General features: G+C 70.2%; 51 protein-coding genes and 1 pseudogene (2 of these 52 cut by a window edge). 24 read left to right on the top strand and 28 right to left on the bottom strand.

The window, feature by feature from the left end:
- On the bottom strand, positions 1-3,767 hold the 5' end (the start) of the coding sequence (locus tag ACIHAD_RS26200) for an RHS repeat-associated core domain-containing protein (protein ID WP_397357268.1). 8,095 nt of this gene lie to the left of the window's left edge; only the first 3,767 of its 11,862 coding nucleotides appear in the window; its start codon is at positions 3,765-3,767; the stop codon falls past the left edge of the window.
- A 1,881-nt stretch (positions 3,768-5,648) separates the two neighbouring features.
- On the opposite strand from ACIHAD_RS26200, the gene ACIHAD_RS26195 reads away from it, so the two are divergent.
- From ACIHAD_RS26195 to ACIHAD_RS26160, 8 genes are all read left to right on the top strand, one after another.
- Positions 5,649-5,840, top strand: a complete 192-nt coding sequence (locus tag ACIHAD_RS26195) for a hypothetical protein (protein WP_397357267.1) — start codon at positions 5,649-5,651, stop codon at positions 5,838-5,840.
- A gap of 427 nt (positions 5,841-6,267) precedes the next feature.
- Positions 6,268-6,702 carry a S26 family signal peptidase gene (locus ACIHAD_RS26190; protein ID WP_397357266.1) on the top strand — a complete coding sequence of 145 codons (435 nt, stop codon included), beginning with the start codon at positions 6,268-6,270 and terminating at the stop codon, positions 6,700-6,702.
- 51 nt (positions 6,703-6,753) lie between these two features.
- Positions 6,754-7,626: an ArsR/SmtB family transcription factor gene (locus ACIHAD_RS26185; protein ID WP_397357265.1), complete on the top strand. Its 873-nt coding sequence runs from the start codon at positions 6,754-6,756 to the stop codon at positions 7,624-7,626.
- A 95-nt stretch (positions 7,627-7,721) separates the two neighbouring features.
- Positions 7,722-7,901: a hypothetical protein gene (locus ACIHAD_RS26180; protein WP_397357264.1), complete on the top strand. Its 180-nt coding sequence runs from the start codon at positions 7,722-7,724 to the stop codon at positions 7,899-7,901.
- A 67-nt stretch (positions 7,902-7,968) separates the two neighbouring features.
- Positions 7,969-8,118 (top strand): hypothetical protein, encoded by a 150-nt coding sequence (locus ACIHAD_RS26175; protein WP_397357263.1) that lies wholly within the window; start codon positions 7,969-7,971, stop codon positions 8,116-8,118.
- A complete protein-coding gene (locus ACIHAD_RS26170) occupies positions 8,118-8,603 on the top strand; it encodes a hypothetical protein (protein WP_397357262.1) in 486 nt (161 codons plus the stop codon). Before ACIHAD_RS26175 ends, ACIHAD_RS26170 begins: the two co-directional genes overlap by 1 nt.
- On the top strand, positions 8,600-10,399 hold the full coding sequence (locus tag ACIHAD_RS26165; protein WP_397357261.1) for an ABC transporter ATP-binding protein: 1,800 nt from the start codon (positions 8,600-8,602) through the stop codon (positions 10,397-10,399). Before ACIHAD_RS26170 ends, ACIHAD_RS26165 begins: the two co-directional genes overlap by 4 nt.
- Positions 10,400-10,626: 227 nt before the next feature.
- Positions 10,627-11,472 (top strand): SAM-dependent methyltransferase, encoded by an 846-nt coding sequence (locus tag ACIHAD_RS26160; RefSeq protein WP_397357260.1) that lies wholly within the window; start codon positions 10,627-10,629, stop codon positions 11,470-11,472.
- Between the two features lie 178 nt (positions 11,473-11,650).
- Here ACIHAD_RS26160 and ACIHAD_RS26155 read toward each other — a convergent pair whose 3' ends face one another.
- A complete protein-coding gene (locus tag ACIHAD_RS26155; RefSeq protein ID WP_397357259.1) occupies positions 11,651-13,264 on the bottom strand; it encodes a thiamine pyrophosphate-dependent enzyme in 1,614 nt (537 codons plus the stop codon).
- A 308-nt stretch (positions 13,265-13,572) separates the two neighbouring features.
- On the opposite strand from ACIHAD_RS26155, the gene ACIHAD_RS26150 reads away from it, so the two are divergent.
- Positions 13,573-14,697, top strand: coding sequence for an FAD-dependent oxidoreductase (locus ACIHAD_RS26150; protein WP_397357258.1), 1,125 nt, complete (start codon positions 13,573-13,575; stop codon positions 14,695-14,697).
- A 113-nt stretch (positions 14,698-14,810) separates the two neighbouring features.
- The gene (locus ACIHAD_RS26145; RefSeq protein WP_397357257.1) at positions 14,811-15,032 is read left to right on the top strand and encodes a transposase; all 222 of its coding nucleotides are present in this window, start codon (positions 14,811-14,813) and stop codon (positions 15,030-15,032) included.
- A gap of 8 nt (positions 15,033-15,040) precedes the next feature.
- Here the strand turns inward: ACIHAD_RS26145 and ACIHAD_RS26140 are convergent, their stop codons facing one another.
- Positions 15,041-15,880, bottom strand: a complete 840-nt coding sequence (locus ACIHAD_RS26140; protein WP_397357256.1) for a DeoR/GlpR family DNA-binding transcription regulator — start codon at positions 15,878-15,880, stop codon at positions 15,041-15,043.
- A 78-nt stretch (positions 15,881-15,958) separates the two neighbouring features.
- On the opposite strand from ACIHAD_RS26140, the gene ACIHAD_RS26135 reads away from it, so the two are divergent.
- The 10 genes from ACIHAD_RS26135 (at position 15,959) to ACIHAD_RS26090 (ending at position 25,236) form a co-directional block, all read left to right on the top strand.
- A complete protein-coding gene (locus tag ACIHAD_RS26135) occupies positions 15,959-16,939 on the top strand; it encodes a carbohydrate ABC transporter permease (RefSeq protein ID WP_397357255.1) in 981 nt (326 codons plus the stop codon).
- A complete protein-coding gene (locus ACIHAD_RS26130) occupies positions 16,939-17,814 on the top strand; it encodes a carbohydrate ABC transporter permease (protein ID WP_397357254.1) in 876 nt (291 codons plus the stop codon). The genes ACIHAD_RS26135 and ACIHAD_RS26130 overlap by 1 nt, the downstream gene beginning before the upstream one ends.
- A gap of 49 nt (positions 17,815-17,863) precedes the next feature.
- Positions 17,864-19,198 carry an ABC transporter substrate-binding protein gene (locus ACIHAD_RS26125; protein ID WP_397357253.1) on the top strand — a complete coding sequence of 445 codons (1,335 nt, stop codon included), beginning with the start codon at positions 17,864-17,866 and terminating at the stop codon, positions 19,196-19,198.
- 78 nt (positions 19,199-19,276) lie between these two features.
- Entirely contained in the window at positions 19,277-20,002 is a 726-nt protein-coding gene (locus tag ACIHAD_RS26120; RefSeq protein WP_397357252.1) for a glycerophosphodiester phosphodiesterase, read from the top strand.
- Positions 19,999-20,688: an HAD family hydrolase gene (locus tag ACIHAD_RS26115; RefSeq protein WP_397357251.1), complete on the top strand. Its 690-nt coding sequence runs from the start codon at positions 19,999-20,001 to the stop codon at positions 20,686-20,688. The genes ACIHAD_RS26120 and ACIHAD_RS26115 overlap by 4 nt, the downstream gene beginning before the upstream one ends.
- Before the next feature lie 174 nt (positions 20,689-20,862).
- Entirely contained in the window at positions 20,863-21,831 is a 969-nt protein-coding gene (locus tag ACIHAD_RS26110; protein WP_397357250.1) for an anion permease, read from the top strand.
- Entirely contained in the window at positions 21,831-22,466 is a 636-nt protein-coding gene (locus ACIHAD_RS26105) for a DUF47 domain-containing protein (protein ID WP_397357249.1), read from the top strand. The genes ACIHAD_RS26110 and ACIHAD_RS26105 overlap by 1 nt, the downstream gene beginning before the upstream one ends.
- A 135-nt stretch (positions 22,467-22,601) precedes the next feature.
- Positions 22,602-22,790: a hypothetical protein gene (locus tag ACIHAD_RS26100; protein ID WP_397357248.1), complete on the top strand. Its 189-nt coding sequence runs from the start codon at positions 22,602-22,604 to the stop codon at positions 22,788-22,790.
- Complete coding sequence (locus ACIHAD_RS26095; RefSeq protein WP_397357247.1) at positions 22,787-23,749, top strand: carbohydrate kinase; 963 nt, start codon at positions 22,787-22,789, stop codon at positions 23,747-23,749. The genes ACIHAD_RS26100 and ACIHAD_RS26095 overlap by 4 nt, the downstream gene beginning before the upstream one ends.
- A complete protein-coding gene (locus tag ACIHAD_RS26090; protein WP_397357246.1) occupies positions 23,746-25,236 on the top strand; it encodes a mannitol dehydrogenase family protein in 1,491 nt (496 codons plus the stop codon). Before ACIHAD_RS26095 ends, ACIHAD_RS26090 begins: the two co-directional genes overlap by 4 nt.
- A 471-nt stretch (positions 25,237-25,707) precedes the next feature.
- Here the strand turns inward: ACIHAD_RS26090 and ACIHAD_RS26085 are convergent, their stop codons facing one another.
- The 3 genes from ACIHAD_RS26085 to ACIHAD_RS26075 all read right to left on the bottom strand — a co-directional run bounded on the left by ACIHAD_RS26085 (position 25,708) and on the right by ACIHAD_RS26075 (position 27,593).
- Positions 25,708-26,976: a hypothetical protein gene (locus tag ACIHAD_RS26085; protein WP_397357245.1), complete on the bottom strand. Its 1,269-nt coding sequence runs from the start codon at positions 26,974-26,976 to the stop codon at positions 25,708-25,710.
- A 1-nt stretch (position 26,977) separates the two neighbouring features.
- A complete protein-coding gene (locus ACIHAD_RS26080) occupies positions 26,978-27,295 on the bottom strand; it encodes a hypothetical protein (RefSeq protein WP_397357244.1) in 318 nt (105 codons plus the stop codon).
- 121 nt (positions 27,296-27,416) lie between these two features.
- Positions 27,417-27,593, bottom strand: a complete 177-nt coding sequence (locus ACIHAD_RS26075) for a hypothetical protein (protein WP_397357243.1) — start codon at positions 27,591-27,593, stop codon at positions 27,417-27,419.
- A gap of 280 nt (positions 27,594-27,873) precedes the next feature.
- On the opposite strand from ACIHAD_RS26075, the gene ACIHAD_RS26070 reads away from it, so the two are divergent.
- Positions 27,874-28,809, top strand: coding sequence for a CPBP family intramembrane glutamic endopeptidase (locus ACIHAD_RS26070; protein WP_397357242.1), 936 nt, complete (start codon positions 27,874-27,876; stop codon positions 28,807-28,809).
- Between the two features lie 777 nt (positions 28,810-29,586).
- Here the strand turns inward: ACIHAD_RS26070 and ACIHAD_RS26065 are convergent.
- A complete protein-coding gene (locus ACIHAD_RS26065) occupies positions 29,587-30,099 on the bottom strand; it encodes a GNAT family N-acetyltransferase (protein WP_397357241.1) in 513 nt (170 codons plus the stop codon).
- A gap of 73 nt (positions 30,100-30,172) precedes the next feature.
- Here ACIHAD_RS26065 and ACIHAD_RS26060 point away from each other — a divergent pair, with 73 nt between their 5' ends.
- Positions 30,173-30,643, top strand: a complete 471-nt coding sequence (locus ACIHAD_RS26060) for an SAM-dependent methyltransferase (protein ID WP_397357240.1) — start codon at positions 30,173-30,175, stop codon at positions 30,641-30,643.
- Here the strand turns inward: ACIHAD_RS26060 and ACIHAD_RS26055 are convergent.
- The 3 genes from ACIHAD_RS26055 to ACIHAD_RS26045 all read right to left on the bottom strand — a co-directional run bounded on the left by ACIHAD_RS26055 (position 30,621) and on the right by ACIHAD_RS26045 (position 33,346).
- Positions 30,621-31,118, bottom strand: a complete 498-nt coding sequence (locus tag ACIHAD_RS26055) for a hypothetical protein (protein ID WP_397357239.1) — start codon at positions 31,116-31,118, stop codon at positions 30,621-30,623. The genes ACIHAD_RS26060 and ACIHAD_RS26055 overlap by 23 nt on opposite strands.
- Positions 31,119-31,635: 517 nt before the next feature.
- Positions 31,636-32,802, bottom strand: a complete 1,167-nt coding sequence (locus ACIHAD_RS26050; protein ID WP_397357238.1) for a CU044_5270 family protein — start codon at positions 32,800-32,802, stop codon at positions 31,636-31,638.
- Positions 32,795-33,346 carry an RNA polymerase sigma factor gene (locus tag ACIHAD_RS26045; protein ID WP_397357237.1) on the bottom strand — a complete coding sequence of 184 codons (552 nt, stop codon included), beginning with the start codon at positions 33,344-33,346 and terminating at the stop codon, positions 32,795-32,797. The genes ACIHAD_RS26050 and ACIHAD_RS26045 overlap by 8 nt, the downstream gene beginning before the upstream one ends.
- Positions 33,347-33,555: 209 nt before the next feature.
- Between ACIHAD_RS26045 and ACIHAD_RS26040 the strand changes: the two genes are divergently transcribed.
- Entirely contained in the window at positions 33,556-33,687 is a 132-nt protein-coding gene (locus ACIHAD_RS26040; RefSeq protein ID WP_397357236.1) for a hypothetical protein, read from the top strand.
- Positions 33,688-33,692: 5 nt separating this feature from the next.
- Here ACIHAD_RS26040 and ACIHAD_RS26035 read toward each other — a convergent pair whose 3' ends face one another.
- The 5 genes from ACIHAD_RS26035 to ACIHAD_RS26015 all read right to left on the bottom strand — a co-directional run bounded on the left by ACIHAD_RS26035 (position 33,693) and on the right by ACIHAD_RS26015 (position 40,445).
- Positions 33,693-34,748 carry an FAD-dependent monooxygenase gene (locus ACIHAD_RS26035; RefSeq protein ID WP_397357235.1) on the bottom strand — a complete coding sequence of 352 codons (1,056 nt, stop codon included), beginning with the start codon at positions 34,746-34,748 and terminating at the stop codon, positions 33,693-33,695.
- A 506-nt stretch (positions 34,749-35,254) separates the two neighbouring features.
- A complete protein-coding gene (locus tag ACIHAD_RS26030) occupies positions 35,255-36,004 on the bottom strand; it encodes an ABC transporter ATP-binding protein (RefSeq protein WP_397357234.1) in 750 nt (249 codons plus the stop codon).
- 1 nt (position 36,005) lies between these two features.
- Positions 36,006-37,889: a dipeptide/oligopeptide/nickel ABC transporter permease/ATP-binding protein gene (locus ACIHAD_RS26025; protein WP_397357233.1), complete on the bottom strand. Its 1,884-nt coding sequence runs from the start codon at positions 37,887-37,889 to the stop codon at positions 36,006-36,008.
- Position 37,890: 1 nt separating this feature from the next.
- Positions 37,891-38,871, bottom strand: coding sequence for an ABC transporter permease (locus ACIHAD_RS26020; protein WP_397357232.1), 981 nt, complete (start codon positions 38,869-38,871; stop codon positions 37,891-37,893).
- Positions 38,872-38,885: 14 nt separating this feature from the next.
- Positions 38,886-40,445, bottom strand: coding sequence for an ABC transporter substrate-binding protein (locus ACIHAD_RS26015; RefSeq protein WP_397357231.1), 1,560 nt, complete (start codon positions 40,443-40,445; stop codon positions 38,886-38,888).
- Positions 40,446-40,684: 239 nt separating this feature from the next.
- On the opposite strand from ACIHAD_RS26015, the gene ACIHAD_RS26010 reads away from it, so the two are divergent.
- Complete coding sequence (locus tag ACIHAD_RS26010) at positions 40,685-42,352, top strand: DUF885 domain-containing protein (protein WP_397357230.1); 1,668 nt, start codon at positions 40,685-40,687, stop codon at positions 42,350-42,352.
- Here the strand turns inward: ACIHAD_RS26010 and ACIHAD_RS26005 are convergent.
- From ACIHAD_RS26005 to ACIHAD_RS25945, 13 genes and pseudogenes are all read right to left on the bottom strand, one after another.
- Positions 42,332-43,582: an amidase gene (locus tag ACIHAD_RS26005; RefSeq protein ID WP_397357229.1), complete on the bottom strand. Its 1,251-nt coding sequence runs from the start codon at positions 43,580-43,582 to the stop codon at positions 42,332-42,334. The two genes, ACIHAD_RS26010 and ACIHAD_RS26005, sit on opposite strands and share 21 nt — an antisense overlap.
- Positions 43,579-44,781, bottom strand: coding sequence for a CaiB/BaiF CoA-transferase family protein (locus ACIHAD_RS26000; RefSeq protein WP_031169941.1), 1,203 nt, complete (start codon positions 44,779-44,781; stop codon positions 43,579-43,581). The genes ACIHAD_RS26005 and ACIHAD_RS26000 overlap by 4 nt, the downstream gene beginning before the upstream one ends.
- Positions 44,765-45,994, bottom strand: a complete 1,230-nt coding sequence (locus ACIHAD_RS25995; protein WP_397357228.1) for a methylaspartate ammonia-lyase — start codon at positions 45,992-45,994, stop codon at positions 44,765-44,767. The genes ACIHAD_RS26000 and ACIHAD_RS25995 overlap by 17 nt, the downstream gene beginning before the upstream one ends.
- Complete coding sequence (locus ACIHAD_RS25990; RefSeq protein WP_397357227.1) at positions 45,994-47,934, bottom strand: alpha/beta fold hydrolase; 1,941 nt, start codon at positions 47,932-47,934, stop codon at positions 45,994-45,996. Before ACIHAD_RS25990 ends, ACIHAD_RS25995 begins: the two co-directional genes overlap by 1 nt.
- 126 nt (positions 47,935-48,060) lie before the next feature.
- Complete coding sequence (locus ACIHAD_RS25985; protein ID WP_397357226.1) at positions 48,061-49,674, bottom strand: PucR family transcriptional regulator; 1,614 nt, start codon at positions 49,672-49,674, stop codon at positions 48,061-48,063.
- Between the two features lie 194 nt (positions 49,675-49,868).
- Complete coding sequence (locus tag ACIHAD_RS25980; protein ID WP_397357455.1) at positions 49,869-50,171, bottom strand: transposase; 303 nt, start codon at positions 50,169-50,171, stop codon at positions 49,869-49,871.
- A gap of 105 nt (positions 50,172-50,276) precedes the next feature.
- Positions 50,277-50,543, bottom strand: a pseudogene (locus ACIHAD_RS25975) (IS5/IS1182 family transposase); the annotation flags it as partial.
- A 39-nt stretch (positions 50,544-50,582) separates the two neighbouring features.
- Positions 50,583-51,698 carry an o-succinylbenzoate synthase gene (menC, locus tag ACIHAD_RS25970; RefSeq protein WP_031169933.1) on the bottom strand — a complete coding sequence of 372 codons (1,116 nt, stop codon included), beginning with the start codon at positions 51,696-51,698 and terminating at the stop codon, positions 50,583-50,585.
- Between the two features lie 10 nt (positions 51,699-51,708).
- Positions 51,709-53,223, bottom strand: a complete 1,515-nt coding sequence (locus ACIHAD_RS25965) for a serine hydrolase domain-containing protein (protein ID WP_397357225.1) — start codon at positions 53,221-53,223, stop codon at positions 51,709-51,711.
- Entirely contained in the window at positions 53,207-54,412 is a 1,206-nt protein-coding gene (locus ACIHAD_RS25960; RefSeq protein ID WP_397357224.1) for a pyridoxal-phosphate dependent enzyme, read from the bottom strand. Before ACIHAD_RS25960 ends, ACIHAD_RS25965 begins: the two co-directional genes overlap by 17 nt.
- Position 54,413: 1 nt before the next feature.
- Complete coding sequence (locus ACIHAD_RS25955) at positions 54,414-55,232, bottom strand: HpcH/HpaI aldolase/citrate lyase family protein (protein ID WP_397357223.1); 819 nt, start codon at positions 55,230-55,232, stop codon at positions 54,414-54,416.
- Positions 55,229-56,209 (bottom strand): MaoC family dehydratase, encoded by a 981-nt coding sequence (locus tag ACIHAD_RS25950; protein ID WP_031169926.1) that lies wholly within the window; start codon positions 56,207-56,209, stop codon positions 55,229-55,231. The genes ACIHAD_RS25955 and ACIHAD_RS25950 overlap by 4 nt, the downstream gene beginning before the upstream one ends.
- On the bottom strand, positions 56,206-57,491 hold the 3' portion of the coding sequence (locus tag ACIHAD_RS25945; protein ID WP_397357222.1) for a leucyl aminopeptidase family protein. Its footprint extends 157 nt past the window's final position; 1,286 of the gene's 1,443 nt are visible here — the last part of the coding sequence; its start codon lies beyond the right edge, outside the window; it ends in the stop codon at positions 56,206-56,208. The genes ACIHAD_RS25950 and ACIHAD_RS25945 overlap by 4 nt, the downstream gene beginning before the upstream one ends.

The raw sequence follows: 57,491 nt of genomic DNA, 5'->3' as shown, positions 1-57,491 counted from the left end.
GAATCGAAGTCCCCACCATAAGCGGAGAAGGAGGGCTGAGCCGAGGACAGGGTCCAGAGTGCGGACGCCGCCTGCCCCGGAGAAGCCGACAACTCCGAGACCACCGGCTTGGAGGCGTCCACACGCGCCGCCTGCCACTCCGACCACGGCCCCGCCACCGACGAAGAGGTGGAAACCCTGACGCGCCAGCGAACCAGCCAGCCGTCCTTCAGCTTGCCGGACGCGACCGCAGGCGTCTGCAACCAGCACTTTGTGGTGGTGTAACAACCACTCGACGAAACCTCACCCGTACCGGACCAGATCAGCCCAGTACCCTGATCGGTCTTACCCGGATCATGCTCGACCTGCGCCTCCAGACGCAGCGGCCGGGAATCGGAGTCCCCACCATAGGCCGAGAACGACGGCTGAGCCGAGGACAACGTCCACAGACCGGACACCGCCTGCCCCGGAGAAGCCGACAACTCCGAGACCACGGGCTTGGTGGTGTCCACGCGTCCGGCCTGCCACTCGGACCAGGGGCCCGCCACGCCGGAGGAGGTGGACACACGCACCCGCCAGCGGATCAGCCAGCCGTCCTTCAGCTTGCCGGAGGTGACCGCAGGCGTCTGCAACCAGCACTTGGTCGTCGTGTAACAGCCGCCGCTGGACAGGCCACCGGAGGCCCACCAGATCAGCCCGGAACCCTGACTGACGGCCGACGGGTCGTGCTCAACCTGAGCCTCCAACCGCAACGGGCGCGAATCCGCATCCCCGCCATAGGCGGAGAAGGAAGGCTGAGTCGACGGCAGCGTCCACAAGCCCGACACGGACTGACCCGGGGAGGCCGACAGTTCGGACACCACCGGCTTGGTGGTGTCCACCCGCCCTGCCTGCCACTCCGACCAGGGACCCGCCACGCCGGAGGAGGTGGACACACGCACCCGCCAGCGGACCAGCCAGCCGTCCTTCAACTTGCCCGACGACACGGCAGGGGTCTGCAGCCAGCACTTGCTCGACGTGTAACACCCACTGATCGATGTCTCACCAGAACCCGACCAGATCAGGCCGGAACCCTGACCGGCAGCCGACGGGTCGTGCTCAACCTGAGCCTCCAACCGCAACGGGCGCGAATCCGCATCCCCGCCATAGGCGGAGAAGGAAGGCTGAGTCGACGGCAGCGTCCACAAGCCCGACACGGACTGACCCGGGGAGGCCGACAGTTCGGACACCACCGGCTTGGTGGTGTCCACCCGCCCTGCCTGCCACTCCGACCAGGGGCCGGCCACGATCGCGCCGGGAGTGTCGGTGGACTGCACCACCGCGCGGACCCGCCAGCGGACCAGCCAGCCTTCTTTCAACCCCGCCGCCGCAGGAGACACGTGCGAGGCGGAACAGGACTGTCCCGTGAAACAGGTCTCTCCGAAGGTCTTCCCCTGCCCCGACCAGATCAGCCCGGTACCCTGACCGGTGGCCGCCGGGTCGTGCTCGACCTCGGCCTCCAGCACGCCGGGCCGCCGATCGGCATCAGAGATCGCGGCGGTGAAGGACGGGCTGAGGCTCGGCAGAATCCACACCCCCGAGACCAGCTGACCGACGGGGGCCGATGCCTTGCTCACCACGGGCCCTGGCGGAATCGTCTGAAAGATCTTCGTGTCCACTCGGGCCGACACCCACTCCGACCATGGACCCGACATCCCGGACGTGGTGGTGGCCCGCGCCCGCCAGCGGATCTGCCAGCCATCAGTCAGCTTGCCCGCCGGGACCGCCACCCAGGCGTTGCCTCCGGAGGCGTACGACTTGTCCGAAGACCCCGACCAGATCAGCCCGGTGCCCTGAGCGGTGGCGGCCGGGTCGTGCTCCACCTCGACGTCGAGCTTGCCGGCACGGTTCTCCGGATCCGTCACCTTCGCATACAGCCACGGCGTCAACGTCCCAGCCGTCCAGGAGGCGGAACCTGGGAGAGCCGGATCCATCCCCAGCGACTCGACCAGCGGCTTGCCGAGATCGATGCGGGCCTGGGTCCAGTCGGACCACGGGCCGGTCACGTTGCTGGTGGTTTCGCCGCGTACCCGCCAGCGGACCTTCATGCCGTCGGTCAGCTTCCCGGCCGGCACCTGCACCCAGGCGTTCGCCCCGGACGCGGCGGCGGTGGCGCCCTTGCCCTCCCAGATCACGCCCGTGCCCTGGCCCGTCGCGGCCGGGTCGTGCTCGACCTGCACCCACAGCCGTGAAGCACGCGAGCCGGGATCGGTGACCTTGGCGTACACCCACGGCGTCACCGATGATGTCGTCCACCACGCCTGCCCCTTGCTTGCCGGAGTCAGTCCGGCGTCGGAAGCGGCGGGCTTGGTCGTATCGACAGTGGCGGTCTGCCAGGGTGACCATTCGCCTTCCACACCCGCGGTGGTGACACCGCGTACCCGCCAGCGGACCTTCATGCCGTCGGTGAGCTTGTCGGCCGGTACTTGCACCCAGGCGTTTCCGCCGGAGTTGTAGGAGGTGGTGCCCTTGCCGGCCCAGATCACCCCCGTGCCCTGCTCCGGGACGGCCGGGTCGTGCTCGATCTCCGCGCCCAGCGTCAGCTTCGACCCGCCGGCGTCGGTCACCTTCGCGTACAACCACGGCGTGGCCGAGGCCAGCGTCCAGGTGTCGGTACCGCGAGTGGCCGGGACCGCACCCAGACCACTGCCCGTGGTCCCGCTCACCGCGACCGTGGCCGGCTGCCACTCCGACCACGGCCCCGCCACGCCCGAACTTGTTGACACGCGCACCCGCCAGCGGATCAGCCAGCCGTCCTTCAGCTTGCCGGACGCGACCGCAGGCGTCTGCAACCAGCACTTTGTGGTGGTGTAACAACCACTCGACGAAACCTCACCCGTACCGGACCAGATCAGCCCAGCACCCTGATCGGTCTTACCCGGATCATGCTCGACCTGCGCCTCCAGACGCAGCGGCCGGGAATCGGAGTCCCCACCATAGGCCGAGAACGACGGCTGAGCCGAGGACAACGTCCACAGACCGGACACCGCCTGCCCCGGAGAAGCCGACAACTCCGAGACCACCGGCTTGGAGGCGTCCACACGCGCCGCCTGCCACTCCGACCACGGCCCCGCCACCGACGAAGAGGTGGAAACCCTGACGCGCCAGCGAACCAGCCAGCCGTCCTTCAGCTTGCCGGACGCGACCGCAGGCGTCTGCAACCAGCACTTTGTGGTGGTGTAACAACCACTCGACGAAACCTCACCCGTACCGGACCAGATCAGCCCAGTACCCTGATCGGTCTTACCCGGATCATGCTCGACCTGCGCCTCCAGACGCAGCGGCCGGGAATCGGAGTCCCCACCGTAAGCGGAGAAAGAAGGCTGGGTGGATGCCAGCGTCCATAGCCCCGACGCCAGCTGCCCTGGGGAGGCCGACGCCTCCGACACCACTGGCTTGGAGGTGTCCACCCTCGTGGCCTGCCATGCCGACCACGCGCCCGCCACCCCTGAAGAGGTCAGCACGCGCAGCCGCCAGCGGATCAGCCAGCCGTCCTTCAGCTTGCCGGACGCGACCGCAGGCGTCTGCAACCAGCACTTTGTGGTGGTGTAACAACCACTCGACGAAACCTCACCCGTACCGGACCAGATCAGCCCAGCACCCTGATCGGTCTTACCCGGATCATGCTCGACCTGCGCCTCCAGACGCAGCGGCCGGGAATCGGAGTCCCCACCATAGGCCGAGAACGACGGCTGGGTCGACGGCAGCGTCCACAACCCGGACGTCGCCTGCCCCGGAGACACCGACACCCCCGACACCACAGGAAGTGCGGCAGCCGTAGCGGCCGACACGGCCGACGCCCGAGTGAGAGATGCCGCTGTCGCCTTCGTACCACCAGATGCCGCGTTTCCTCGGCCGTTCGTCACCGGTGTTGATGTAGTGGCATCGGGGGACGATCCCCATTTCAACGGTGGTGGGCTGTTCAGCCCGTTCGTGGCCGGCTCGTCCGCCACCTCGCGCGGCTTCTCCAATGGAAGCGACCCCTCGGGCCGCTTACCGACGCCGCCGGTCTTACCCTCACCTCTCGGCTGGGTCGCGTCTGGCCCAACGAGGTGCGGCAGGTTCGCCGCCGACCCCGAACTCTGGACAGGGACACTGTTGGCGGAGCCTACGGATGGTGAATCGGGGATCGTCAGCCGGCTTGGAGAGGAGGATACGGCGAACGCTTGCGCCCCCAGATCGAGGACACCTGGCATAAGAGCCACGGTCACAGCCAAGGCGACACGACTCGCCCACCTCGATGGTGCACTCCGTCCGAGCCCTAACCGGCTCCGACCCAGCACCCTTGCACCTGCTTGAGCACGCCTCATGGCCACGCCCGCACTTCCCCGTAGACCGAAACACCAAGGGCCTTGGGCGCAACCCCGTAAGCGCCACATAAGAACGTCACAGATATACACAGACGAGACGAACCAGAAATAGATCTTGACAACCTGGATAGAGCTGGTGCAGGAGGCTGGTCGGATCGAATCGGTTCAGCTGTCCTAGCAGCTCACGCGCCTGCAACACCCGCAGATCACCCAAGGCCGCGTGACGCAGATCACAGAGGAATTCTTGATTACCCAATTCACCCCACAGTCAAATACTTCATGAGCCGATTCTTCGGGGCACGAGAAGAGGGGGGCAGGTGCGCTGTATCGGCAATTTCATTTACGTTCCCAGTACGACCGAGGCCGCAGCGGACGCGCCAGAATAAAGAGTTTGCGATACAAATATATTCACAGCCTTGAGCGCGATGGGCGCCACGATGCCTTGGCGGCCGAGAGAGAAACCAGGCAAGCTCGTTGGCGAGCCGCAGGGGCTCGAAAGCACTCCATCTCGGCCTGTTGAGTGCGAATATTCGATCGTCGTAGAGGTTGACCTGCAGCGACACAACCAGACCGCTGCACCTGCTGGTGACATGACGGCCTACCCTCCACGCGATACCCGGACATGCGATCCAGCCGCAATACCCAGGCGATACTCGCTGCACTATCACCAAGACTTTCGAAGGAATCGCGGCCGATCTCTTTTGGAGCCGTCGGCATCGTCCATCTTGCGATGCACCACCGGGCCGAACTCAAGCGTCATGGCCACCCATCGACACGAGCAGCAAATCAGGAAACTGTCTGGCTCGGAGAATCCCTTACGCGCACCCTGCCTCGATGACAGGTTTCGTACAGTACTGTCAGCTCGGATCTTCCTGTGCAATCAGGGCGGCGTCTGCAACCGTCGCGAATTGTTGTCGCCTGGCTACCCGTTGGTGAGGTGTTTGTTCGACCTGCACCAGTGCCATCTGGCCCAAGGACGTTCCGGTCACCCCGGCGCGCACCGCCACCTGTAGGGCACGAGTGGACCTTCTCCGATCGGCGGCGTCCGGGACAGCGCGGTACCCGCCGACCGACCTGTGACCGTCGGCCGATCCCGGGATGGTTGACTCGTCGGAGGTCTCCGATCGTGACCTTCGGGGCGTTGGAGATCCTGCACACGGCCGGCCTCGATTCCCCGGCTCGCCGGGCCGCCCCCATCTTCCGTATGTCAGCCCCACCGGCGGGCCCGTCACCTCCCGCGTCGAACAATCTACGGGCATGGATTCCGCAAGACGCGCTGTCACCACGGAAGTCCTGACCATGCCGACCTACGCTGCCCGCATGGCTTTTGTTATCCCAGAGATCAAGGTCGGCCTGGCCGAACTCGGTGGCGGGCCTGACGCCTGGTGCTCAAGATGCGGCAAGCGTGCGAGCCTGTACTACGTTGATCCGGCGTCCGGAAGGCCCACGTACGTCTGCACGGCCGATGCCGGTGCCGAGGTGGAGGCGATGCTCCTGCGCTCCCCCGACTGAGCGAATCACCACCGCGATGAGCGTCACTCTGGATCACACCGCCGACGTCAAGCCGTCGCGCGACACTCTCGACGCGCGGGCTCTGCGACGGGTTCGAAGCGGTACAGGCCGCCTGTGGGTGCCAGGCCAGCAGAGTCGCCGGGGTCAGCGGGGAAACCTTTCCCGGCGACGACGGGGCATCAGGTGCGGGAGTGCCGCGAACCACAGCCGGTCCGCTGTTTCGGAGCGCCCCCGGTGCACCTGGCGTAGGACCGCCTTCTGACGCCGAAGCACCAGCAGTCCAGGCAAGGACATCGGACGCCGAGGTGACGACGTCCATCGTAGGCGAGATCACGAAACGCGGTCCGGCACCGGCCGCTCGGTGCCTTCAGCCCCTCCGGTGATCCGAATCCTTGAGCCCCACAGGTCGGACGCTTACGCTCACGCCATGCCCGTGATCGCCGTGTTCGCCGCCCTGCTGGTCGTCGTCGTGTTCCTCGCCAGGCGCCGGCTGGTGGTGGTGACCGTACGGGGGGAGAGCATGGTGCCGGCGTTGCGGCCCGGCGACCGGTTGCTGGTACTGCGTGGGAAGGCGGTCAGGCGCGGGCAGATCGTGGTGCTTGAGCCGATCGGGCCGGGGATGCGGTGGCGGGAGGGACCACTGCCCGAGGTCGCGGCCGCCGAGTGGGTGGTCAAGCGGGTCGCGGCGCTGCCGGGTGAACCGGTGCCGCCGGAGTGCCCCGGACTGCCCTCCCCGGTGCCGCCCGGAAAGCTCGTGGTGCTGGGCGACGGGGAGATCAGCGCGGACTCGAGATTGTGGGGGCTCGTACCGGCTGACCGCGTTCTGGGGGTGGTCTTACGCACTCTTGTTAGTACGTCTTAACAGCCGCATACTCCATTATGTCCGGACATTTCCTGACAACGGGGCTGGGATATGCGTCTGGTCTTCTCCGCCGCAGGACTGGCCGCGACCACCTTCATCATCTCCCCCCTGCACCACACCCTGTTCGCCGCCCTGTGCCTGCATCATCCCGGCTTCGCCGTACCCGGATCGCCGTGGCGGGACCTGGCGCGCAGGACGCCCGCCAGGGCCATGCCGTTCGTACGACGTGTCCACCGCGCGCCGCACAGCGTGTCCGGCTTCCTCTGGGCCGACCTGCCGCTGCCGCCCGGGGTGGGCACGCTCAACGACGAGCTCGACGTCCAGCCCGGTCTCGGCGACGTCGCCGACGCGCTACGCGCCTTCTACGTCAGCTGCGTGGCCCCGGAGTGGGACGCGATACGCCACCGCCTGAGCGCGCACGTGAACCGCTACTCCGAGCTGATCTGCGTGCGGGGTTTCGGCCGCACGCTGCCCAGGCTCACCCCCAGGCTGAGCTGGTACGGCTGCACCCTGCAGATCGACACCTCGGGCCTGCGCCCGTCGCCGGTGGAGCTCGGTGACGGGGGCGTGGCGTTCTCGCCGCTGATGTGCGCCAGCCGCTGCTTTCTCGCGCTCGCGCCGCCCCACGGCGACCGCAGGGCCGTCATCGCCTATCCGGTCAGCGACGAGGGCACCCGGCGCCCCGCGTCGGTGGACGCCCTGGCCCAGGTCGTCGGGCAGGCTCGCGCCAGGGTCCTGCGCTCGATCGGCGGCGGATCGGCGACCGGCGAGCTGGCCAGGTCGCTGGCGGTGAGCGCCTCCACGGTGTCCGAGCACGTGACGGCGTTGCGGCTGGCGGGGCTCGTGAACACCTACCGCGAGGGCCGGGCGGTGCGGCACGTGCTCACCTCGCTGGGGCACGAACTTCTCACATACAGTGCCTGATTTGTCGCAATTCGGTGGCGGCCCGAAAAGATTGCCCTCCCCTGACCCGGTGGTGATGATCAGGCCAATACAGCCCCTCTCACCCAGGAGGTCGGATGACTCGCACACTGAGGGCATTGGGCGACCGGATGCTCGGCGCCATGCTGCCCGCCACCACCGCGGACGCCAGGGGGTGCCCCTACGAGTGCTGGTGCTACCGCTGGCTCGACCACAGCGCGTGGACCTGCGTGCGGCCGGACTGCACGACCTACGTGTCCTGCTACGAGTGCTGCTGATCCTCCACACCCCGCCCACGGCCCCTTCATGGGGGTCGTGGGCGGACCCCACCTGTGACGGAGTGCCATGCCGTACCTGGAGCTGGGCTGCGGGGCCCTGCTCTGCCTCGTCCTCCTTGCCGCGCCGGTCGCGGTGGCCGTACTGACCGGCGAGAGCGCCGCCGTGCTCGTGCTCTTCGACGACCTCGCCGACCTTCTCCTGGAGAGGAACCTCTGATGCCGTACGTCATCGCAGCCCTGGTCATCGTGGGCGTCGTAAGCGCGCTCAACCTGGTGCTGACGCTCGCGGTGATCCGCAGGATGCGCCACGCCGAGCAGCACGCCGCGCCCTCGGGGCCGCCGCTGCTGCCGTTGGGCTCGACCGTCCCCGACGTGCGCGGGATCGGGCGGCCCGCGGTGATCGGCTTCTTCGACACCGAGTGCCAGGCCTGCCCCGGGCAACTGCCGCCGTTCCTCCAGCTCGTCGCCAACGCCGGCTACTCCCCCTCTCAGGTGCTGGCCGTCGTGTCCGGCCCCGGCGGGGAGAGCTACGCGGACACGCTGCGCGGCAGCGCCACCGTGATCACCGAACCCGCCGACGGGCCGGTCTGCCTGGCCTTCCCCAACTCCGCCTTCCCCGCCTTCTACCTGCTCGACGACTCCGGACGGGTCAGGGCGCGCGCGGTCACCGTGGCCGGGCTCGGCGCTCCCGTCACCGCATGACCCACGATGTCTCGCCCGGCGTGCTGCGGCTGGCCGGGCGGGCCGTGACGGTGTGGGGGCTGGCCTGGCGGGCCGCTCCGCTCGCCGCCGTCTGCTCGGTGCTCGCCGTGATCATCGGTGGCACGATGCCCGTGGCCGCCGCCTGGTGCACCAAGCTGATCCTGGACGGTATGGCGGGCAGCCGTGCCGTACTGGTGCCCGCGATCATGCTCGGTGTGGTCGGGCTGGCCGCCGCGTTGCTGCCGCATCTGACCGAATACACCGACGGGCGGCTGCGCCGCGGCATGGACCTGCTGACCCGCGAGCGCCTGTTCACCTCGGTCAACGCCTTCGTCGGCCTCGGCCCGTTCGAGAACCCCCGCTTCCGCGACCGGCTCAGGCTGGCCGAGCAGGCGGGGACCGGCGCGGCCAACCTGATCCTGTCCCCCAGCCTGGCGCTGGTGCGCGGGCTGGTCACGCTGGCCGGGTTCGTCGCCGCGCTCATGGCGCTGAGCCCGGCCATGACCGCGGTCGTCCTGCTGTCCGCGCTGCCGTCGCTGGGGGTGCAGCTGTCGCTGAGCAGGCGCAAGGTGCGTCTTGACTGGCAGGTCAGCCCGGCGATGCGCCGCCAGATCTTCTACGCCGACCTGCTCACCGAGGTCGAGCCGGCCAAGGAGGTGCGCCTGTTCGGGCTCGGCGCGTACCTGCGCGACCGTCTCCTCGGCGAGATCCGCGCGGTCAACCACCAGGAGCAGGCCCTGGAACGGCGAGCGCTGGCGGGACACGGGCTGCTGGCCCTGCTCGGCGCGGCGATCGGCGGCGCGGGACTGCTCTGGGCGATCGCCGGCGGCCGTCTCGGCGTGGGCGACGTGGCCGTCTTCGCCGCCGCCGTCGCCGGGGTGCAGGGCACGTTGTCCGGCGGGGTCACCCAGGTCGCCCGGCTGCACCAGGCGCTGCTGGTCTTCGGCCACTACCGCGCCGTCGTCACCGCCGCGCCGGACCTTCCCGTACGGCTCCCGCCCCGCCCGCTGCCCGCGCTCCGCTCCGGGATCGAAGTGCGAGACGTCTGGTTCCGCTACGGCGAGGAGCAGCCGTGGGTGTTGCGTGGAGTGGATCTCACCATCCCGCACGGCGCCTGCGTCGCGCTCGTGGGGCTCAACGGCGCAGGCAAGTCGACGCTGGTCAAACTGCTGTGCCGGTTCTACGACCCGTCGCGCGGGGCGGTGGTCTGGGACGGGACGGACCTGCGCGACGCCGACCCCGCCGAACTGCGCTCCCGGCTGACCGCGGTCTTCCAGGACTACGTGGCCTACGACTTCACGGCGGCGGAGAACATCTCGCTCGGCTCGCTGGGCGCCTCGCCCGAGCAGGTCAGGGCGGCGGCGCGGCTGGCGGGGGTGGACACGGCGCTGGACCGCCTGCCGTACGGGTATGACACGTTGCTGAGCAACCGCTTCCTCGACGCGGCCGAGGCCGCCGGTGTCGTACTGTCCGGTGGCCAGTGGCAGCGGCTCGCCGTGGCCAGAGCGTTGATCAGGGGCGAACGCGACCTGCTCGTCCTGGACGAGCCGAGCGCCGGGCTCGACGCGGAGGCCGAGCACGCCATCCACCGGAGGTTGCGTGAGCATCGGGCCGGCCGTACCAGCCTGCTGATCTCTCACCGGCTGAGCGCGGTCAAGGACGCCGATCTCATCGTGGTGCTGGCGGAGGGCAGAATCGCCGAGCAGGGCACCCACGCCACGCTCATGGCCTCAGGCGGGGAGTACGCCCGCCTGTTCACCCTCCAGGCCAGCGGTTACGCCGTCGAGGTCCGCTGAAGGCGACAGGCCGGGACCGGCCTTCGACTCGGGTTCGGTCACGTGCGGCGGAGTGAGGGCTGCGGGGCCCGTGGCCGACTCGCAGCCGCTCCACACGACCGCCGTCGGGCCTCAACGCCCCATCCCCTTGCCCACATGGGAACAGGTCGTCGCGATATATCAGGATGTTGCTGTTTCCGGTGGGATTCGCCGGATCCGGACCCCTGAATCCCGCTAACGTGGGGCACATGGCAGTTGATCAACATGGAGGTGCGGGGGTGGCCGGCGACCGGCAAGTGAGGGTCGATCTCAAGACGAACGTGCCGCACTCGGCGCGCGTCTACGACTACCTCCTGGGGGGCAAGGACAACTTCGAGGCCGACCGCACGGCCGCCGAGGACGTCATCAAGATCGCCCCGTACATGCCGACGTCCGTACGCGCCAACCGCGACTTCATGGTCAGGGTGACCCGCCATCTGGCGGCCGAGCGCGGCGTCGACCAGTTCATCGACATCGGCACCGGGCTGCCCACCTCGCCCAACCTGCACGAGGTGGCCCAGCAGGCCGACCCCGCCGCCCGGATCATCTACGTGGACAACGACCCGCTCGTCCTCGTCCACGCACGTGCCCTGCTCACCAGCACCCCGGAGGGCAGAACCCGCTACATCCAGGCCGACCTGAACGACCCGGACGCCATCATCGACTCGGCCGAGGTCCGCGACACCTTCGACTTCACCCGTCCCGTCGCGCTCTGCCTGATCGCCGTGGTGCACTTCATCCGCGACGACGACGCCGTCCGCTCGATCATCGAGCACCTGATGAAGCCGCTGCCGCCGGGCAGCTTCCTGGCCCTGTCCACCATCACGCTCGACAGCGCGCCGGGCAAGCTGGTGAGCGAGGCCGTCGGCCAGTACAACCGCCGCGGCATCATGTCCAAGGCCCGTACCAGAGCGCAGATCGAGGAGTTCTTCACCGGATTCGACCTCATCGAGCCGGGTGTGGTGCCGGTGCACCGGTGGCGGCCCGACGACCAGGCGCTGCTCGTGGAGGACTCCATGGTCTCGATGTACGGCGGCCTCGCAGTCAAGGCCTGACCCTTGAGCGCGATCGTGGGCCACCGACGGATACACGGGGATCTGGTACGGCTCGGCATCCACATCAGCGCGACGACCGTCCGGCACCTTCTGCGCACCCGCCACTTCACTCCCGCGCCCGGCGGGTTCGCGCTGGTCGGATGCGAACAAGACGGTTCACGCACGCCTGGACGGCGGTTCAGGGCAACACCGCAGGCAGGCCGCGCGAGTCGACCTTCGCGACGATCAGCGCCGGGGTGCTGGACGACGTCTTCACGGTGGCGAGCGCCTGGTCGAGCTCTGCCGCCGTGTCCACGGAGTACGTGGACCGGACGCCGAGGGCGTCGGCGAAATTGACGAAGTCCCATTGGTTGAGCAGGACGTAGGGCTTCGGCGTCACGCTGGGGTTGTCGAAGTAGTCCGAGTCGATGAGGTACTGCTCCAGGCCGTAGATGCCGTTGTCGATGACCACGACGACGGGGTTTCGGCCGTAACGTACGAACGTGGACAGCGCCTGGGCGGTCATGTGGAAGCCGCCGTCGCCGCAGATGACCAGGGGGCGCCTGCTCGACCCGAAGGACGCGCCGACGGCGGCGGCCACGGAATGGCCGATGGAGGCCCACACGGCGCTGCTCAGGAACCCGTCGCGGCCTTTGACCGGCAGGTTCGCCGCCGAGGCACCGCCGAGGAAGGTGTCGGGCATCGCCAGCCATGAATCGTCCAGCGCGGCACCGACGCGGTCGAACACCTGGGCGTAGGTCAGCGGACCGGTGGCGGCGGGCGGGGCCGGGTCGACGGCCGCGGGTATGGGCACCGGTGCCTCCCTCGCCGCCTCGGCCACGAGTGCGGTCACCAGGGCGGTGATGTCCGCGTTCTGCTTGCTCCCGTTCTTGATCTTCACCTTGCCGTCGTAGGCGGTGACGATGTGGCCGGTGTTGTCGCGGATGAACGTGGCGTAGCTGCTGGGGAAGACGCAGCCGAGCATCACGATCAGGTCCGCGTCCCGGACCTCGGGGGGCCGGCAGTTCGGCGGGGCGAAGACTCCGACCCAGCCGTCGTCCTGTTCGGACAGCACCGATTTGGCCAGCACCTGGGTCGACCAGCGGACACCGAGGTTGGCGATGAGGGCGGCGACCTTGTCGGCCAGCCCGTAACGCTGGACCTCGGTGCCCAGCAGGAGCACCGGTTTCGTGGCGGCGCGAACGAGCTCCACGATCGTGGCGGCGAGCTGCTGCTCGGTGCCCGCCGCCGGATCGGTGACGGGCAGCGCCCCGGACGGGGGCGTACAGGTCGCCGTCCAGATGGTCCGATCGATCTCGATGTAGACCGGCCGCTTCTTCCTGATCGCCGTCGAGATGGCGCTGTCGACCAGTGCGGGCACGTCGGCGGCCTGCCCGGCGCGGGCGGCGCTCGCGGTGACCAGCCGGTAGGCGTTGAGGTCTCCGTCGGGCTGGCCGGTCGAATGCGAGAACAGGACGTCGAAGTCCTTCAGGCCGGCCAGGTTCGCGGCGCTCGGGCCGCCGTTCACGACGACGACCGGGCTGCGCTCGACGAACGCGCCGGCGATGGCGTTGATCATGCTCAGCACGCCGACGCCGTTGGCCACCGCGGCGGCGCCGAGGCCCTTCGTACGCGCGTAACCGTCGGCCGCGTATCCCGCTTCGAGGTCGGTGGCAGTCACGACCGGCGTGATGTGGTGCGCGCCCACCGCGTCGAACAGCGGGGCACCGTACGCGGCGGGCACACCGAACAGGGTGTCGACCTGTTGCTGGCTCAGCCGCTTGAGGATGTAGTCGGCAACGGTGAAGGGCACGATGACGCTCCTGGGCATGCCCGCCGTACGGCAGATCAGTCGGAAGGGACGGGCACGGATCGTCCGGCCGTGCTTGGGACGCCTACCCGCGCAGCCGGCCGGGCTAACGCGAGAGAGCCGAGGCTTGGCCTTACTCAGGACGGGTGTTTTCGCAGGTCAAGACGTTCGTATACGGCATGGCCGGACGTCGTCGCCGCCTTGGAAACAGTCGCCTAGAGGCCGGTCAAGCGTTGGAGTCCGCGGGAAGAGCCGGTCTCCTGCGCGGGTAGGCGTACCGATGGCCAAGCGTCTGATCACCGGAGCCGGACATGCTGCTGGACGAGCGTGGAGTGAGCACACTTCCTGACCTGCCCACCCCGGATTTCGCCTTCGATCCCCATCAACCGGGCGCGTGTGTCGCGGGTCTGAGGCCCTACCGCAAGAATTCCTATCGGCTCGACAAAGAGGTGCTGGGCGACAAGTTCGTCATCCACAACTATGGCCACGGCGGTGGAGGCATCACGCTGAGCTGGGGCTGCGCCGCCAAGGTGCGGGACATGATTCTCAAACGCCAGGCCGAGACCGGGATCATCGAAAGGGAGATCGCGGTGATCGGCGCAGGCGTCATGGGAATGACCGCCGCGACGTTGCTGCTCGACCTCGGGCTGAACGTCACGATCTATTCCGACCGCAAGCCGGTCGAGACCACGTCGTACAAGGCGGGCGGCCAATGGGCCGCGTCGATCCTGGAGTATTCCAAGGACTTCGCCAAGGTGCAGGAGTTCCAGTACATCCTCAGGACCGCCTACACGATGTTCAAGGCAAGCATCGGCAAGGGCTTCGGCGTCTCCGAGGTCGACAACTACAGCGTCAACACCACCTCGGGCATCGACGTGGTGCACGACCTCGTTCCGGGACTGCTGCCGCCGCGCGAATACCTCCAGCGCCTGCCGTTCGAAGGGCACAACACCTCCGGATACAGGTACCGGACGTTGCTCGTCGAACCGCCGATCTTCATCCCCAGACTGGAACGCGACCTGAGGGCGCGCGGCGTCACGTTCGTGAGCCGGAGATTCATCAACAGCACGGACGTGCTCACGTCCCTGACGCAGAAGGTCGTCATCAACTGCACCGGGCTCGGCGCGAAGGACTTGTGGAACGACAACCAGATGATCTCGTACAGAGGACAGCTCGCGATGTTGCGGCCGCAGGTGAACCTGGAATACCTGTACGGCCAGAACGGGTACCTGTTCCCACGCCACGACCACGTCGTCATCGGCGGCACCGTCGAGGAGAGCGACGACGAGGTCTTCGATCCCGAGACATGCAGAGGACTGGTGGAATACATGGCCGGAGTGTTCGGCCAGACGCCCGCAGTGCCGATGCCGGAATACCACGTCCACCATCCGCGCAACGAGCGCCTGGTCGATCCGAGGTTGTCGATCGCCCCTTGACGCCGGGCCTGAACGCGGTGACCAGGCCGGCGACCTTCCTGCCGACGGTGGTCATCTGCGGTTGGCCGCGGCTTCGGCAGTTCTCGCCGGAGTTCAAGGAATAAGCCATCCGCATGGTGCTGGAGGGCGATCGGACGGTCGCGTCCGTGGCGCTGGAGTTCGACATCAACGCCGGCACGCCGGGCAGCTGGGTGAACCGGCATCGGATCGCGGACGCGCAGGAGGAGCGGCAGGCGCTCTCCGGGCCGGAGCGGGCGCGGATCCGGGAGTTGGAGCGGGAGAACTGGGCCGACCTCGTCCAAGAGCCGCGTGATCAACCCGGTGAACGTTCGTAGTCACCTCACTAGACGCGCAGCACCCTGGGGCCGGCTGCGCCGTAGCGCTGCGCGGATGATCGAGACAGTTGTTTTCCGGTGACGACCCAGGCCAGCTGCCCGACGTCGGCGAACTTGGCGAAACTGGTCACTCCGAATCGGGTGTGCTCGCACAACAGCACGGATTGGCGGGCCGCCTGCATGGCCGCCGCCTTGGCCTGCGCCACCGCCGGGTCCGGAGTCGTCAGCCCGCGGTCGATCGACACCCCGTTGGCGCCCATGAACGCCAGGTCGACATTCAGCTCTCCGAGCATGGCCGTCGCCCACCGGTCAACGGTGCCCATTGTCGCCGGTCGTAGCCGGCCGCCGACAATGATCACATCGTGATCAGTGTGGCTGCCGAGTTCGGCAGCAACGGTCAGGGATCTGGTCACCACGGTCATGCGCTGCAGCCTGCGCATCGGCCCGACGAGATCCTCCGGCAGCGCACCCTCGTCGAGGAGCACCGTGCCGACGTCGGCCATCAGGGCGACCGCGGCTTCGGCGATCGCGAGCCGCTCCTCGGACCGGGCCTTGTGCCGGTACTCCACCGGCGTCTCGTAGCGGCCGATGTCGGTGGGGTAGAAGGCGCCGTAGGAACGGACGATCAGCCGCTGCGCTTCGAGCGTGCGCAGATCCCTGCGCAGGGTCGCGGGCGAGATGGCGAACAGGTCGGCGATCTCGGAGACGACCGCTCGGCCCTCGTTCCGGACGTAGCCGAGGATGCGCTGCTGACGATCGAAGGCACGGCCCTGAAACGAGCTTGACATCCTGTTTTGCACCCTTGCATAGCTGTTCGAAACGTTCGCGCAATAATCACAGATTCGCATCCGTCTGACCAGAGCCGATCGCTTGGCCTTCAGTAAAGTCGCCAGCGTTTCGTCGTCGATGCGGATGGGTGGTAGCCCGTGAGCAGTGGAGCAAGCGATCTCGGTTCGAGATCAGCTCTGTCGGTCGGCGCCCGCCGGCCGGCCGATCCCGGGGGAACGGCCTCTGAGCGACGACTCGGGGCGGTACGCCGACGCCGGCGCGGGTACCTGCTGTTCGCCGCGTTCGCGCTGCCCAACCTGGCGTTGATCGCGGTGTTCTCCTACTGGCCGATCATCGAGAACATCTATCTGAGCTTCACCACCTGGGACTTCATCTCGCCGCAGGCCGACCTGGTGGGCCTGCTCAACTACCAGGCGCTGTTCAGCAACTGGACCTTCCCCGAGGTCCTGTTGCGCACGCTGGTGTGGGTCGTCGTCGTCGTTGTCGTGACCCTGGTGCTCGGCCTGGCGCTGGCGCTGTTGTTCGCGCAGCGCATCCGGGGCACCGCAGTGGTGCAGACGCTGGCCTTCTCCCCGCACGTGTTGTCCGGAGCGGCGATCGCGACCATCTGGTTGCTGATCTTCGATCCCCATCATGGCCTCAGCCGCCTGGTGTTCGACGCGTTCGGCGCGAACTCGCCGGCCTGGACGACCGACGGCTCATGGGCGCTGTGGGCGCTGATCATCGTCTCCATCTGGAAGGGACTCGGCTTCGTCGCGATCGTCTACCTGGTGGGCATCCAGCAGATTCCGGCCGAGGTGCTGGAAGCGGCCCGCATCGACGGTGCCGGCCGTTGGACGCAGTTCCGGCGGGTGATCTTCCCGCTGCTCTCCCCCACCACCTTCTTCCTGGTGATCACCCAGACGATCTCGGCCTTTCAGGCCTTCGACGTGATCGCCATGATGACCGGCGGCGGTCCTGCCGGGTCCACCACCACCTTGAGCTGGTTCATCTACGACGCGGCGTTCGGCCGGACCGACGTCGGCACCTCAAGCGCGGCTTCGATGATCATGTTCGTGGTGCTGATGGCGATCACCGTGCTGCAGTTCCGGTTCGTCGAGCGGAGGGTGCACTACTGATGACCATCATGCCAACCCCGGTCACCACCGAGGTCACTCCGCACAAACCGGCAGGCGCTCGGCGTACGCGCTGGTGGAGCGCGATCGCCCTGGTGGTCGCGGCCCTGATCTTCCTGATCCCGCTCTACCTCTTCGTCAGCACGGCGTTCAAGACCAACGCCGACATCAACAGCTGGCCGCTGCGGCTGATTCCGCGCTCGCTGACCCTGGAGAACTTCGTCAACGCCTGGACGTTGGCCCCGTTCGGCCAGTTCCTGATCAACTCGGTCGTGGTGGCCGCGATCGGGACGGTGCTCAAGGTGGTGCTGGCGATCTCCACCGCGTACGCCTTCGCCTTCCTCCCCTTCCCGGGCAAGCGCTGGCTGTTCATCTTCATGCTCGGCGCGCTGATGGTGCCGGGGCACGTGACGCTGCTGGTGAACTACATCACCGTCGGCCGGCTGAACCTGGTGAACACCTATGCCGGCCTGATCCTGCCGGGCGTGGCGTCGGCCTTCGGCACCTTCCTGCTCTACCAGTTCTTCCGGTCGATTCCGCGGGAGGTGCTGGAGGCAGCACAGCTGGACGGCGCCGGGCATCTGCGCACGATCATCTCGTTCATCGTGCCGATGTCCCGGCCGGCGATCATCACGGTCGGGCTGATCGCCGTGATCGACGAGTGGAACGGCTTCGTCTGGCCGCTGATCGTGACCAACTCGGTCAACATGCGAACGCTGCCGATCGGGTTGCTCTACCTCAAGGAAAACGACGGCATCAACGACTGGGGCGCCCTGATGGCCGGAACCCTGTTCGTCATCCTGCCGATGGCGATCGTCTTCCTGCTGGCACAGCGCTACATCGTCGCCGGCCTCGCCGGCGGCGTGGTCCGCCGATGATCGGCACGATCACGAACCTGCGATCCGGTTCGATCAGAAGGGAATCAGTGTGACCGAGACCAGTCTCAGCCGCCGCCGGCTCCTGACCGGCGCCACCGCGGCCGCGGCCGGCCTGGCGTTGACCGGCTGTGTCGGCCGCCAGACCGGCGATTACGCCCAGGTGAGCGGGCAGGTGCCGGCGCACTTCGCCCGCCGCCGGCGGGTGGTGCTGTGGAGCGCGTTCACCGCCCACAACGCCGAGGTCCTGCAGTCGGTCATCGACGGGTTCAACGGTTCGCAGCAGGACATCTTCTGCGAGATCCAGCTGTTTCCCGGATACCCCGCGCTCGATTCGAAGCTGGCCGCCAGCTTCGCCCTGGCGCAGGTGCCCGACCTGGTCACGCTCAGCGACGTGTACTGGAACCGCTACTTCCTCGCCGAGGCGCTGGAGCCGCTGAGCGGCTACTTCGACGCCGACTTCGGCCCCGACGCGTTCCATCCGAGGTTCCTGGCCGAGGGCACCGTCCGAGGCCAGGTCTACTGGCTACCCTGGGCTCGCTCGACGCCGCTCTTCTACTACAACAAGGAGATCTTCGCCGGCGCCGGACTGCCCGACCGCGGGCCGAGGACGTTCACCGAGCTGCGCGAGTGGGGCCGTCAGCTCAAGGGCTTCAAGTACCGCGGCTCGCCGGTCAAGATGCGCGGCTACAGCGGCAAGGACGACTGGTACTTCCAGGGCTCGGCCTGGGCCTTCAACGGCGGCTACTCCGACGGCATGACGCCGAGGCTCGACTCCGAACAGACCGTCGCCGCCCTGGAGTTCGACCGGGCGTTCATCCATGACGACCGGATGGCCTACCTGGCCGGCGACATCAACGCCGACTTCGCGGCCGGCGTGACGGCGACCATCTGCAACTCCACCGGTGCGCTCAGCTCGCTGCTCAAGGCGGCCACGTTCGAGATCGGTGCCGCCTTCCTGCCCGAGCAGGACGCGCCCGGCGTCCCGACCGGAGGCAGCGGGCTGGCGGTCATGCGCAACGCGACCAGGGCCCGCAAACAGGCGACCTGGGAAGTGATCAAATACCTCATCGAGAAGGGCGCGCCCGTGTGGAGCCTCAACACCGGCTACCTGCCGGTGACCTCCACTTCCCTCAACTCGGCGGAGATCAAAAAGCGCAACGCCGCGACGCCCGCGTACCAGACCGCCCAGGATCAGCTGAGCCGCGCCCGCCAGCCGGACGTGATGCGCCGGTACGTGAACGAGACGGTCGCCGAGATGGTGATCGCGCTGGAGACCGTGTACGCCTCCGGCGCCCACCCGGGCGAGGTGCTGCGTGAAGCGGCGCTGAAGCTCGACCCGGCCATCCGGCGCGTGCTGCCGAAGTATCGGCGGCTGGTGTCCTGACGTCGGTCCCCTCGTGCCGCCGGGCGACGGTACGAGGTTTCACTTGACAAGCATCAGTTGCAGCGAGAAAGGAACATCGTGACATTTGCCATCGTCGGACACCGCGGCGCCATGGCCGAGGCACCCGAGAACACCCTTGCGTCCTACCGGGTGGCGGAGGAGGTCGGCGTCGATGAGGTGGAGACCGACGTACGCATCAGTTCCGACGGGCAGCTCTTCATGCTGCACGACGCGACCCTCGACCGGGTCGCGGCCGAGCCGGACGGCAAGGGCCTCGGCCCGGTCGCGGAACTGTCCTGGACGAAGATCAGCTCGGTCGACGTGGGCGGGGGTGAGCGGGTGCCCACGCTGGAGCAGATGTATCAGGCGACGACACGGCTGATCCAGCTGGAGATCAAGGATCTGGCCGCCATCGACGGCCTGGTCGATTTCTTCCCCCACCATCCTGACTACGCGCAGCGGACGATCCTGACCGGCTTCTCGGTCGAGGCGATGGTCGCCGTGGCGGAGAAGCTGCCGGAGATCGCGCGGGGCATCATCGTGTCCAGCTGGACCGGCGCCGAGGCCTATCCAGGCGGCTACCGGAAGCTGATCGAGGAGACCGGCTCCTGCCGTATCCACAGCGGCGGGGAAGGCCTGACCGCCGACATCGTCCGGCAGTTGCACGACGAGGGCTTCCCGGTTCATGGCTGGCCCACCCGCGACGAGGATGATCTGCGGCACTGGCTCGAACTCGGCGTGGACGGAACGACCAGCGACGATCCCCGTACGCTGCGGCGATGGCTTGCCGGGGCCGACCGATGACGGCGGGCACGGCTGCCGCGGGCGCCGGTCCGCTGGAGGCGGCGCTGTTCGACATGGACGGCACGCTGTTCGACAGCGAACCCCTCTGGGACGTCAGCCTCGCCGATCTGGCCGAGATGCTCGGCGGCCGGCTGTCGATCGAGACCCGCCGTCGGGTCGTCGGCGGGAATCTGCGGGACACCGCCCGGATCGTCCAGGAGGATCTGGGCGTCGAGGCCGACGTCGAGGAGTCGGCCGCGTGGCTGCTGGAACGTACCCGGCAGTTGTTCGCCCTCGGGGTGCCGTGGCGGCCGGCCGCCCAGGCGGTGGTGGAATCCGTCCGCCGGCAGGGCATCCCCACGGCGCTGGTGACGTCGAGCCATCGTGTCCTGGTCGACGAGGTGCTGGCCCAGCTCGATCCCGGCATGTTCGACACGGTGGTCTGCGGCGACGAGGTGACCCGTCCGAAGCCGCATCCGGAGGCGTATTTGACGGCGGCCGAACGGCTGCGCGTCGATCCGCGCAACTGTGTGGCGCTGGAGGACTCCTCCAAGGGCATCGCGGCGGCGCTGGCCGCGGGCTGCCTGGTCGTGGCCGTGCCCGAGGACGGCGGGGCCCTGGCCGACGGCCACGGTGCCGTGGTGGTTCCGCTGGAGACCGTCACCGTCGATCGGCTGATCTCGCTGCTGGCCTCCCGGACCGGTTGAGCAGACGGACACGTCCAGGGCGGTGAGGCTCGGCCGAGCGGGCCATGCAGGTGTTGCCGTCGCGCACCCTGACAGCACGTAGAGCAGCCGATCATCGCCGGCCTGTGGCCGGTGGCGAGCCGGGCGTGGTGGCCCGTACCCGAAGTTCCCGCGCGAAGCTGTGAGGAGATGCCGATGGTGGACATCAGCTGGGGAGGTCTGGCATTGGCCGCTCTCTTCGCCGCTTTCACCGGCTTCAACGACGCCGGCGCTCTGGTCGGGATGGGCCTGCGCATTCCCGCGTTCCGGCCGGTCACCGGGCTGGTCCTGCTCGCCGCCGCGGTCGCCGCCGCCCCGGTGGTCCTCGGCACGGCGGTGGCCGCGACCCTCGGCCAGCGCCTGGTCGCCTTCGACGGCGCCGACGCCGGTGCCGCCGTCACCGCGGGAGTCGGCGGCGCGATCCTGGTGACCGCCGCGTTGTCCGCGCGTGGCCTGCCGACCAGCCTGACCTTGGCCCTGATCGGCGGCATCGCCGGTGCCGGAGTCGGTGCTCAGACCTCGGTGAACTGGCGGGTCATCGGGCTCGTCCTGCTCGTCGCCGCCGTGTCGCCGGTGGCCGGCGCCCTCACCGCCCTGGCCGTGACCAAGATGGTCGGGGCGCTGCCCGCCCCGGAGGGGGCGGGCCGGCGGCTGCGGCGGCTGCACGTCGGCGCGCTCATCGCGACCTGTCTGGCGTACGGCGCCAACGACGGCCAGAAGATGCTGGCGGTCTGGGCCGCTGTGCAGAGCGGCAATCCGGCCGCGCAAGCCGTGTCACCGCTGGCACTGGCCACCGTCACCGGCTGCTTCCTGGTGGGCGGCATGATCGGGCTGCCCCGGCTCGCCGCGGCGCTGGCCGGGCGGCTGACCAGCGGCCGCCCGGATGCGGTGGTGGTCACCGAACTGTCCGGCGCGGGCGTCGTCCTCGGCACCGCCGCGCTCGGGGCTCCGGTCAGCATGACCCAGTCCCTTTCCGGCGCCATGGTGGGCACTGGACTGTCCGGAGGAGCCCGGCGGGTGCGCTGGCGAGGAGTGGCGCGACTCGGTCGTGCCTGGCTGCTGACCCTGCCGGCGGCGTTCGCGGTCAGTGCGGTGGGGTGCCTGACCCTGGAGGTGATCCGCTGATGCCGGTCCGTCTCCGCCACTTGTTCCGTGAGCTCTCAGGACGCAACGACCAGGTGCTCGCCGGGCTGATCCTCGATCAGCTCTCCACGGCCGAGGACGGCGTCGCGCTGGCGTCCGCGCTCGCCGACGGTGAGCTGCCCCCGGACATCGCCCGGAGCCGGATCAGCGAGATCGAGCACGAGGGGGACACCCGGCGCGGCTTGCTGGTCGCCCAGTTGCACCGCAGCGTCAGCTCACCCATAGACCGGGAGGACCTGTTCCGGCTGTCGCGGTCCGTCGATGACGTGCTCGACGCGGTACGCGACTTCATCCGCGAGGCGGACCTGTTCGCGCTCGGCGACGAGGACGCCTTCCGTCCCGTGCTCGCCGCGCTGACCCGGGGGGTCGGCGAACTCGGCGACGCGGTCCGGCTGCTGCCCCGCGCACCCCGGCAGGCCGCCGAACGTGCCCTGCACGCCAAGAAGCAAGGCCTGCGGACGGCGTACCAGCACGCGGTCTCCGCGCTGCTCGCCCGCCCGCTGACCGCCGAGACGCTGAAGACGACTCTGCTGTTGTGGCGGTTGGACGCCGCGGGGATGCATCTGGCCACTGCCGCGGACGCGCTGGCGGACGGGGTGGTCAAACGGTTCCAGTGATCGTCCGCCCCGGCGGACCTGCGCTGCCGTCGAACCTCTCGACGCGTCGATCGACTTCGCCCCGCGTCCACCGTCGACTCGCTCGCCAAGAGCGGCGACCTCCACAGTGGCGACCTCCACAGTAAGGAATCCCCGTTGACGACCAAGGACGGCACGACGCGAGCCGGCGTGCTGACGATCCTCTCCCCCCTGCGCCGGCGCGGCCTCGGACCCGTGGCGGCGATGGGGAACCCGGCGACCGGCAGCACCCGTACTCCCGGCGCGACCGCGATCCGCGTCATCGGCGCCGGCACGCCGACTCGGCACGAGGAGGCGATGGCGTGACACGACAACCCCCGGCCGTCGTCGTGATCGGTGAGTCGGTCATGGACGTGATCGCCGGTCCAGCCGGGAAGGGATCGGTGACGCCCGGCGGCTCCGCGCTCAACGTCGCTGTCGCGCTCGGACGGCTTGAGGTGCCGGTCCAGTTCGTGACAGCGCTGGGAGCGGACGGCTACGGGGATCAGATCCTCGCTCATCTCCGAACTGCGGTCGTGGAGGTCGTGTCCGCGGGGCAGGCCGGAGCCGGCACCTCGGTGGCCACCGCGAGGCCGGCGGCCGACGGCTCGGCGACCTACGACCTGGACGTCACCTGGAACCTGCACACGGACGTCTCAGTCGCCGAGGCCGGCCTCCTGCACGCCGGCTCGCTGGCGCTGTTCCTGGAGCCCGGCGCCTCCCGGGTGAGGGAGATCCTGGAAACCGCACGACAGCGCGGGGCTGTGGTGAGCCTCGACCCGAACATCCGGCCCTCGCTGCTGCCGCCGCGGCAGGAGGTCCGGAGGCAGTTCGAGAACCTCTGCGCGCATGCCGACATCGTCAAGCTCAGCGATGAGGACGCGTCCTGGCTCTATCCCGGTCTCACCCCTGGTGAAGTGGTCGGAACGCTGCTGAGGCTCGGGGTGTCGCTCGTCGGGCTGACCGCCGGAGCCGACGGCTCCCTGCTGGCCTCCGGCGCTCACCTGGTCCGGGTTCCCCCGGTCCCCGCGCGGGTGGTGGACACGATCGGCGCGGGCGACGCCTACATGTCCGGCCTGCTCTACAAGGTCCTGGAGCTCGATCTCGCGGACGTGTCGCGCGGACCCGGCAGTTTCCCCGAGGACACCTTGCGGGCCGTCGGCGCCTTCGCCGCCCTGGCCGCCGCCATCACGGTCACCCGTCGCGGGGCGGACCCACCGTACCTGTCCCAGCTCAGGTCCAGCCTCCCCGTCGCCACAGACGACCAACCCCAGGAAGCCGAATGAGACTTTCCCCCGAAAACCTCCCCGCCATCGCGGCGCGGATCCCCGTGCCGCGCTACGACCGGTCAGAACTTCGCGCCGGGATCGTCCACCTCGGAGTGGGCGGATTCCACCGCGCGCACCAGGCGATGTATCTCGACGCTCTGTTCGGCGAGCCCGACGCGTTCGGTGAGCCCGACGCCGGCCGGTTCGCCATCCTCGGCGTGGGCGTTCGTGCCGAGGACGTGTCCATGCGTGACGCGCTACGGGCACAGTCCACCCTCTACACGCTGGTGGAGAAGGAGGCGGACCGCCCTCCCCGCCCCCGGGTCATCGGCTCGATGATCGACTACCTGTTCGCGCCCGACGACCCCGAAGCGGTGCTCGCCGCGCTCACCGATCCCGCCGTACGGATCGTCTCGTTGACGATCACCGAAGGCGGCTATCACGTGAACCAGAGCACGGGCGAGTTCGAAGCCGACGCGGCTGTTCTCGCCGAGGTGCGCCACGGCGAGCAGCCGACCTCGGCGTTCGGCTTCCTGACCGAGGCGCTCGCACGACGCCGGACAGCCGGAACCGAGCCGTTCACCGTCATGTCGTGCGACAACCTTCCCCAGAACGGCCGGGTCGCGCAGCGGACGCTCAGCGCCTTCGCCGGCCTCAGGGACGCGGAGCTCGGCGAGTGGATCGACCGCGAGGTCAGCTTCCCCAACTCGATGGTGGACCGCATCACCCCGGTCACCTCCCGCCTAGACCGCCGACGACTGCTTGAGGAGTTCGGCGTCGAAGACTCCTGGCCGGTGGTGTGCGAGCCGTTCTGCCAGTGGGTGGTCGAGGACCGTTTCCCTTCCGGCCGGCCCGCGCTCGAACGCGTCGGCGTCCAGTTCGTCGACGACGTCGAGCCGTACGAGCTGATGAAGCTGCGCCTCCTCAACGCCGGCCACCAGGCCCTGTGCTACCTCGGCTACCTGGCCGGGTACCGGTTCACGCACGAGGTCTGCCGCGACCCCTCGTTCGTCCGGTTCCTGAGCGCCTACATGGAGGAGGAGGCGACGCCGACGCTCGGGCCGGTACCCGGCGTCGACCTTCCGGCGTACAAGAGACAGCTCATCGAGCGCTTCTCCAACCCGGAGATCAGCGACACCCTGGCCCGGCTGTGCGCCGACTCCTCCGACCGCATCCCCAAATTCCTCCTGCCCGTCACCCTTGCCCGCCTGGCGGAAGGCAAGGACGTCCGGCGGTCCGCCCTGGTGGTCGCGAGCTGGGCCAGGTACGCGGAAGGAGTTGACGAGCAGGGACAGCCGATCGACGTGGTCGACCGACGTCGGACCGACCTGGCGGACCGGGCAGCCCGCCGGCTCGCCGACCCCCTGGCCTTTCTCAAGGACGAGACCTTGTTCGGCGACCTCCGCCATCAGCCCGCCTTCACCGAACCGTACGTCAGGGCCCTCGACAGCCTGCACAGCATCGGGGCTCGAGCCACCGTCGAGCAGTGGGAAGACCGGCTGTGACACCGCGCACGCCTTGACGCGGCCGAACCACCGTCGCGCCCGCAGTCGTCATCGGGCTCCTTCCGCCGCACAACTCGCGACAGTTGGACAGCCGACTCCACCAGTGCGGGACCAACGTCCCCCGGACATCGCCACCCAGCCTGTCTGCGACATGACCGACCTCGACGACCTACGATCCATCCACCGAAGACCCGTCGTCACAGGAATGATCAACGAATACCACTACGTTGCACAGCCGCAGTTCAAGCCACGTAACTCAATATTCGATCGGCACACCCTTCAGACCTCAGCGCAGTGCCGTGAGCAGGGTTCGAGGAGTTCGTCCGCGCCAGGAGCCATGCGTTGCTGCGCTACGGCGGGGTGCTGACCGGCCGCCGGTACAGGGCGGCGAGGGACTCGACGAGCTCTTCGTCGGTGAGGGCGATGACGGGCACGTACGCGGTCCGTGCGCGTTCGAGCAGGGATTCCAGGTCACCTCGCAGGATGGGTCAAGGACCAGGTGAACTTCCGCCAGCCGTCGGCGGCCTTGTCGGTCGTGTGCTTCTTCAGCCAGTTGCCGACGCCTCTGGCCTGCTTGTTCTCCTTGCCCTTCTCGACCCCCCACTTGCCGAACGTCCAGCCCGCCGAGATGGTCCCGAGGGCGAGGCCGGTGATGACGACCGCCTCCGTCGCGCCGGTGAACGAGCCGATGACGCCGGCGAACAGGACCAGCAGGCCGCCCGCGATTCCCGAGCCGCCGGCGACGTAGTTGCCGGTCCGGACCCAGCCCGTGTCCCTGTTGTAGAGGAGGTCGTCGATCCCGGCGATGATGCCCAGGACCGCGGAGCCCTTGGCCAGGCCCTTGGCCACCTTGGCGTACCTGCCCGCGGCCAGGCCCTCGCCCAGGTCGGCCGCGAGCTGGGGCCGCGCCTCGGCCATGATGCGCTCGGCCGTCTCCACCCTCTGGTTCGCCGCCGTGATCTTCGCGGCCAGCTCGCGGGCCCTGGCCCCCAGCTCGCCGCGCGGTGTGCCGCCTTCCCTCCAGATCTGGTTGATCAGGGCCTTCTCGAGCTCGGCCCTGGAGAGCTTGCGCTTGGCCATCTTGCCGAGCACGCCCTGCTTCAGGTACTGGTACACGGTGCCGGCCTTGGTGCCCCCGTCCAGGAGCCCGAGGAAGGCGAGCACGGGGTCCGTGGCGCCCTTGAAGGCCGCGTAACCCTTGTACTGCGCCGTGCGCTCGAAGCGATCCAGCAGGCCCTTCGGATCGGGATCCGCCTTCTTCTCCAGCTTCAGCTGACGCAACAGGGCCAGCGGAGCGGTGGCCTTGTCGCCGTTCTCGGCCAGATCCTCCTCGGCGCGCTTGACGAAGTAGGGGTATCTGTCGCGGAGGTTGTACTGGAGATTGTCTTTCTGCTCCGCCGTCAGGCCCGGTTTGGCGAGTTCTCGCTCGTCCTTCTCGTACTCCCGGCTCCAGAAACGAATGTCGTGCTGCGCCTTCTCCAAAATGCCGGCGTACTTCTTGAGGCCCTGGCTGACCGCTTTGACGGCATTTCCCTGGGTTTCCAGCGCGGTGAAGGTGCCGCCGGCGCTGACGGCGAACATCGCGGCGTGGATGCCGGTCCAGCCGTTCAGCGCGGTGACCGCGTGCGCCTCCACCTGCTGGGAAGCGCGGGCCATGTCCGCGGCGGCCTGGCCGACCCGGCCGGCTTCACGGCGGATCGTTCCGGGATCGCCTTTCGGGACCTTGAAAGGGGCTGCCATTTCATTCGCCTCCCATCGTCTTGCGCAGGTTCGCCGCCATCGCCTTCAGCGCCCGGCCCAAATAGTCCACGTCGGCCGTCAGGTGCCCGGCCGTCCGCGCGTACCCGGCGGCCGCCGAGGTGGCCGCTTCGGGAACGAGGCCTTCCGAGGCCGCCGCCACCGCGCGCAGGGAATTGCTCACGTTCGGGATCAGTCCCTTGAGGTTCGAATGAACGCCGGCCATCCCTTGAGCGCCCGCGTCCATGTTGTCTGGTTCTCCGCCTAGAAAACCCATGCGCAGCAGCCTTTCCGAATGATCGTTTTCACTCTGGAGCGTCATGATAGCTGAATGATCATGACAAATCCGGAGAAAGCTGGGGCTTTGCTGCCTGCGTGGCGAAAGCGAACCAAGGACGGTGTTCCTGATGCGCCTCTCCCCCAGCGCGCTGACCGGCCGGGGGCTACGCGACGTCGTGATCAGCGGCGACGAGAGCACCACCGTGGGCCACCTCGTCCACGCCTTCCAGCAGAACCTCCAGGTTCCGGCGCAGCGCCTCTGGGCGGACGGCGTACCGCTGCCCCCCGGACGCGCCCATGACCGCGGCGCTGCGGGGAGCCTTCAGCGCCACGGCGGCCACCGCCACCAGGAAGGGCGACCAGCCCGCCGGTGTCGCCGAGGTACGCGCCGGCGGCGTGCACCGTCTGGGCTACGGCACCTCCACGGTCGGATCGGGCCACTGGTGCACCATCACGGTCGACGCTCAGAACCGCTTACACCTCCTGTTCTGCTGGGCGCATGAAATCACCCCAGTGAGAAATTCACGACTTCCGTGAGAGCTCACGCGGGCGGCGAAGAGCGGCGCAGGTCGTGAATTATTCACTGGCCACCCGAGGTCGGCGGCCCGCATCGTGGCGGGCATGAGGAACAAAGCCGATCTCATCATCTACCTGGCCGTCGCCTTCGGCGGGGCATGGCTGGCCGCGATCCCGCTGTGGATCCAGCCCCAGGGCCTCCAGAGCACCGCACTCCCCCTGTCCCTGGCCGGGCTGCAGTTGTCCCCCACGCTGGGGGTACTCGTGGTGTGGCTGGTGACGGCGCTGCGCAAGGACCCCGCCGCGCGGCAGTGGGCCCGCCAGACAGGCCTGACTTTCGGGCCCAGGCCGGGCCGGACCGTCGCGTACCTCGCCGCCACCTGGGCCGGCATCCCCGTACTGATCGCGGGCGTGATCGCGATCAGCGCGCTGTTCGGGGTCTTCCCCACCGATCTGGCAGGGCTTTCCGGATACCGGCAAGCCTTCCCGCAGGGCACGCACGCCACCGCCGCTGTCGGCACCCTCGCCGGAATCGTGGTGTCGACGCTGCTCGCATCGGTGACGGCGTTCGGCGAGGAATGGGGGTGGCGCGGCTTCATGCTGCCCCGTCTGCTTCCGCTCGGGTATGGCCGCGCCATCCTGGCCTCCGGCATCATCTGGGGCCTGTGGCACGCGCCCCTGACCCTGCTCGGCTGGAACTACCCTGGCCTCGGTCCCTGGGCGGCGCTGCCGTTCACCGTGTTCTGTGTGGCCGCCGGGGCCGGGCTTGGGTGGTTGCGGCTCCGTACCGGCAGCGTCTGGCCGGCGGTGATCGGGCACGGTGTGCTGAACGCCGCCGTGCCCACCCTGTACCTCGTCGTCTCGGCAGCGGGACGGCTGCCCGACCCGCTGCTCGGCGGGGTGTTCGGCGCGGTCGGGCTGCTCGTCTTCGGAGTGCTGGGACTGGCCCTGGCGCGCGTCCGACCCCCCGACGATGCGATGCCTTCCAGCCACGCGTCGGCATCGTCCAGCCCGTCCATCTCATCCAGCCAGGCCACCTGATCACGGAACGGCGACAGCCTGGCCCGCTGGGCGGGCCTCTTGAGCCGGTTGCACGTCGATTCCCGTCCGGCCAGACGACGAGCAGGCCCTCCATCCGCACACGGCCCGCGGTCCGCGGGCCCAGATGCGTCAGTGATGTCAACTGACGTTGAACCCCTCCGTGCCTGGCACCGACGGCTCGTCAAGAAGAAGTGGACACAGCGCGGATGGAGCGCACTGTGGGCGGGCGCCCAGGTCGCTGCGGCCGGCAGGTACGGGCATGCTGCTGCTTCACGATCTCGCGATGCCGGCGCAGGATGGTGTCTGGGCGGACGACAAGCCGCGGCCGGCGCAGGACGGCTCGGGGCAGTGAGGTCAGGAGCGCCGCCAGGAAGAGGCGGTCTTCGGGGGCGAACCTCACCCGTACATCGGCGCCGAGTTGTCGTTGCAGGACCATGATCTGATGACGCAGAGCGAGAATCTCGACATCCTTGTCCCGATCACTCATTGGCAGTAGCCGTAGCGCGGCGAAAGCGTTTGTGACGGTGAGATGAGCCAGGCGAAGAAGCACGAACGATCATCATGCCGCGCGTGGACTTCCTCCCCTGCCGTTGGAGGACGCCCACGCCATCCTCAGCCCCACAAGGCCCTGACCTGTCCGGACAATGCGGGTGACAGAGGGAGCAGTCCAGGTCATCAAAGCAGAATGCCGTCGCCTGGGCTGGCCCTGTCCGCATCCGACGGTCGAACGGCCCCAGTCGCGCTGAGGGCCATTCGACGCAGTCAAGGAGCGGGAGGTCAGACGCCGAACGCCGCCGGGTAGCGGATGACGCCGCTCGGGACGGGCCGCTCAGGGTCGAGGGCGAGCGCCATCATGTACTTGTCCTCGACGTCGAAGGGCGGGCGGATGCCGTACCCGGAGGCGGGGGTGAAGCCGAATCGCGGGTAGTACTCGGCGTGGCCGAGCACGAGCACCAGGTTCTCGCCCTGCTCGCGGGCGGCTTGCAGAGTGGCGCGGATGGCGGCGGAACCCGCGCCCCGCCGCTGATGTTCGGGCCTGACGGCGCACGGGCCCAAGGTGAGGGCGGGTGAGCCGCCGACGTGGCAGCGGGTGAGCAGCGCGTATCCGGCGAGCTCGCCGCCGGGGGCCTCGGCCAGCCAGGACAGGCCGGGCAGCCACGCCTGCGGGTCGGCCCGCAGCGCCTCGATGAGGTCGGCCTCGTGCGGGGTGGGGAAGGCAGCAAGGTTGATGTCCCGGATGATGGCGACGTCGCCGGCGCTCTCGGGACGGGTGGTGAGGGAAGAGGTCATGATCGGGTTCGTCTCCTTGTCCTTCTGCGGATGCAGGACATGGAGGATGCCTCCGCGGGGGTGCTCATGAAGCTTGCCCTTCTTGGCGAAGCCAGCCTCGGACGGCTTTACGCTTCTGCATACAAGAGCTGGCGAAGATCGCTACAACTTCTCAGGTCCGTCGATTGCGCGCGTCTACAACGCCGCCACCAGCGGCAAGGACAACCTGGGCGACGACCGGGAAGTCTTCCTCACGCTCAAGAGGATCGCCCCGCACATCGACCAGGCCGCCCGAGCGAACCTGGAATTCTCGATCCGTGCGACACGCGTCGTTGTGGCTGACCTGGGCATCTCGCAATGGCTGAATCTGGGGTGTGGTCTCCCCCCTCAGAGCACGCTTGAGAAGATCAGCTTGAGGGGGTGGAGTTGTGACACTCCAAAGAGTTGTCGCATCAGCCCACGGAGCCGGTTGGCAGGCTGCGGACATGTTCCGGAGCGCGGCATGGCACGTATGCGGCCACCCGTGGTCGCAGCGTTGACCATCAGGAGGCTGAGGCCTCCCTGACCGCTGCGGACAGCCAGACGGTCAGCCCAGTGAGGGTCACGATGGCGATGACGATCAGTGCAGGAAAGTACCAACCCGGGAAAAGCGACCCAAGATCGGTATCGCCAGAAGGATAAAGCACGATCGCGTAAGTGCTCAGGACGGCCAGGGCGAGACTCATCAGGTAGACCATGCCGGCGGCCGTGCACAGCACGAGGCCGCCGGCGGTGGATCGGCGATTCAGCCGGCCCCCCAGTGCGGCGACCACGGCCGCCTCGGCGGAGAGGATGAGGGCGATGGCGCCCACCCATCCCCTCGCCGATTCGATCGCCCCGTCCAGCCGGCCTGGCAGCAGGTCGTTCCAGCCTTCGTGCCCGGGGTCGAGCCCCGCCTGGACGGCCGACTGGAGCGCGATCAGGGTCGCTCCGGCGTACAGCAACGGCGCTGCCAGAGCGCACAGCAGAGCGGGCGAGCGCTTCAGGTACCGCAGATCCATGATCGATTAGACGGCCGATTCACACTGAGCGTTCCGCGACGGATCACCTCCGGGCGCCTGAGATGGTGATCATCTCTGTCGGTCGCAGCTGTAACGGGGCCGGCGTTGGGCGGGTCCGCCGCGAGTAAGGCGACGGGCAATCCCGGCGATGGCGGCCCAGCGGATGATCGCCGCGGACACCGCGGGATCGCGTTCGTAGTCGCGAGCCAGACGGCGGCAGGCCAGCAACCTGGTCATGGACTTGGGCGACCGCATCGCCGGCGGAGCCACCTCGGCTTGCTCGTAGGTGCTGTGGTGGAATGCGGACCAGCATGACCCTGCCAACCTGCTGCGCAGTCACGGTGACCTCAATCGAGAACGCACCACGACGGTGGCGCCAGAACTGCGTCGGTCACGCAGCCCATTGTCTCGAAGGGCCCAGAGAAGCGCTCGCGCGCTGACAAGCAGGACACGATCCCGCCGCCCGCAGGCGCTGACAGAAAGGAAGGTGGTGAGCGTGCGTGCCCGGGGCGGCTCGTCACGGCAGCGGACGGTCGCTGAACCGGCAGCCGCGTGGCCGCTTGGGGCGTTCGCTGGTCCAGCCGGCCTCAGGTGCCCATGCTTGAGAGGATATGAACGTCCCCTTGGCGAGCCCCTCCGTGCTCTCGGCCGCGATATCGACGTTTGTCGCCAAGACGGTGCCGGTGTGTGGGTCGAGGATGGTGGTGTACATCTGCACCACGACGTCATTGGTACCGAACTCGGCGGTGAAGCCCTCGCTCTTGATGAAGGTGACCGCGATTCCCGTACGTCCCAGAGGGTCAGTGATCGAGCCGCGCACCTTGGTCGTCGGCAGGCCGGCGAGGAGACGCAGGGCGGCTGCCCTGACCGAGGGCTTGACCGGGAGCTCCAGAAGGGCGGAGGAGGTGACGAGGAATTGTTCGAAGCTGACCTTGGGCTGGCGGCTGTCGTTTCGGATCTTCCAGTAGGTCCGTAGTTTCTCCCGGAGTTCTTCGGCGTCGCCGGGCAGTGCCGCGAGGTCGGCCAGCGTGAGTTCACCCAGCCGTCTATCAGCGAGCACGCCGCCCGGCTCGGCCGCGCGCGCGTACACGCATTGAGAGGGCTTGGACCGCAGCTGGACCTTCGCGCAGTCGCTCGCTCGGGTGCACACGCGCTGGACCGTGACCGGAGAACCCGCCGCCCGCCACGCACGCTCGTCGGCCTCGGTGGCGGGACGGACGAACAGCTGCCACCGCTCCCCCTGGACGGGGTCGCCGGGATCGCGCGGCTGCCAGAGGTCGATCCGCGACGAGGACAGGACGTTGAACGTTTCGCCGCCCGCCCGGACCCTGATCAGCTCATTGCTGAGCAGCGGCCTGCGCCAGTAGGCGCCGCGCTCGTCCGGCAGTTTCGCGACCTGGTCCGCCAGCCGGAGCAGGGCATCGTTGCCGCCTGCGGGCGCGAGCATCGGTGCGGGAACGGCGGTCACGTTCGACACCAGCGTGACGACGGCCATGACGACGGCGATCGTTGTTGCGGCCGCTCCCAGGGTCCATCCCCAGGCGAGGCCGCGCCGATTCGCTCTACCTGGCCGTACCGGCTTGAGCTGGGCGGCGGCAAGCCGGAGGCGGGCCTTCTCGACCACCTCCGCCGAGGGCGGCGGAGCGTCAGGCAGCGCTCTCGCCAGGAGGCTCAGCTCATCCATGGATCTCCTCCAAAGGGTTGACGTCGCCGAATGCCTTACGGAGCTTCTTGCGGGCCCGGTTGAGCCGGGAGGCGACCGTCCCCGCTGGGATCCGCAGGGCCGCGGCGACCTCGGCGTGGCTGAGGTCGCCCAGCACGCTCAGCAGCACGACGTCGCGGTCCCCACGATTGAGCCCGGCCAGCGCCCCCGCCAGCTTGCCGGTCAGCCGGCCCGCAGCCACGCGGGCCAGGGCTGCGTCCTCGGGACTGTGCTCGGCGCGCTCAGCCGTCCGGCTGAGCGCCTTCCATCTACGGATCTCGGTACGGCGATGCCGTGCGATGAGGTGGGTGGCGATGCCGTACAGCCACGGACGCACCCCGCCGCGCGAGGTGTCATAGCCACCTCGATAGGCCGCCAGGAACACCTCGGCGGCCAGGTCGTCAGCGACGTCGTCGGACAACCGCCTGACGATGTAGCGGTGGATCTCGGAGAAGTGCGCATTGAAGATCTGCTCGAAGTCCACCCGTAGATCGGGTGGGTCGGCCAGGTCAGGTGGAACGGCCATGCAGGCGTCTCCGCTGGATCAAGTGAACGATGGACGCCCTTACTTGCCCGAAGTGCCTTGCTGCTTTCACGGACCGTCGCTGAGCCTCTCGCCTATGTCTGCCTGAGGCAACTCCAGATGCCGCCTGACCCGTCTTGTCAGCGTATGTTCAGGTCAGTGATTCGCTCGGGATCGATGATCGGATCAGGAGCAGTGCGCAGCGGAGCCGCTTGGTCCAAGGCCCGCGCCGGGTCTCCCAAACTCCGCGGCGGCGGGCCGTGACCCTGCTGATCGGCTCGGACTCGTTCGACGACGGCAGGGGCCACTCCGTCATCGGCCGCCTCGTCCGCGACCTGCGCTGACCCCGTCAGCGCGACAACGACTGCAGTGACCCGGCGATCCAGTGCCCGGCCCAGCGCTTGATCTTGCGCAGCGCCTCCAGCCGGCTCGCCGCCCGGTCGAGCCGGTAGTACAGCCGCGGCGGCATGTACGACAGCAGCGGCGAGTGCCGCTGGCCGAGCAGCGCGAACATCTGCGCGGGCTCCAGGCGCAGGTAGCGCGGCAGGTCCTCGTAGAACCGCGCGCTGTAGCGGGCGGCGCTCTGGACCGGCAACAGCGCGGCCTTGCGCTCCCGCGCGTAGGCCGCGAGCGCGAGCGCCAGGGCGGGGTGGCGCTCGATCGCGCCGGCCAGCGCGATGGCGTCCTCGAACGCGAGCGTGGTCCCGGCGCCGATGGAGTAGTGCGTGGTGTGCGCGGCGTCGCCGAGCAGGACGAGGTTGCCGCGGTGCCAGGAGCGGTTCGTCACGGTCTGGAAGCGCAGCCACTGCGCGACGCCCTGCCCGCGCCCGATGAGCCGATGCCCGTCGAGCAGGTCGACGAACAGCTTGTCCAGCAGCTCCAGGTTGCCCGCCTCGTCGGCGCGGTCGAGCCCGAGCCCGCGCCACGTGGCGGGCGCGCACTCGATCACGCAGGTGCTGCGCTCGTCGTCGAAGCGGTAGCCGTAGCACCAGATCCAGCCGTGCTCGGTCTCCACGAAGGCGAAGGTGAAGGCGTCGAAGACCCTGGTGGTCCCGAGCCAGATGTAGGTGTTGCCCCCAATGGCGACCTTGGTGCCGAAGTCGTGGCGGCCGCGCAGCGGGCTGTTCACCCCGTCGGCGGCCACCACCAGGTCGGCGTCCGGGACCTCGCCGCGGATCTCGCGCTCGAACTCCACCCGCACGCCGAGTGCGATCGCCCGGTCGGCCAGGATGCCGAGCAGCCGGTGGCGGCCGATGCCGAAGCCCTCGTCGCCGCGGTGCGTGGTGGTGCGGCCGCCGACGAGGGCCATCCCGTCATGCCACCGCACGGACGCCTCGCCGATGGCGCGGGCCGACTCGGGATCGCTCTCGTACAGCCGGTCGAGCAGGCTGCCCCAGTACGTCACGCCCCAGCCGTACGTCGAACCCGCCGGATCGCGCTCGAAAACGGATATGTCACACGAAGGATCGCGCAGCTTCATCAGGATCGCGAAATACAGGCCAGCGGGTCCGCCACCGACACAAATCACCTTCTGTACTTCGTTTGACACAGAGTAGTTATACGCGCACAGTACGCCACCACGCGCCTACGCCACGCCGGACCCGAGCCAGCTGTTCGCAGGCGCTGTACGGGGTGAAGCGGTTGTGCGGCATCGGTCCGCCGGCTGCGGAGTTCGTCCGGCGGGACCATACGCCGCACCTCACCGAGGCCATGCAGATGCGCAAGCTCGGTGTCGCGGTGGGGGCGGCTACGCCGGCGAGCTGCTTACCGACGGCCCCGCCGAGGATGACCCGGTGGTTGTGGTACGACGCCCGGCGGCGCAGGATCAGCGCCCGCCGCCACCAGGTCGAGCGTCGAGTAGGTGTCGATGAGGAACGGCTTGGACACCTCGAGTCCGGCATCGACTCTCAGCTATGAGCGGCCATTACCCATCGTCATGTTCGGGACGGCTTCGAGGAGCTGCTTCGTGTACGGGTGCGCGGAACGCTCGATGACGTCCTCCGTCGTACTGTGCTCGACGAGCCGGCCGGACTTCATGACCGCGATCGAGTCGGCCATGTAGCGGACCACGGCGAGGTTGTGCGAGATGAACAGGATCCCGACACCGGTCCGGCTCTGGATCTCCTTGAGCAGGTTGAGCACGGCACCCTGGACCGAGACGTCGAGCGCCGACGTGATCTCGTCGGCGATCAGGACCTCGGGCTCGGCGGCGAGGGCGCGGGCGATGGCGACGCGCTGCCGCTGTCCGCCGGAGAGCTGCCGGGGGCGCTTGTGGACGTCGCCAGGATCGAGCCGGACCATCTCGAGCAGCTCGGCGACCCGGGCCGGCCGCTCCCGCCGCCCGCTCGCCCGGGGCAGGCCCTCGGCGATCGACGCGCCGACGCTCATCCTCGGGTTGAGGGACGCATACGGGTCCTGGAACACGTACTGCAACGGCGGGCGGCCGCGCGGGTCGAGCCCCGCCCCCTTCCAGAGGATCGTGCCCGAGGTGAGCGGGGCGAGGCCGACCGCCGCCCGGGCGAGGGTCGACTTGCCGGACCCCGACTCGCCGACGAGCCCGACGACCGAGCCGGCCGCCACGGTCAGGCTGACCTCGTCGACGGCCGTCACGGCTCCCTGATTGTGGCCGTACCGGACAACTATGTCGCGGAGCTCGAGCACGTCACGCCTCGCTTTCTAGGACCGGCAGCAGCGGATGCCAGCAGGCGACGGCGCCGCCACCGCCCGAATCGGCCAGTTCGGGACGCGCCTGCCGGCATCGGTCGTCCGCCTGGCCGCACCGGGGCGCGAACGCGCAGCCCGGCGGCAGGTCAGAGGCGTGCGGCGGGCGGCCGGGAATGTTCGCGAGCGGCCGGGACCGGTCCGTCGACATGTCCGGGATGCTCGCGATCAACGCGCGGGTGTACGGATGCGCGGCCTCGGCGAGCCCCTTGACCGGCAGTTCCTCGACCACCCGGCCGGCGTACATGACCAGGACCCGGGACGCGTTCTCAGCCACCACCGCGATGTCGTGGCTGATCAGCAGGACGGCGGCGTCGCTCTCCCGGGAGATGCGCCGCAGCAGGCCGAGCACCTCCTTCTGGACGGTCACGTCGAGGGCGGTGGTCGGCTCGTCGGCGACGATCAGCGCCGGCTGGGCCATGAGGCCCATCGCGATCGAGGCGCGCTGGCGCATGCCGCCGGAGAACGCCATCGGGTACTGCTTCGCCCGCGCCTGCGGGTCGGTGATCAGTACTGCGCTGAGGCGGTCGACGGCTCGTCGCCACGCGTCCCGGCGGCCGAGGCGTTCGTGGGTTTCCGCGACCTCGGCGAGCTGGCGTCCGACCTTGAGCGTCGGGTTCAGCGACGACATCGGGTCCTGGAACACCATCGCGAGCGAGGTGCCGAGCAGCCGCTCGCGGTCGCGGGGGCGCATCCGCCGCAGCTCGTTGCCCTTGATCTGGTGCACGTCGGCCTCAGCGACGTTCGGGTACGAGGTGAGCTGTGCGGCCGCCATGGCGGTGAGGCTCTTGCCCGATCCCGACTCGCCGACCAGCCCGACGATCTCGCCGCGGCGAAGGCGCATGCTGACGTCGACGACCGGGGAGAAGGGCGCGGTCTCGCCGGGTACGGTGACGGTCAGGCGCTCGATCCGGAGCACCTCGTCGCCCGGTGGCGGCGTCTCGGCCGGGGCCGTATCCCGGCGCTGGGCCCTGAGGGACGGGAGCCGGAGGTGACCGTGCTGGCTGCCGCCGAGGACCTGGGTCAGCAGCTCGCCGGCGAGGACGAATGCGAGACCCGCGACGACGATCATGATGGACGGCGCGAGCGCGGCCGCCGGGTTGGTGTAGATGGCCGGCAGCCCGTCGGCGAGCATGCGTCCCCAGTCGTACTGCGGCGGTTGCACGCCGAAGCCGATGTAGGACAGTGCCGATATGCTGAGCAGCGCCGCCCCGACCTGGCTGGTCGCGTTGATGACGAGGGGTTCCGAGATGTTCGGGATGACGTGGCGAATCAGGATCCGCCACCGCGGGACCCGGAGCAGTCGCGCGGCGGAGACGTAGTCGGCGTTCGCGACGCCGCTGGCGGTGGTGTGGGTCAGCCGCGCGAACGAGGGCGCGAAGGCGATCGCCATCGACAGCACAGCGCCGCGCGCCCCCACTCCGAAGATCATGGCGAGGAACAGGGCGAGCAGCAGCCCGGGAAAGGCGACCATCAGGTTCAGGACGGCGACCACCGCTCGGCCGGCGCGCCGGCCGAGCACGACGGGGACGGTGCCGATGATCAGCCCGCAGGCCACGCCGATGCCGACGACGAGCAGAGCGAGGACGAGGGACAGCCGGGTGGCCACCAGCGTCCGCGTGAGGACGTCGCGTCCGAGGGCGTCCGTGCCGAACGGGTGCGCCGCCGACGGTCCCGCCTGGAGCGCGCCGCCCGCGATCTCCGTGGCCCGGTCGCCGAGCAGCAGCGGCGCCACGACGGCGGTCGCGACCAGGAGCAGCAGCAGGGCGACCGTGACCACGCCGAGCGGCGACGACAGGTGATGGCGGGTACGTGACCAGGACACGTCAGCTCTCCTTGATCGTCGAGCGCGGGTCGATGACGGCGATCGCGATGTCGACCGCGAGGTTGATCAGCAGGATGCCGGCGCCGAAGAAGAGCGCGACCGCCTGGACGACCGGGTAGTCCTTGGCGAGCACCGAATGCACGAGCTCGGCGCCGACGCCGGGCCAGGCGAACACGTTCTCCACGAGCACGGTGCCGGCCACCATCGACGCGAGGATCATGCCGGAGACGGTCAGCGTCGGGGTCAGCGTGTTCGGCAGCGCGTGCCGCAGGTAGATCAGCCGCGCCGGGAGGCGCTTCGCGCGCGCCGCCCGGATGTAGTCCTCGCTGAGCACCCGCTGGGTCTCGGCCCGGACGATCCGCGCCAGGTAGGCGGCCGGGCCCACGACGAGGGCGGTCACCGGCAGCACGAACGACGCGGGACCGGACAAGCCCGCGACCGGCAGCGCATTGAGGGAGACGGCGAAGACGAACACGAGTCCGACCGACACCAGGTAGTCCGGCACGGAGAGCGCGAGCCCGGTCACGCCGCCGAAGCCGAAGTGCAGGCCGCGGCCCCGGCCGTCCCGGGTGGCGATACCGAGGAGCAGGCCCACCGGTATCGCCACCGCGAGGCAGACCACGAACGCGGTCAGGCCGAGCTGGAGGGTCGCGGGCACCAACTGTGCCATCTTCTCCCGCACCGGCGTCTGGGTGTCCAGGGACGTACCGAGGTCGAGGTGGAGCAGGTTCCAGAGATAGTCCAGGTACTGCCGCCACAGCGGGTCGTTGAGCCCGAGACGCTCCCGGGTGGCCGCGATGGTCTCCGGCGGCGCCATCAGGCCCAGGGCTCCGCGTACCGGGTCGCCCGGCAGCGCGTGGACCATGGCGAACGATGCGGTGACGACGACCGCCAGCGAGACGACGAACCTCCCCAGCCGCCGGATCAGGAATACCGGCCACGGGTGCCTGGCGCGCAGCGACGACTTCACAGAACCTCCCATCCTCCCCGCCGTACCTAGCGCAGAACCCGGAGCGAGGTGGGCTCCAGCACGCGGGCGACGACGTCGAACTTGGCCCCGTTGCCCCAGTAGAGGTAGGGCGAGACGGCGATCGGGGTGATGTCCGCGTCCTTGATCAGGGCGCCCTCGCCCGCGTTCCAGTCGGCGCAGCCGCCGGTGCCGGACTTCGCCTGCGCCGCCTTGATCGAGCTGTCGAAGACGTCGTTGTGCATCGAGCCGTAGTTGATGCCGCCATGCGACGGGGTGGCGCCGGAGAAGAACGGCACGAGCGTGGCCGGGTTGGACACGCCGAGGCCGATGAGGGTCGCGGTCCACGGGCCCTTGCCGCCGAAGACGACATCGGACCGCGCGTTGAACGACTGTCCCTTGAGGTCCACCTTGACGCCCAGCGCCGTCCACTTCTGGCCGATGTACTCGGCCGCCGCCGCGGTCGTGGTGTCCTCGTTGTCGTAGACGAACGCGACCTCGAGCGGCTTGCCGTCCTTGGCCCGGGCTCCGCCGCCGGCGGCCGTCCAGCCGGCCCGGTCGAGCAGCGCCGCCGCGGCGGCCGCGTCGTACGCCGGCTTGTTCGGGGTGACGGTGTCACCGCTGCAGATCTTCGGGTCGGTCAGCAGCCCGTTGGCCTCCTGTCCGAGGCTGCCGGTGGCGACCTGGGCCAGTTCCTTCATGTTGAGAGCGCCGACGAGCGCGCGCCGGACGTTGACGTCGGCGGTCGGCAGACCGGCGGCCTGGTTGAAGGTGAGCTCGTCGTCGATGATGCTGCCGCCGTCCGAGAACACCTTGGCGGCCTTGAGCCGCTGGGTGTCGGCACCGGAGAGGAGCGAGATGTTGACGCCCTTGCTCAGCAGGAGGTTGGCCGTCGTGGTCACGCTCGTCACGAGCTTGAAGGTCACCTTCGCCGGCATGCCCTTCTCGGCGGTCGAGGCGCCGTTCGGCCCCCAGGCGTACCCGTCGCGGCGGGTGTACGTGTACTGGTTGCCGGCCTGCACGCTGGAGAGGACGAACGGACCGGAGCCGGCGGAGGCGGCCTTCAGGGAGTCGCGGTTCTTGATGGCGCTCGAGCAGACCAGCGGCAGCTCGGCCAGGTTCTGGAAGAAGAAGGGCGCGCCCTCCTTGAGCTTGACCGCGACGGTGCCGGCGGCCTTGTCGGCCGTTGCCGTGGCGCCGGCAGGAACGGCGGCGCCGCGCATGGGCGAGCCGTTGCCCTCGGCGGCCACGTAGTTGATGTTGTCGGCCACCGTCTGCGCGTCCATCGGCGAGCCGTCCGAGCAGGTGACGCCCTCGCGGACGGTCAGCGTGTAGGAGGTTCCCTCGCCGGTCCACGACTTGACGACGCTGGGCGCCACCTCGCCGGAGTCCAGCAGCTTGACGGGCGTGTCGTAGGCGAAGACGGCCATCATCTTGTTGACGCCGTTGACCGAGCGCTGCGGGTCGAGCGCACCGGGGTCGCTGTCGATCGCGATGGTGAGCGAGCCGCCGTCGGCATAGTCGTCGCCGGACGAGCTACCGGTGCTCCCACCGTTGGAGCAGGCAGCCAGCGCGACCGTCGAGCACAATACGGAAATCGAGACACGAAAAGGGCGATTTCGGACCATTGGCGCGTGACTTCCTCTGCGGCCGGCGGGACGAGCCAGCTCGGCGCTGGGTGATGTAACCCACGATTGAAGCCACAGCGCGGCAGCGATTCTTGTCCAAGCCCACAAAGGTGCCCGTGCTCGATCGTGGCCAGACCCAAGCCCCACGGTCGCCCCTCACTTTAACGTCGTCCGTCAGACCGTACCCGACTAGGTGAAACATGGATCAAATGACGGAGGGGTTCGGGTTGGTGGACGTCGAAAGCCTCGGCAAGCGGTACCAGGAGCTCCGGTACCGCACGGCGCCCACCTGGGCGCACCTGATCGGTGAGTACTCGGTGGCAGGGCACTTCGAGGACGTCAGCGCGACGGCCGAGGCGGCCGAGCTCCGCGAGCTGCGCGAGGTGGCACATGCCGCCGCCGCGCTCGCCCGTACGCCGGACGGCACACCCGTCTCGCTCGACGGCGCGGTCCTCGCCTGGCAGGCCGCGACCAGAGCCGACGTGCTCGAACACCGGTTCGCCGAGCTCGACGTCGACCCGCTCTTCGGGCCGGTGACCCAGTTCCCGGGCCAGGTCGCCAAGCTGGCGCTCCCGTCCGCCGAGGTGGCCGGCGCCCTGCCGAAGAAGTACCGCGGCTTCGCGCGCAATCTGCGCGACAGGCTGGAGCGTCTCGCTGCGGGCCGCGCGGCCGGCCGTACCCCGGTCGCCTTCGCCGTGGCGGACACCGTGGACAGGGTGCGGAAGTGGCTGCACACCCCGCTCGAGGACGACCCGCTGCTGGCCGTCGACCGCGCCGCGCGCACGGATCACCTGCGCGCGGTGATCGGCGAGGTGGTGCGCCCCGCGCTGGCCGACTATGCCAACGCGTTGACATGGGAGGTCGCGCCGTCCGCGCGGCCCGACGAGCGGTGCGGGCTGTGCTGGCTCGACGACGGCGATCGCGTCTACGCCACCCTGGTCCGCTCGCACACCACCACCGACCTCCACCCTGACCGCATCCACGAGATCGGGCTCGCCCAGGTCGCGGCCCTGGACGAGGAGTACGCCGCCCTCGGCCGGGAGGTCTTCGGCACCTCGGACGTGCCCGCCGTCATGGCCAGGATGCGCGACGACCCGGCCCTGCACTTCGACGACGCCGCCGGCCTCGTACGCGCCGCGGAGGTCGCCCTGGCCCGGGCGACCGACCGCGCCCCGGGCTGGTTCGGGCGGCTGCCGCGCGCCGCGTGCGCGGTCGAGGCGGCGACGAGCGGATCGCTCGGCCAGTACATGCTTGCGCCGAAGGACGGCTCGCGGGGCGGGACGTTCGTCATCAACGTCTCCGATCCGCGCGCCTGGGCCCGGTACGAGATTGAGGCCCTCGCCTTCCACGAGGGCGTTCCCGGGCACCACCTGCAGATGGGCCTCGCCGCCGAGCTCACCGAGCTGTCGGAGTTCCGCCGCACCACCACGGTCACCGGCTTCCTCGAGGGCTGGGGGCTGTACGCCGAACGGCTCGCCGACGAGATGGGCCTCTACAGCAGCCCGCTGGACCGGCTGGGCATGCTGTCGTTCGACTCGCTGCGGGCCTGCCGCCTGGTCATCGACACCGGCCTGCACGCCAAGGGCTGGAGCCGGCAGCGGGCCAAGCGCTTCCTGGCCGAGCACTCCCCGCTGAGCCCGGGGCACATCGACGCGGAGGTCGACCGGTACATCGTGACGCCGGGCCAGGCCCTGGCCTACTTGGTCGGCCGGCTCGAGATCGTGCGGATCCGGCGGGAGGCGGAGCGCCGGCAGGGTGCCGGCTTCGACCTGGCCCGGTTCCACGACGTGGTGCTCGGCGCGGGGCAGCTGCCTCTGCCCTTGCTGGAGGCGCACGTCGCCGCGGCACTACCAGGCGTCGTCGGGTAGCGCGCCGGGCGGGCGGCGGCGATGCCAGTCGCTGACCGCCTGCACGGCTTCGCCCACCACGAGCAGGGCCCGGTCGGCGCCGCGCCGGCCGACCAGCTGTGCGCCGACCGGCAGCCCGGCCGGCGAGGGCGACACCGGCAGGCCGAGGACGGGCAGGCCGGTGACCGACCAGCAGCCGGTGAGCCGGTTGATCCGCCGGCTGGTGAGGGTGAGATCGCCGTCCCCGGCAACGGGCGCGACGAAGGGCGTGGCCGGCACGGCGATGACGTCGGCCTCGGCGAGCACCTCGTCGACCTGGGCCCGCCAGACGAAGGCCACCGCGAGCGCGCTCTCGATCTCCTCGGTGGTCACCCGGCGGCCCGCCTCGATCCGCCCCTTGATCCCGGCGCAGACGCGGGCGTCGTGCCAGTACGGCCGGAGGTGGCGGATCGCCTCGGAGTTCTGCAGCGCGGCCATGGCCTGGTGCACCCGATCGACGTCGCGCAGGGCCACCCGCCGGATCTTCGCGCCGTGCGCGCCCAGCAGGTCGAGCAGGTCGCGGAAGCCGGCGGCGACCGCGGGCTCCAGGTCGTCGAGGAAGTACTGCTCGGGTACGGCCACGGTCAGGCTGGACAGGTCCCGCGGCGGAAGGGGCCGCGAGCCCGTGCCAGCCATGACCTCCAGGGCGATGCGGGCCTCGGCCGCACTACGCGCGAGCGGCCCGACGACGTCCATGCTGGGGCTCAGCGGCGTTACTCCCAGCGTCGGCACCAGCCCGTGGCTCGGGCGCAGCGTGGTCACCCCGCAGAACGCGGCCGGGTTGCGCAGTGAGCCGCCGGTGTCCGTGCCGATCGCGAGCCGGACCAGGCCCGCGGCGACCGCGGCGGCCGACCCGCCGCTCGAGCCGCCGGGGATCCGGTCCGGGTCCCACGGGTTGCGGCAGGCGCCCCACGTGTCGTTCTGCGTGGTCGCCCCGAAGCTGATCTCCTCGAGGTTCGCCTTGGCGACGATCCGCGCGCCGGCGGCCCGCAGCCGGCGCACCACCTCCGCGTCGATCACCGCCGCGGGCGGATGCGGGCCGCGGAGCCCGTCGGTGCGCACCGTCCCGGCGACGTCGATGTTGTCCTTGACCGCGATGGTCCAGCCCGCCATCGGGCCGTTCTTCTCGGCCGCGATGCCGTCCTCGATCAGCTGGGTGAAAGCGTTCAGCCGGGCGGCGAGCGCCACCACGGCGGCGGGAGCGCCGCTCACCGTTCACCGCCGAAGGCGCCGCCCCGTGCAAGATCGGCCAGTTCCGCGGCGCTCATGCCGAGTTCCTCCCGCAGGATCTGCTCGCGGTGCTCGCCGAGGCCCGGCGCGCGGTCCGGCGCCGGGTTCTCCCACCAGGCGCGTCCCGCCGTGCGCACGTGCCGTACCGTACCGAAGCTGGGGTGGTCGGTGTCGACGACCAGGCCGCGCTGCGCGGCCTGCGGCTCCTCGAAGGCCTCGCGCAGCCCGTTGACCGGGCCGCACGGCACGCCCGCCGCCGACAGCAGGCCGACCCAGTGGTCGGTGCCGTGCCGGGACAGGGCGGAGTCCAGCACCGCGTCCAGCTCGGCCTGGTGCGCCTGGCGGCCGGCGAGCGTCGCGAACCGGGGATCGGCGGCGACCTCGGCGACGCCCAGCACCTTGGTCAGGCGCTCGAAGAACACCGGCTTGACGCAGGCGAGCATCAACCAGCCGTCCGCGGTGGGGTAGGCGCCGAACGGCACTACCGAGGGGTGCGCCGACCGGGTCTTGCGGCGGGTCTCGTGCCCCCGGGTGAGGAACCAGGTCGCCGGGTAGGAGAGCATCGCCATCGCCGTGTCGAAGAGGCTGACGTCGCACTCGCCGCCGACGCCGTCGCGCCGGGCGACGTGGATCCCAGCCAGCAACGACATCGCCGCGACGACTCCGCCGCAGTAGTCGACCAGCGAAAGGCCGCTCTTGGTCGGCGGTCCGGCCGGGTCGCCGGTCAGGTCCATCCACGCGGCGAGACCCTGGACGACGTAGTCGTACGCCGGCTCCGCCCGCCGCGGCCCGGTCATCCCGTAACCGGACAGCGAGCAGACCACCAGCCGCGGATTGAGGTGGCTCAGGTCGGCGTACCGGAGGCCGAGCTTGTCCGGCACGTCCCCGCGCAGGTTGTACATGAGCGCGTCGGCGCCCTCGACGAGGCGGTGCAGCACCGCCACGCCGGCCGGAACCGAGAGGTCGAGGCAGATGCTGCGCTTGTTCCGGTTGAAGCTCTGGAAGAAGAGGCTGTCGTCGTCCTCGGCGAACGGCGGGACATGCCGCCCGATGTCGCCGCCCGTACGCGCGTCCTCGATCTTGATCACGTCGGCGCCGAGCTCGGCGAGGTGCAACGATCCGAACGGGCCGGCGCCGTACTGCTCGACGGCGATGATCCTGATGTCACTGAGTCCCGTCACGTCTGCTCCTGTGCTCGATGACCGCGTGGGTGCGTGCCATCTCATTCCTGGTCACCATCACTGCCTCGTCAACGCCCATGCCGGGCCGGGCCAGCAGCACGTCCGCGCCCGCGCCCATCGCGACGTGGGTGGCGATGCGGGCCGACAGGTCGGTCTCGGTGCACGACCCTCCGAGGTACGCCGCGACGCCCGCGGCCCGGCAGGCGAGAACGGACCGCACGGCGTCGTCGAGGCTGCCGACGTCGGGCATCTTGATCTGGATCATGTCGGCCGCCCGCGCGTCGAGGAAGGCCAGCACGTCCTCCTGAGTGTTGCACCACTCGTCGGCGACGATCTGGACGCCGGTTTCGTGTTTGCGCAGGCGCAGGAGGACGTCGATCTGGGCCTCCCGCGACGCCGCGCGCATCGGCTGCTCGACGCGCAGCGGGAACGGCGCGCACTTCTCGGCCAGCCGGGCGAGGAAGCCGGCCACCTCGGCCGCGGAGGGGAACACGTCGCCGAGGGTGCCGTAGCAGTCGATGTGGATCACCGGCTGGTAGTCGTCGTCCGGGCGCCGTGCCAGCACCCGGTCACGTACCCAGCCGACATAGTCCAGCAGCAGGTGGCCGCCGGGCCCGACGAGCAGATCGGCGTTGTTGATCAGCCCGTGCGGCAGGCTCTCGACCCGGCGCAGCACCATCCGGTCGACCGCGCCCCGCCGGTCCTCGCCGGACTGGGCGAGCAGCGGGACTGGACCGATCGGATCGGCGCCGCCGTACTCGGCGGCGACCACCTCGGCCATCGTGCGCCGGGTGGCGTTCGCGGCCGCATCGAGCAGGGCCTGGCTGACCCCGTACGCGACCGCTCGTGGCAGCCCGAGCGGCGCGATCAGGGCGGAGGTCTCCCGGAACGAGTCCATGGTCGCGTCCAGCAGGACGTCGCGCAGCACCGGCAGCCAGCGGTCGCGGGCCGCCTCCGCCAGCAGGACGGGCTCGCGCCCGGAGCCGCCGGCGTACTGCACCGACACCCCGGCCCCGGTGGCCACCCGGTCGTCGTCGAGGAAGAGCAGAATCTGCAGCGACTCGCTGGGCTGGCGGATCGCGCGGTAGCCTGGGGTGAGCGCGGGGCCGTCGTAGAAGTAGCCGTCGCGTACCGCCCCGGCCTTGATCGCCGCCTGGTCGTCGTTGCTGTAGGTGCCGATGCCGGGCACCGCCAGAATCCCCGAGACGCGCATCAGCCGGCGTACCTTGTCACCCAGTCCACGACCCGGGCGTTGTAGTCGCGCCGGAACCGGGGCGGGCTGTTTAACAGCATGTTGTGCGACGCCTCCGGGTAGATCACGATCTCGGTCTGCACGCCGAGCTCGCGCAGCGCCGTGTGCCACTGCCTGGCCTGGTCGAGCGGGCAGCGGACGTCCGCACCGCCGTGCAGGAGCAGCGTGGGAGTGCGTACGTCGGCCACGTGGGTGATGGGCGACATCGCCGCGTAGTTCTCGGCGTCCGCCCAGAACGCGCCGCCCCACTCGCTGGTCGACAGGGCGCGCCGGTTGTCGGTCGTGCCGGCGGCGCTGCGCAGATCGCTGATGACGCCCCCGCCGACGGCCGCGGCGAACCGGTCGCTGCGGCTGGTGAGGTAGCAGGTCATGTAGCCGCCATAGCTGTAACCGGTCACCGCGATGCGGTTGTTGTCGACGAGCCCCTCGGCGACGAGCTCTTCGAGGGGCTCGAGGAAGTCCGCGGTGTCCGAGGTTCCCCACCGGCCACTCACGGCGCGGGCGAACTCCTCGCCGTAGCCGTCGCTTCCCCGCGGGTTGAGCAGCAGTACGGTCCAGCCGCGCGCGACGAGCTCGTGGTGGTAGAGGTGCACGGCCTCCGCGGCGCCGTTCCAGGCGTTGTGCGGGCCGCCGTGGATGTCCAGCAGCAGCGGCTGCGGGCCGGTGGCGTCGGGGTCGCGCATGACCCATCCGGTGACGGCCGTCCCATCGGAGATGGTGAACGTACGCTCGGCGCGCGGGGCCGGACGCCGGTCGCCGAGCCGCTCGCGATGGTTGGTCAGCTGGGTCGACGTGCCGGTCGTGAGGTCCAGGACGTAGATCTCGCCGAACGTGTCCGGCCCGTTGCCGAGGAACGCGACCAGTGTGCCGGCCACGCTCAGGCTCGAGACGTTCTGGTCGGGCGCCGCGAGCAGCGCGGTGGGGGTGCCGCCGGTCTCGGGCATGGTGTACGGCACGACGTAGCCGCCCTCGCGCACGCAGAACAGGACCGTCCCGAGCTGCGGCACCACGCGCGGCGTCGAGCCGGGATAACCGGGCGCGCCGTACATGACCTGCCGGTCCATCTGCTCGGTGAGGTGCCGGGCCGTGCCGTCCGCCGGATCGACGAGGAGCAGGCCGGTGAAGCGCGCGGGCCCCTCCGGGTGGCCGCAGACCAGCAGCCGGGTGCCGTCGCCCGTCCAGGCGAGCGGCCCGGCGCTGCCGGATTCCGGGCCCGCCGGCCGCGGGACCCGTCCGGGGTCGCCGAGGTCGATGACGTACGCGGCGGAATGCCGGGTGAGGTCGGCGTCCGCGGACATGGCGGCGGAGAAGGCGATCCGGGTGCCGTCCGCCGACCAGGCCGCCCCGGATGCGCTCCACTCGCCGGCGGTGATCTGCTCGCATCCGCCCGTGCCGACGTCGGCGACGTGGATGTGCTGCCGCGGGGCGCTCAGCACGCCGGCGCCGTCAGCGTAGTAGTCGAGGCGACGGCTCACGACCGGCGCGCCCCACGCCCACGTGCCCTCGGACTCCGGGGGATCGGCCGGCGCGGTGAACAGCAGCCGCGAGCCGTCCGGGCTGAACGCCGGGGCGCCCGCTCCGCCGGGCCGGCGGGTGAGCTGCCGCGCCTCGGACGTCCCGACGTCGAGCAGCCAGATCTGGGGCCGGCCGTCGGTGGTGCGCAGGAAGGCGAGCAGCCGGCCGTCCGGCGACCAGGCCGGGGCGCAGTCGCCGACGCCGTCGGTCAGGCGGCGCGGGTTCCCGCCGCCGGTGGGCACCAGCCACAGGGTCTGCTCGACGCGGTCAGCGTCGAGGTCGTCGGTCTGGACGACGTAGGCGACCGCGCTGCCGTCCGGGCTGATCGCCGGTTGCCTGGGTACGTCGATCCGCCGGATGTCGTCGACAGTCAGATAGCGGTTCACACCGGTCCTCTCGTCGGTTGCCTGGATGCCGGACACCGCTGATCGTCACAAGTCCGGGGGCGGCGGCGCTGGTGTCGCGGCACGAAATTGCGGGCGCCGGGTAGCGCCGCGCGACGAGGCTGCCGGTCAGGAGCGCATGAAGAGCCGGAACTGGAGCATCAGCGACAGCCGCTCGTCGTGGTTGTCCAGGCTCATCCCGGAGACCTCCGCGACCCGCTTCAGGCGGTAGCGGAACGTGTTGGGGTGGACGTGCAGCGACGCCGACGCGGCGATGTTGTCGCCGAAGTGGTCCAGCCACGCGCGCAGTGTCGGCACCAGGTACCCGTGGCGCTCGTCCTGCTCGACGAGGCGGGCGAGCGGCCCGCTGAGGCCCATCCCCCGCGCCGACACCAGGTCGGCCATCTCCATCATGAGCAGCTCGTACGCGTGCTCGACCGTCGAGCAGACGCGGTCGCCCTGCTGCGCGCTGCGGGCCAGCCGCAGCGCGCGGTCGGCCTCCTCCCGGGCCCGCGGGAGGGCGTAGGCGTCGGGCGCGACGGCGCTGACCCCGATCACCGCGGCGGACCGCCGCCCTACCCGGGTGAGGAAGTCCTTCGCCATCCGCTGACCGCGGTCCGAGTGCGGGTCGGCGGCCGGGGGCAGCGGAACGATCCCGTACACGATGTCGCCGACCAGCGCGGCGGAGGCGCCCGGCTGGACGGTGCCGAGGTGCATGTCGAACGCGTCACCGATGCGCAGCAGCTCGGCCGCGCGGTCGCCGCGCAGGCGTGCGGGCTCGTCCTCGCCGTCCGGGAGCGCGACCGCGAGCACCAGCATCGGGCGGCGGGGCAGGCCGAGCCGGGCCGCGACCTCCTCCGCCTCCGGGCCGCCGGCCAGGACCTGGGCGGTAAGGTCCGAACGCATTCGGCGCTCCACGTTGGCGTTCGCGCGGTGGCTCAGCAGGTGCACGGCGACCGTGCCCTGCAGCTCGCGGAAGGCCTGCATCCGCTCGTCCGAGAGCGGACCGGGGACCGCGGCCCACACTGAGCCCAGGATCTCGTCGTCGGCCCGGATGCCCAGCACGACGCGGGGCATCGTGAAACCGCCGTACCCGCTCTCGGGCGGATCGACGTAGAGCGGCTCCTGGGTGCGGTACAACTGGCGGAAGATGCCGCGCTCGGTGAGATCCTGCGTGGCCCAGGGCGTGACCTGGCGGTTGAGGATCGCGCCGATGCGCGACGGGTCCGCCTCCTCCTGCCGGATCGAGAAGGCGAGCACCCGGGAGTCCCGGTCCTCGACCGTGACCGGCGCGTCGAGGATCTCGGCGATGGCGTTCGCCAGGGCGAACAGGTCGCCGGTCGGGACGCCACCGAGCGGCGCCGCGAGCGCGGGGCCGGACGAGCCGTTCACCAGCGGCGCGAGGGTCGCGGCGAGCTGGATCCAGGAGTTCTCGTTGCCAAGCGCGAGCACCGGCGCGACGGTCCGCGGGCCGGTCAGCGAGGCGACGGCGCTCTCGTGGACGATGAGCGCGCCGCCCTGGCGTGCCACCCGCTCGCTGAGGGCGGTGAGCTGCTCACCAGCCTGGACCCCGACGGCAAGAACCAGGGGGCGCCGCGACCAGGCGACCTGGTCGGCCGGGTCGAAGATCACCAGGCCGTCGACGATCCGGTCGAGGTCCTGGCCGTCGAACGCCGGGCGGAGCAGGGTGTGGCCGGCGTCCTCCAGGATCCGGGCCAGCGTGATCGACGGTCCGTCTACCACGACGGATGCTTCCGGCTGCTCCGGGTGCCCCACAGCCAGGATTCTAGCCACGGCCGGCTGGCCCGATCTTGTTCCACGGCACTATCGGCCTGCTCGATCTGGTGCGGCAGCACCATCTTTACGGGGCTTCGGGGTCACTGCGGGATGGGCGGTAGCGGTCGCCGCTGTCTATGAGGCCGCTGAATATCAGCGTTTCATCGGTCTGCTCGGCCCGAGGTTGGTGGGTGGTCCGGGTGCGCGGTGGTCGGTCGAATGCGTGGGTGGGCCGGTGGGGTGTGCATGTAGCGTTCGCGCAGCGCGGGGTTGGTTGCCCAGTCGCGGCGGGTCGTGCGCAGTACCGCATCGTGTTCGTGCGGCACGATCTTGCGGCCGGTCTTGGACTTGGTGCACCGTGCGCGCAGCGGGCAGGTGCGGCACAGTACGTGCTCGTCAACAGTGAAGTCATCGACGGTGAACCCGCCCTCAACCGCACTCTGCAACGGCTTTGGTTTGATCACCGCAGTGTCGCCAGCCTGGCCGATCGCGTCGCGCAGGTCACCGGTGCCGTAGGCCGAATCGCCGTACCACTCCCGGCGTTGGTCGCTGTCGCTGTGGTGCGTGCGTTCGGTGGTGTCGGCGTCCGACAGGTCCAGCAACGTCTGCAACGTCAGGATCGAGGCCGCCACCGACGCCGTCATCGATGGACGGCCCTTCCCGGACGGAAACAGATCAGCGAACTGCTCGTCCGGGAACAGCGCACCGCGATGCTCGGCCAGAAACGCGAACATACTGCCCTCGGGCACCAGATGACCCACCAGCGCGGCAGCGTCGAGAAGCTCCCGGTCTGCTCGCTCCACACCCCGCACCCAGAAATCATCGCATCTCGGCATAAATCACTACAGACGACACGCCGATTCTTCAGCGGCCTCCTATAGGGGTAGCCACTCGGTGTGAACTGTCGCTGCGGCGAGGGCTTCGGGGTCGGGGGTGACGCCCAGGCCTGGGCCTTCTGGGACTGACATGTAGCCGTCGCTGAGTTCGAGGGGTGGGGTGATGTCCTGGTGGTAGAAGCGCGACGAGGCGGAGATGTCGCCTGGTAGCCGCATGCCGGGCAGGGCGGCCAGGGCGGCGTTCGCGGCGCGGCCCAGGCCGGTCTCGACCATGCCGCCGCACCAGACCGGGACGTCGTGGGCTTGGCAGAGGTCGTGCACGCGCCGGGCCTCGAGGTAGCCGCCCACCCGGCCGGCCTTGATGTTGACGACACGGCACGCGCCCAGTCTGATCGCGTCGGCCGCGGCCCGGGCGGAGGTGATCGACTCGTCCAGGCAGATGGGGGTTCGCAGGTGGCGGGCCAGCTCGGCGTGGCCCAGCACGTTCTCCTCGGCCATCGGCTGCTCGATGAGCAGCAGGTCGAAATCGTCCAGTTTCCGGAGTTGGTCGACGTCGGCGAGCGTGTACGCCGCGTTCGCGTCGACCTGCAACGGGATGTCGCCGAACGCGTCCCGGATCGCGCGCACCGCCGCGACGTCCCAGCCTGGCTCGATCTTGAGTTTGATCCGCCGGTATCCGTCGGCCAGGTAGGCGCCGACCGCGGTGACCAGCTCGTCGAGGGTGTCCATGATGCCGACCGAGACGCCCGCCGGCACCGACGTGTGGACGGCGCCGAGCGCGCGGCTCAGCGGCATCCCCAGACCCCGTAGCTCGGCGTCCCAGACCGCCATCTCGAGCGCCGCTTTGCTCATCCGGTGCCCGCGGAAGCGATCCAGCGCGGCGCTGACGAGGTTGACGTCGATGGCGGGCAGGTCGCGCAGCGCGGGCACGAGGAAGTCGCGCAGCGTGATCATCGCCGCGCCGACGTACTCCGAGGCGTACAGCGGGTGCTGCGCGGCGACACACTCGCCCCAGCCCTCGGCGTCGGCGGTGACGGCGCGGAGGATCAGCACGTCTTTGGTCGTCTGGGTGCCGAAGGAGGTACGGAACGGCGACACCAGGGGCAGCCGGAGCCGCCGCATCTCGATGCCTTCTAGCGCGGATACCTTACCCATCAGGGTCACCTCAGTCCTCGGTCCGGGTCAGGGGGATGTTGGCGTACGCCGGGCCGGCGTCGCCGACCGTCAGCACCTCGCCGGTCGCGGACAGGTAGCGTCCCGGGCCGGCGGCGGTAAGCTGCAGGGTGATCGGGTCGTCGAGGGAGCCCCCACTGGGCAGGTCGATCACGGCGTGGTCCCCGTCCTGCCGCAGGCGGTACGGCGCCATCGGCACCTCCCCGACCCGGGATTCGTAGTCGCCGGCCAGGCCGGGTTCGAGCGTCGACGGGCCGAGCTCGGGCACGACGGTCCGGTACCGCACATCGCCGGTGGTGGCGTCGAGCTGGTAACGGACGTGCCCGGCCGCGTCGCGCAGGAACACGGACCGGCCGTCGACGCCGTGAAGTTCGCCGTCGCGGGCGACGATGTCCCGGATGTCGCCAAGGCGCCCGACGTACCGGCCGGCCGCGTCCTGCGGGTAAGGCGAAGCCGCCGCCGGGGGTGGGGTGGCCTGCGAGCCGTGGCCGTCCGCGAGCCGCCGGACGATGTCGGCCGCCAGCTCGTTCTGCAGGTCGTGGTCCACGGAGTTGGTGAGCACCGCACCGCCGATGCCGAGGTCCGGCAGCCAGAACACCTGGCAGAGGAAGCCGAAGCCGGCCCCGCCGTGGTGCAGCACCCTGACCCCGGGCGCCCAGCGGTCGACGTAGAGCCCCAGCCCGTACCCCTGGGTCTGCTCCTCGGTCAGCCTCGGGAAGTCCAGGTGTTGCCGGGCCAACTCGGGCCGTAGGACGCCGTCGCCCTCGCGCAACTGGAATCGCAGGTAGCGCAGTACATCCGCCACGCTGGTGTAGAGACCGCCCGACGGCACCATCGGCACTCGCCGGGGCACGTCGCGACCCGCGCGGGCGAACGTGCGGGAGTGCCCGAGCGCCCGGTCCTCGTCGCCGTCGAAGGCGCCGAAGTCGAACGTCGACCGGGTGAGACCGAGCGGCTCGAACAGCCGCCCGCGCATGAACTCGGCGAACGTCTCCCCCGCTGCAGTAGCCACCACCTGGCCGGCGAGGTCGATCCCGAGGTTGGAGTACTCGTGGTGGTGGCCGACGGGGAACCGCAGCCAGGTCTCGGGGATGCTGGCGAGGTGCTCCTCGAACGTGGCGTCGCCGACCTCGTAGTTGGACCCGACCGGCGCCTCGTGGGTGAAGCCGGCGGTGTGGGTCAGCAGGTGGCGCAGGGTGATCCGGCGTTCGGGCCGCTCCTCGAAGTCGCTGTGTACGGTGAAGTCCGGCAGGTGGCGCAGGATCGGCTGGTCGAGGTCGACCAGGCCCTCCTGCACGGCCAGCAGCACGCCGGTCGCGGTGACCAGCTTCGACGTCGACTGGACGCTGAACATGGTGCGGACGCCGATGCCGCTGCCGAATCCCTCGGCCCACAGGACGCCGTCGGCATCACACAACCCTACGGCGACCCCCGGAATCCCCCGCGACCTCGCTTCGCGGGGAACGGCTTCGGAGAGGTACGCGATGAGCTCATCGACCCGCGACATGACCCGACCCTTCTTCGGTACGACCCCGCGCCGTCGACGATCCGGCCAGGACCGCCTCGTATCCGGCCGGATCGGTGACCCCCTCGGTGTCGAAGAGGACGAGCGTGGATCTGGGCCGCAGCAGCGAACCCGCCCGCGAGTCGAGCCGCAGCCGCCGGAGACCGGCCAGGCCGGCCGCGCCGCTCTCGCTGGTCGCGACGCCGAGCGCTGCGAGGTCGCGGACGGCCGCGGCCACCTCGAGGTCGGAGACCCGGGTGGCGGCACGGACGCCCCGCTGCAGCGCCGGCCATGCCACCAGTGAGACCTCGCCGCAGTTGAGCCCCGCCATCGTGGACTCGTGCGGTCCCGGCACCGTCACCCGTTCCCGGGCCGCCAGGGACTGCCATAGGCAGTCGGCCGCCGCAGGCTCGGCGGTGACGACGCTGCACGACCCGCTCGCGAGGCTGCGGACCGCGGCCGAGGCGAACGCGCCCACGCCCACCGGGACGAGCGCCAGGTCGATCGACGCGTCCGAGCCGAGCGCCGCGGCGAGCTGGCGCCGGGTCTCGGCGAAGATCGTCGAGTAGCCGGCGGCCACGGCCTCGGGGATCCGGGTGTACCCGGGCCACGACGTGTCCGAGACGAGCAGCTCGTGCCGACCGTCGGGCCGGTCCCGCTCCGCGCTCTCGGCCGACCGGCGAACGGCGTCGTCGTACGATCCGGCGACCACCTCGACCTCGGCGCCCTCACCGCGGATCGCATCGACGCGTGCCTCGGCCATGTCCGCGGGCACGAAGATCCGGCTGTTCAGGCCCAGCCGGCGCGCCAGGTACGCGACGGCGCGGCCGTGGTTGCCGTCCGTGGCGGTCGACAGGACGATCGAGGCGCGCAGGGCGCCGGCCGCCTCGGCGAGCGCGTCGAACGTCGGGAAGGGCACGCGGCCGATGTGGCCGGCGATCGCCACGCTGACGGCCCAGCTCGCACCGACGACCTTGAACGACGGCAGGCCGAGGCGCTCGACCTCGTGCTTGACGAGCACGTGCGCGACGCCGACCTGGTCGGCGATCGCCGGCGCCGGCACCAGCGCGGACTCGGCGAATCCCGGGATCGATCGGTGAAAGTGCTCGATCGCGTCCGGAGGGCGTTCCGCCCAGCCGTCGAGGGCCGACCACGCCGGGTTCCACAGGACGTTACTCTCGAAGTGCGCCATCTCAGTCCCCAGTTCCCCTTTTCTCATCGATGGCCGAGCCAGCCAAAATCCGGCGCGCGCGCTCGACGACCGGGGCGTCGACCATGACGCCCCCGACGGCGACCGCACCCTGCCCGGCCGCCGCGATCACCTCGCGCGCCCAGGACGCCTCCTCCGGCGACGGCGCGAAGGCGGCCCGGATCGCGCCGGCCTGGACCGGATGGACTGCGAGCTTGCCCGCGTAGCCCTCGCGGCGCGCTCGCCCGGCGTCGGCGAACGTGGCGTCGTAGTCCCGCAGCGCCATGGTCACCCCGTCCACCGGCGCGGGCTTCCCAGCCGCGCGGGACTCCAGAGCCAGCCGGCTCCGGACCTGCCTGACGACGTCGGACTCCTGCTCGCAGCCGAGATCGAGGGCGAGGTCGACAGTGCCCAGCATGAGCCGCTCCACCCGCTCGACGGCGAGCATCTCGGCGACTCGCTCGACGCCGGCGGCGGACTCGACGAGGGCCGCCGACGGCACCGGGAGCAGGTCGCACACGCGTTGCAGGTCCGCCGCCGACTCGGCCTTGGGCACGACCACGCCCCGCAGGCCCGCGCAGCCGACCAGCGCGCGCAGATCGTCCGCATGCCACGGTGATCCTGCCGGGTTCACCCGTACCCAGGCGGATCCGCCGACGGCGAGCCAGCCCGCGACGTGGTCCCGGGCCGCCGGCTTGGCAGTCAGCGCCACGGCGTCCTCCAGATCGCAGATGATCTGGTCGGCGGCGCTCGCGGCCTTCGCGAAGCGCTCAGGGCGGTCGCCCGGGACGAAGAGCCAGGCCGGGCCTCGTACGGTGCTCATGCGACCAGCGCCGCGAAGGTCCAGTCGAGGACGGCTCCGCGACCGGCCACCGACGTCTGGGTGTTGAGCACGGCGATCGCGGTGCCGTCCCGGTAGGGCGTGACGCCCCGCACCGTGACGCGGCTGCGCACCGTGTCGCCTTCGAAGACGGGCGCGACGTGGTCGCACGCGAACCACTCGGTCACGATCACCAGCCCCGGGACCATCCGGCAGGTCTGGCTGAGCGCGAGCCCGATCGTGTGCCCGCCGTAGACGAGCCGGCGGCCGCCGGCGGCCTCCGCGTCGTGGTGCACCGCCGCGATGTTGACGGTGAGCCGCGCCAGTTCCGGCGCGCTCGAGACGACGTCGCCGGCCGCTAGCTCGAAGGTGTCGCCAGCCGCAGGCGGACCGCCGGGCGAGGGCGCCAGCGGCTTGAGCGACCACTGCGCGAGCCAGTCGGGGGCCGTCGCCACGTCCGGCACGGACGGTGCGGTGAAAAGGCCGTCGACGTGGGGGCCCGCCTCCGGGGCCGGTCCGGACCCGTCGCGGCAGGGCAGCAGCGCGCACCGGTCGAAAGCGAGGATGACACGTCCGGTCTGGTCCCGGGTCACGATGCTCAGCACCGCCTTGCCGCGCTCGGGCCGGTCGGGCCGGGACCGGACCCGGCGGAGAGCGACGACCTCGGTCGAGGTAACGAGGGTGTCGCCGAGGTACGGCGTCGCCCGCGGCCGCAGCCCCCGGTAGAAGAGGTTCGCCACCACCTGGCGGGTCACGACGCTCGACTGGCCGACGGCCACGTCCCAGACCACGCCGGGATACGCGAGGCCGGGACGTCCGGTGACCCGCTCGGCGAGCGTCTCGTCGAGGCAGAGCCGGAGCCGGTCGCCGAGGATCGCCCGGTGCTGGGCATGGAGCCCGGCATCCAGCGTGACGGCCGGCGCGGTGAAGGTGTCGCCGACGGCGAGGTCGTCGAACCATGGACCGTCCACGACGCTCATGCGTCCTCCTCCAGTGCCGGCGCGCCGGCGGCCAGGTAGCGGGTGAGCAGGCGCACCCCGCGGCCGTTGGCGCCTGCGGCCCACCGGGCGTCGGCGGCCGGGCGCATCACCGTGAGCCCGAGGTCGAGGTGCGCCCACGGCACGCCGGACGCGAACGGCTCGAGGTACAGCGCCGCGGTGATGGCGCCGTACGGCTGGGGCGCGTCCGGGTCGAAGTTCCGGGTGTCCGCCACGTCGGAGGCGAGGGTGGCCCGGTAAGGCTCCCACATCGGCATCGCCCACCCGGGCTCACCGGCCGCGCCGCCGGCGGCCAGCACCCGCGCCAGCAGGGCGTCGTCGGTGCCGAAACCGGCCCACATGTCGGGGCCGAGGCCGGTGACCGAGGTCAGCGTCGCCAGGTCGACGATCGCGGCAGGGCTGGCCTCCACGGCGTACGCCATGGCGTCCGCGACCACGAGCCGTCCCTCGCAGTCGGCGTTGGTCACCTCGACGGTCCGGCCACCGCGATGGCGCAGGACGTCCCCGATCCGGACCGCGTCCGGGCCCGGCATGTTCTCGGCGCACGGCAGATAGGCCCGCACCGGCGCGTCGGAGCCCAGGCGGGCCAGCGCGACGAGGGCGCCGAGAACGGCGGCGGCGCCGGCCATGTCCGCCTTCATGGTGAGCATGCCCCGGGTGGGCTTGAGCGACAGGCCGCCCGCGTCGAAGGTGATGCCCTTGCCGACGAGCGCCGTGTGCGGGCCGTCGCCTCCGCGTCGCAGCTCGATCAGGCACGGCGGATGCACGCTTCCCCGGCCCACGCCGGCGATGCCGCCGAATTCCTCGCGCTCCAGCGTCGCGGCGTCGTGTACGCGTACCTCGAACCCGAGCGCCTCGCCGAGTTCCTGGCACACGGTCGCCAGCCGCGCCGGGACGAGTTGGCCGGGCGGCGTGTTGATCAAATCCCGAGCGAGGTTGGCGGCCGCGCCGAGCGCGACCCCTTCCCGTACGGCATGCTCCGGTCCCCCGTGCCGACGCGGACCGGGGTCGAGCCGGGCGAGCAGGTCGGCGACGGTCCAGTCGGGGCGGTATCTGTACGTGCCGAGGGTCCAGCCCTCCGCCGCGGCGACCGCGCAATCCGGGTCGGCCTCCCAGCACCCGATCGCGTCGAGCACCGCCGGCGCGGATCCGCAGTGCCGGGCCGCCGCCATCGCGGCCGCCCGCACGTGGTCGAACGCCAGACCCCGCCGGGGATCACCGACGGTCACGTAGACGAGGTCGGGGCCGTCGAGGATGGGGACCC

Source organism: Nonomuraea sp. NPDC052265 (assembly GCF_044547985.1).
GTDB lineage: Bacteria > Actinomycetota > Actinomycetes > Streptosporangiales > Streptosporangiaceae > Nonomuraea.
This window is presented reverse-complemented; position numbering and strand designations above follow the sequence as displayed.

Excerpts from the sequence above, each read along its gene's own strand:
- ACIHAD_RS26195 (WP_397357267.1), top strand. The coding sequence starts at position 5,649 with ATGGCTTTTGTTATCCCAGAGATCAAGGTCGGCCTGGCCGAACTCGGT.
- ACIHAD_RS26190 (WP_397357266.1), top strand. The coding sequence starts at position 6,268 with ATGCCCGTGATCGCCGTGTTCGCCGCCCTGCTGGTCGTCGTCGTGTTC.
- ACIHAD_RS26185 (WP_397357265.1), top strand. The coding sequence starts at position 6,754 with ATGCGTCTGGTCTTCTCCGCCGCAGGACTGGCCGCGACCACCTTCATC.
- ACIHAD_RS26180 (WP_397357264.1), top strand. The coding sequence starts at position 7,722 with ATGACTCGCACACTGAGGGCATTGGGCGACCGGATGCTCGGCGCCATG.
- ACIHAD_RS26175 (WP_397357263.1), top strand. The coding sequence starts at position 7,969 with ATGCCGTACCTGGAGCTGGGCTGCGGGGCCCTGCTCTGCCTCGTCCTC.
- ACIHAD_RS26170 (WP_397357262.1), top strand. The coding sequence starts at position 8,118 with ATGCCGTACGTCATCGCAGCCCTGGTCATCGTGGGCGTCGTAAGCGCG.
- ACIHAD_RS26165 (WP_397357261.1), top strand. The coding sequence starts at position 8,600 with ATGACCCACGATGTCTCGCCCGGCGTGCTGCGGCTGGCCGGGCGGGCC.
- ACIHAD_RS26160 (WP_397357260.1), top strand. The coding sequence starts at position 10,627 with ATGGCAGTTGATCAACATGGAGGTGCGGGGGTGGCCGGCGACCGGCAA.
- ACIHAD_RS26150 (WP_397357258.1), top strand. The coding sequence starts at position 13,573 with ATGCTGCTGGACGAGCGTGGAGTGAGCACACTTCCTGACCTGCCCACC.
- ACIHAD_RS26145 (WP_397357257.1), top strand. The coding sequence starts at position 14,811 with ATGGTGCTGGAGGGCGATCGGACGGTCGCGTCCGTGGCGCTGGAGTTC.
- ACIHAD_RS26140 (WP_397357256.1), bottom strand. The coding sequence starts at position 15,880 with ATGCGAATCTGTGATTATTGCGCGAACGTTTCGAACAGCTATGCAAGG.
- ACIHAD_RS26130 (WP_397357254.1), top strand. The coding sequence starts at position 16,939 with ATGACCATCATGCCAACCCCGGTCACCACCGAGGTCACTCCGCACAAA.
- ACIHAD_RS26115 (WP_397357251.1), top strand. The coding sequence starts at position 19,999 with ATGACGGCGGGCACGGCTGCCGCGGGCGCCGGTCCGCTGGAGGCGGCG.
- ACIHAD_RS26110 (WP_397357250.1), top strand. The coding sequence starts at position 20,863 with ATGGTGGACATCAGCTGGGGAGGTCTGGCATTGGCCGCTCTCTTCGCC.
- ACIHAD_RS26105 (WP_397357249.1), top strand. The coding sequence starts at position 21,831 with ATGCCGGTCCGTCTCCGCCACTTGTTCCGTGAGCTCTCAGGACGCAAC.
- ACIHAD_RS26090 (WP_397357246.1), top strand. The coding sequence starts at position 23,746 with ATGAGACTTTCCCCCGAAAACCTCCCCGCCATCGCGGCGCGGATCCCC.
- ACIHAD_RS26085 (WP_397357245.1), bottom strand. The coding sequence starts at position 26,976 with ATGGCAGCCCCTTTCAAGGTCCCGAAAGGCGATCCCGGAACGATCCGC.
- ACIHAD_RS26080 (WP_397357244.1), bottom strand. The coding sequence starts at position 27,295 with ATGACGCTCCAGAGTGAAAACGATCATTCGGAAAGGCTGCTGCGCATG.
- ACIHAD_RS26070 (WP_397357242.1), top strand. The coding sequence starts at position 27,874 with ATGAGGAACAAAGCCGATCTCATCATCTACCTGGCCGTCGCCTTCGGC.
- ACIHAD_RS26065 (WP_397357241.1), bottom strand. The coding sequence starts at position 30,099 with ATGACCTCTTCCCTCACCACCCGTCCCGAGAGCGCCGGCGACGTCGCC.
- ACIHAD_RS26055 (WP_397357239.1), bottom strand. The coding sequence starts at position 31,118 with ATGGATCTGCGGTACCTGAAGCGCTCGCCCGCTCTGCTGTGCGCTCTG.
- ACIHAD_RS26050 (WP_397357238.1), bottom strand. The coding sequence starts at position 32,802 with ATGGATGAGCTGAGCCTCCTGGCGAGAGCGCTGCCTGACGCTCCGCCG.
- ACIHAD_RS26045 (WP_397357237.1), bottom strand. The coding sequence starts at position 33,346 with ATGGCCGTTCCACCTGACCTGGCCGACCCACCCGATCTACGGGTGGAC.
- ACIHAD_RS26020 (WP_397357232.1), bottom strand. The coding sequence starts at position 38,871 with ATGGGAGGTTCTGTGAAGTCGTCGCTGCGCGCCAGGCACCCGTGGCCG.
- ACIHAD_RS26010 (WP_397357230.1), top strand. The coding sequence starts at position 40,685 with ATGGATCAAATGACGGAGGGGTTCGGGTTGGTGGACGTCGAAAGCCTC.
- ACIHAD_RS25995 (WP_397357228.1), bottom strand. The coding sequence starts at position 45,994 with ATGCGCGTCTCGGGGATTCTGGCGGTGCCCGGCATCGGCACCTACAGC.
- menC (WP_031169933.1), bottom strand. The coding sequence starts at position 51,698 with ATGGGTAAGGTATCCGCGCTAGAAGGCATCGAGATGCGGCGGCTCCGG.
- ACIHAD_RS25965 (WP_397357225.1), bottom strand. The coding sequence starts at position 53,223 with ATGTCGCGGGTCGATGAGCTCATCGCGTACCTCTCCGAAGCCGTTCCC.
- ACIHAD_RS25960 (WP_397357224.1), bottom strand. The coding sequence starts at position 54,412 with ATGGCGCACTTCGAGAGTAACGTCCTGTGGAACCCGGCGTGGTCGGCC.
- ACIHAD_RS25955 (WP_397357223.1), bottom strand. The coding sequence starts at position 55,232 with ATGAGCACCGTACGAGGCCCGGCCTGGCTCTTCGTCCCGGGCGACCGC.
- ACIHAD_RS25950 (WP_031169926.1), bottom strand. The coding sequence starts at position 56,209 with ATGAGCGTCGTGGACGGTCCATGGTTCGACGACCTCGCCGTCGGCGAC.